This is a genomic window from Marinifilum flexuosum, from assembly GCF_003610555.1.
Lineage (GTDB): Bacteria > Bacteroidota > Bacteroidia > Bacteroidales > Marinifilaceae > Marinifilum > Marinifilum flexuosum.
The window spans coordinates 1-57671 of record NZ_RAPQ01000010.1; the positions used below are offsets into that span (position 1 = coordinate 1).

At 36.8% G+C, this 57671-nt stretch carries 26 protein-coding genes (1 of these 26 running past the window's edge); 3 read left to right on the forward strand and 23 right to left on the reverse strand.

The annotated features are described in order from the left end of the window. The 18 genes from BXY64_RS13500 to BXY64_RS13585 all read right to left on the reverse strand — a co-directional run. Positions 1-17565 (reverse strand): HYR domain-containing protein (locus tag BXY64_RS13500; RefSeq protein WP_120240536.1); only part of this gene is annotated, 17565 nt, incomplete at its 3' end. A 553-nt stretch (positions 17566-18118) separates the two neighbouring features. Continuing rightward, a complete protein-coding gene (locus tag BXY64_RS13505) occupies positions 18119-18631 on the reverse strand; it encodes a hypothetical protein (RefSeq protein ID WP_147375996.1) in 513 nt (170 codons plus the stop codon). Between the two features lie 11 nt (positions 18632-18642). Next, the gene (locus BXY64_RS13510; RefSeq protein WP_120240538.1) at positions 18643-19533 is read right to left on the reverse strand and encodes a relaxase/mobilization nuclease domain-containing protein; all 891 of its coding nucleotides are present in this window, start codon (positions 19531-19533) and stop codon (positions 18643-18645) included. Position 19534: 1 nt separating this feature from the next. Continuing rightward, positions 19535-19876 (reverse strand): plasmid mobilization protein, encoded by a 342-nt coding sequence (locus tag BXY64_RS13515; protein ID WP_120240539.1) that lies wholly within the window; start codon positions 19874-19876, stop codon positions 19535-19537. A gap of 1267 nt (positions 19877-21143) precedes the next feature. Then, positions 21144-22724: a DUF4369 domain-containing protein gene (locus tag BXY64_RS13520; RefSeq protein WP_120240540.1), complete on the reverse strand. Its 1581-nt coding sequence runs from the start codon at positions 22722-22724 to the stop codon at positions 21144-21146. 104 nt (positions 22725-22828) lie between these two features. Beyond that, a complete protein-coding gene (locus BXY64_RS13525; protein ID WP_170150659.1) occupies positions 22829-23995 on the reverse strand; it encodes a TlpA disulfide reductase family protein in 1167 nt (388 codons plus the stop codon). An 18-nt stretch (positions 23996-24013) separates the two neighbouring features. After that, positions 24014-25828 carry a thioredoxin family protein gene (locus BXY64_RS13530; RefSeq protein ID WP_120240542.1) on the reverse strand — a complete coding sequence of 605 codons (1815 nt, stop codon included), beginning with the start codon at positions 25826-25828 and terminating at the stop codon, positions 24014-24016. A 104-nt stretch (positions 25829-25932) separates the two neighbouring features. Continuing rightward, positions 25933-27315: a RagB/SusD family nutrient uptake outer membrane protein gene (locus BXY64_RS13535; RefSeq protein WP_170150660.1), complete on the reverse strand. Its 1383-nt coding sequence runs from the start codon at positions 27313-27315 to the stop codon at positions 25933-25935. A gap of 10 nt (positions 27316-27325) precedes the next feature. After that, the gene (locus tag BXY64_RS13540) at positions 27326-30871 is read right to left on the reverse strand and encodes a SusC/RagA family TonB-linked outer membrane protein (protein ID WP_120240544.1); all 3546 of its coding nucleotides are present in this window, start codon (positions 30869-30871) and stop codon (positions 27326-27328) included. Between the two features lie 126 nt (positions 30872-30997). Then, positions 30998-32149, reverse strand: a complete 1152-nt coding sequence (locus tag BXY64_RS13545; RefSeq protein WP_120240545.1) for a FecR family protein — start codon at positions 32147-32149, stop codon at positions 30998-31000. A gap of 172 nt (positions 32150-32321) precedes the next feature. Next, positions 32322-32873, reverse strand: coding sequence for an RNA polymerase sigma-70 factor (locus tag BXY64_RS13550; protein WP_120240546.1), 552 nt, complete (start codon positions 32871-32873; stop codon positions 32322-32324). A 485-nt stretch (positions 32874-33358) separates the two neighbouring features. Further along, the gene (locus BXY64_RS13555) at positions 33359-35662 is read right to left on the reverse strand and encodes a multiheme c-type cytochrome (RefSeq protein ID WP_120240547.1); all 2304 of its coding nucleotides are present in this window, start codon (positions 35660-35662) and stop codon (positions 33359-33361) included. Next, complete coding sequence (locus tag BXY64_RS13560; protein WP_120240548.1) at positions 35662-36120, reverse strand: QcrA and Rieske domain-containing protein; 459 nt, start codon at positions 36118-36120, stop codon at positions 35662-35664. The genes BXY64_RS13555 and BXY64_RS13560 overlap by 1 nt, the downstream gene beginning before the upstream one ends. Before the next feature lie 19 nt (positions 36121-36139). Further along, a complete protein-coding gene (locus BXY64_RS13565) occupies positions 36140-37426 on the reverse strand; it encodes a cytochrome b N-terminal domain-containing protein (protein WP_120240549.1) in 1287 nt (428 codons plus the stop codon). 397 nt (positions 37427-37823) lie between these two features. Further along, positions 37824-38846 carry a UDP-glucose 4-epimerase GalE gene (gene galE, locus BXY64_RS13570; RefSeq protein ID WP_120240550.1) on the reverse strand — a complete coding sequence of 341 codons (1023 nt, stop codon included), beginning with the start codon at positions 38844-38846 and terminating at the stop codon, positions 37824-37826. A 22-nt stretch (positions 38847-38868) separates the two neighbouring features. Next, the gene (locus tag BXY64_RS13575) at positions 38869-39510 is read right to left on the reverse strand and encodes a sugar-binding protein (RefSeq protein ID WP_170150661.1); all 642 of its coding nucleotides are present in this window, start codon (positions 39508-39510) and stop codon (positions 38869-38871) included. A 121-nt stretch (positions 39511-39631) separates the two neighbouring features. After that, entirely contained in the window at positions 39632-41227 is a 1596-nt protein-coding gene (locus tag BXY64_RS13580; RefSeq protein ID WP_120240552.1) for a sulfatase, read from the reverse strand. A gap of 51 nt (positions 41228-41278) precedes the next feature. Further along, on the reverse strand, positions 41279-42862 hold the full coding sequence (locus BXY64_RS13585; RefSeq protein ID WP_147375997.1) for a sulfatase-like hydrolase/transferase: 1584 nt from the start codon (positions 42860-42862) through the stop codon (positions 41279-41281). A 230-nt stretch (positions 42863-43092) separates the two neighbouring features. Here BXY64_RS13585 and BXY64_RS13590 point away from each other — a divergent pair, with 230 nt between their 5' ends. Then, positions 43093-44604, forward strand: coding sequence for a sulfatase (locus BXY64_RS13590; RefSeq protein ID WP_120240554.1), 1512 nt, complete (start codon positions 43093-43095; stop codon positions 44602-44604). Positions 44605-44814: 210 nt separating this feature from the next. Here BXY64_RS13590 and BXY64_RS13595 read toward each other — a convergent pair whose 3' ends face one another. The 5 genes from BXY64_RS13595 to BXY64_RS13615 form a co-directional block, all read right to left on the reverse strand. Next, on the reverse strand, positions 44815-45963 hold the full coding sequence (locus BXY64_RS13595; RefSeq protein ID WP_170150662.1) for a DUF4861 family protein: 1149 nt from the start codon (positions 45961-45963) through the stop codon (positions 44815-44817). Positions 45964-46182: 219 nt separating this feature from the next. Next, entirely contained in the window at positions 46183-49716 is a 3534-nt protein-coding gene (locus tag BXY64_RS13600; RefSeq protein ID WP_120240556.1) for a chondroitinase family polysaccharide lyase, read from the reverse strand. 62 nt (positions 49717-49778) lie between these two features. After that, positions 49779-52193: a DUF4962 domain-containing protein gene (locus BXY64_RS13605; protein WP_120240557.1), complete on the reverse strand. Its 2415-nt coding sequence runs from the start codon at positions 52191-52193 to the stop codon at positions 49779-49781. 120 nt (positions 52194-52313) lie between these two features. Beyond that, entirely contained in the window at positions 52314-53765 is a 1452-nt protein-coding gene (locus BXY64_RS13610; RefSeq protein WP_120240558.1) for a polysaccharide lyase 6 family protein, read from the reverse strand. Beyond that, a complete protein-coding gene (locus BXY64_RS13615) occupies positions 53758-54489 on the reverse strand; it encodes a DUF6250 domain-containing protein (RefSeq protein ID WP_120240559.1) in 732 nt (243 codons plus the stop codon). The genes BXY64_RS13610 and BXY64_RS13615 overlap by 8 nt, the downstream gene beginning before the upstream one ends. Before the next feature lie 705 nt (positions 54490-55194). Here BXY64_RS13615 and BXY64_RS13620 point away from each other — a divergent pair. Next, a complete protein-coding gene (locus BXY64_RS13620; RefSeq protein WP_120240560.1) occupies positions 55195-57444 on the forward strand; it encodes a polysaccharide lyase family 8 super-sandwich domain-containing protein in 2250 nt (749 codons plus the stop codon). A 12-nt stretch (positions 57445-57456) separates the two neighbouring features. Continuing rightward, positions 57457-57671: the beginning of a glycoside hydrolase family 88 protein gene (locus BXY64_RS13625; RefSeq protein WP_120240561.1), read on the forward strand. It continues 1009 nt past the right edge of the window; the window shows 215 of its 1224 coding nt (coding positions 1-215); its start codon is at positions 57457-57459; the stop codon falls past the right edge of the window.

Sequence of the window (57671 nt, forward strand, 5' to 3'; positions counted from 1 at the left end):
TGCTTCTCCACTCATGGTAGCTACAAAATTGTGATCCGAATTTGCATCTGTTTCACTTACCGTAAAGCCTGCCAGGCTGATTGTATAAGCATCATTGTCTGTAATTGTACCAATTCCTTGCGGTTTTGCAATAGAAATTCCCAATTGACCATTTACAAGGAGGTTGGACAAATTGATCTGATACTCTTCTGTTGGCTCTGCAATATTATTCTCGATAATATTAACAGTAATGCTTTGAGAAGAACTATTTGATCCTCCAAATGTTAGTGTACTTGTTGGAATAGCAGTATAATCTGAAGGCTCGATAGCTGTTGAATTTGCCGATGCATAATCTACAGTATAAATATTCTGCACTGTACCAGTTTGACTTACAGTAAATGTTGCCGTTCCAGCAGATTCATTTATTTCTACATCATCAATAGATAAAGTTGCTACATCATTATCTGTAATCGTACCATAAGCTTCTGCAGTTGCTCCACCTCCAACTAATGTTACATCTTGACTATTCGCAACTAAATTGCTAAGTCTACCAATTAAGTTTTCAGAAGGTTCTACAACATCATCATTATCTATGCTAACCGTTACCGTCTGACTTTGAGCATTTGCAGCACCAAAGTTAAGCGTAGTTGTAGAAACTGCTGTATAATCAGATCCTGCCAAAGCATTACCGTTTACAGTTTCAAAATCTACTGAAATGGCATTTTGAATTGCAAGATTTGACTCGATTGTAAAATCTGCAGTTCCAGATGACTCATCCACAGTAAATCCAGTAACAGATATAATTGCATTATCATCATCATTAATAATACCTGTAGAAGTATCAGTTCCTAATGTAATTTGCTGTCCATTTTTTTCAACTATCGTAATTTTACCTGTAAATGATTCTTGAGGTTCATTCACCAAATCACCAATTACTTGAACTGGAATATTTACACTTAAATCACCTGGTAAAATTGTATATTCAACTGCTGATTGAGCTGTAAAATCACTTCCTTCTTTTGCTGTTCCTTCGCTTGTAGTAAAGCTAATTATAACAGGATATTGGGCAGTAATATTCATACTTGCCACAAAATTATAATCAACATTAGAATTGGTTTCTGATTTGGTAAATCCGCTAAGGTTAATTGCAGTTACCTCATCATCATCAGTAATAGTACCTTCTCCTTGATTATCTGCAAAACTTACATTTCCAGTACTTACAATATTGCTTAAGTCTATATAATAATTCTCTGTTGATTCGGCAACTGAATTATTAATAATAGGAATCGTAATACTTTGCGTCGCATTGGATGAACCAGCAGCAAAAGTTAATGTATTGGAAACTGCGGTATAATCACTTGGTGCATGAGCTGTTCCATCATTCGTTGTGAAATCAACAGTTAATTCATCTTGAATTGTTCCCGTTAAACTTACTGTAAATACGGCCTCTCCACTCGCTATATCCTCCGCTACTGTAACATCATCGATAGATATTGATCCACTATCGTTATCTACTATGGTTCCTGTAGCAATAGCATCTGATATCGTAACTAAACCACCTGAAATGTTACTTAAAGTCACTGTATAAGTTTCGGTAGGTTCAATTAAATTATCATTATTAATAGCTACGGTAAACGATTTACTTGTACCACTTACAGAACCTGCAGGGAATGTTAATGTTCCTGTTGACAAAGTATAATCAGATCCTGCAAGAGCACTTGCATTATCACTTGTTGCATAATCAACAGTAAATTCATCTTGTACATTTCCTGTCAATACAACAGTGAATGTAGCCAATCCACCAACAACATCCTCATCAACACTTACATCAGCAATAGCTATACTTGCTGCATCGTTATCATTAATGGTATATTCAGCATTTGGCTTAGCAAGGGATACTTGCTGACTATTGTTATTTGTTATTGAGATTGCTCCACTAAATTTTTCTTGAGGCTCTAATATCAAATCACCCAGAATATCAATAGGAATATTAACTGAATTGCTTCCTGCTGGAATTGTTACCACAGTTCCAGCTTGGGCTGTGTAATCCGTTGTTGTTTTTGCTATTCCATCAGAGGTATTAAACTCAAGAACAACATCATTTTCAGCAACTATATTAGTACTTACAATATAATTTACAGTTTGAGTTCCATTGGTTTCTGTAACTGTTTTATCTTCCAAACTAACTTGCATTTCATCATTATCATTGATAATGCTTGTAGCTGTAGCTGTTGTGATTGTTACTTGCTGCCCATTTAAGGTATTCAACGAAATTGTACCAGAGAAATCCTCAGTTGGCTCTGCAATTATATCACCTAATACAGTAACAGGAATATTTGTATTTGCTGTTGAACCAGCAATAAGTATTACATCTGCATTAGATTGTGCTGTATAATCACTACCACCTTTAGCTGTATTCTCAGAAGTTGTAAACAATAATCCAATAGGAGATTGTGAGGCAATATCTCTACTTACTTGGAAGTTCTGAGTTTGTGAACCATCGGTTTCCGTTACAGTAAATCCATGTAGAACCAAGTTTACAATATCATTATCAGTAATTGTTCCTTCTCCTTGATCATCAGAAATACTTACTCCTGACTGACCATTCTTATTAAGCCCGGTTAAATTAATGTGATATGTCTCAGTAGCCTCGGCAATTGAGTTCTCAATAATATCTACGGTAAAAGTCTGAATATTACTATTTGAACCTCCAAAGGTTAATTGTGTTGAACCAACAGCTGTAAAATCAGATGGTGATTCAGCAGTATCATCAGCACTTGAATAATTTACAGTAAAGTTATTTTGAACTGTACCTGTAAGTGTAACTGTAAAGGTTGCTGTACCTGCCGATTCGGCAACACTCATATCATTAATAGCTAAAGTAGCTGCGTCATTATCAAGAATTGTTCCATCAGCCTGCGCTGAAGAACCTCCTCCAGAGAATGTTACTGCCTGATTTTTGGCATCAACTTTATTATTAATTGTTCCTTTTAATATTTCTGTTGGTTCAACAATGTTACCATCCAAAATATCAACTGAAACAGTTTGAACTAAGCTATTGCCAGCTCCAAATGTCATTCCTGAATTTGAAACTGCTGTGTAATCAGACCCATTTTCTGCTGAATTATCAGAAGTCGCAAAATCAATTGTAAATTCATCTTGAACCGCTTTATCCATTGTTATGGTATAATTTGCTGTTCCAATCGATTCATCTACCGTAAATCCTGCTATTGAAAGAACTGCGGCGTCATCATTGATAATAGTCCCTGTTCCAACTCCTTCTGTTGCAGAAATGCTTATAGAAGGATCAGTATTACCATTCACTTTTGGATTGCTCAAATTAATTGATAAAGTTTCGTCTAACTCAACAATCTCATCACCATTTATTGTTATATTAATGGTTCGAATTTCTCCTGCCGTACCTACAAATGTTAAGGTTCCTGACTGAGAAGTATAATCTCCATCATTCGCATTAGCAGTTCCATCAGCTGTATCATAATCAACTGTTACTCCCAATTCAACCGGATTACTAAGTATTACATTAAATACCAGCTGCTTATCACCAGAATCACCCTCTATAATTGCAGGATCGGAAATAGATAATTCTGAAGTATCATCATTTTGAATAGTTCCTGTTCCAACTTTCCCTGCTGGATCAATTGAAATATTCCTACCTGAATGATTTACATTGCCCAATACAAGTTCAAATTGCTCATCAGGCTCCAGAGCAAGATCTCCATTTACTTGTAATGTTAATGTTTGAGTCTCGTTTAGCTGATCACCATCAAAGGTTAACAAACCACCAATAGCAGTATAATCGGAAGGAGATTTTGCCGTACCATTCTGTGTGTAATACGAAACCTGATAAGCACCTACCACTTCTGCTCCTGAATGAGTAACAGTAAATACGAATTCAGTAGTACCACTATTTGTTTCAAATGCTGTTACATCATTAATTGAAAGGCTTGCAGAATCATTGTCATAATTGATCACATTTACACTTTCTGGATCATCTACTTTTGCAATATCCTTATAAATAGGATCACTTGTACTCGTCCTATCTAAAGACAAGTTGATTGTATAGGCAATATCTCCATCAACCAAATCATCTTCTACACTGTTAACAGTTACTGTTTGAGGGATATCCCAATCTAAATGATCGAAAGTCAGAACTGATCTATCAATTGTACCTTCTGTTTCATCACTACTTACCAAATTCACTACCACAATGTAATTAATATCGTCAGTAGCTGGTTTAGTAGCAAGGACTACTGTGAAAGTTTTTGAACTTGGCGTTGTTTCGTTAGTCGTTAGTGTTAATGGCGTTACGATAATATCTGCGGTATCATCATCAACATTGATCAGTGCAACATTATCAACAAGTAAATTGAAATACTTTGGATCAGTTGAATTAGAATTACTGGTAACTATATTATAACTTACATCACCATCATCTATAAAGTCATCAGCACCTTCTATAGTAACTGTTTGAGGAGTATCCCAATCAGAAGGTGTAAATGTTAAAACATTAGAACCTGAAATACTTCCTTCTGTAGTATCGTTGCTAGAAAGAGAAATTGTTACACTTTGTGTTGGTTCTGTATCAAGTACTACTTCAAATTCCGCTATACTACCATCCTCATTCGTACTATTATCATTAACGGTAACAGTTACTCCAGCAGTATCATTGTCCTGATTAACTGCATTTACAAAGGTAGATTCAGCTTGCTCGTATCCCGAATAATCATCTGTTCCAGCTTTGTTGATCGATAAGTTTATATTGTAATTGATATCATCATCATCAACATCATCATTAACACCAGTTACTTTAATTGTTTGAGGTTGATTCCAGTTAGATGCATCAAATGTCAATTGAGATTTATCAGGAGTTCCTTCGCCTGTATCATCGCTTGCAACATCAATAACTACGGTACCTGTTGGAGCTGATTTTAATGTTACAGTAAACTCTTCATAATCAAAATCTTCAGTGGTTGTAATATTTGTTTTACTTGCTAAAATAGAACCACCACTTGCATTAACAGTAATAGTGAATGCACATTGTTCTGAATTTCCAGCATCATCAAAAGCAGTGTACGTTACAGTTGTTGTACCAATATTATAATCTCCTCCATTAACTGGATTTGTGGTTCCACTTACAGGACTATTATCGGTTCCCGATCCAGTTGTTGCACCTGTTAACAACCAAGTAAATTGAGTTACAGCACAGTTATCGTCAAAAGTAGATGCAGGAATATCGGAAACAGTAACAAAGCTTATTCCGCTACCTGCAAGCTTCGACATATTTGATGGACAAGATGTAAATTCTGGGTTCTGATCATCAGAAACTACAACATCAAATGCGGTTACTCTATCATTATTGCCATGATCATCAGAAGCCGTCCAAGTAACTGTAGTTGTACCTTTATTGAACACCACTCCGTTAAGAGTACTTCCCGTACCAGTAGTTGCTCCTGTTAAAACATATGTCATTGATGTAACAGTTCCACAATTATCTGTTGGGTTCCATAAGTCATCATTATGAGTATATGCACACAGGTTATTGTCTGTTGTAACTTCTCTATCTGTTAAATCATCTAAAGTAGGTCCTTGATCATCTAAAATAGTTAAATTAGAAGAACAAGTTGTTGAATTTCCTGTAGCATCAGTTACTTTCAAATAAACTGTTTGCGAAGAAGGATCTGCACAAGTGAAAGTAACAAACGGAACATACCCAGACAATTCCAATTTAGAAATCTCAATTGAGAATGAACAGTTATCACTAGATCCATTATCGATTTGTGAAGCTGAAACTGCTACATTTCCTTGTCGATTTAAGGATACAGTTAAATCTTTACACATTGCAATTGGATCAATTATATCTTGAACTGTAACAGTTGCATCGCAAGTTGATGAATTGCCTTGTGCATCCGTAACAGTTAAAGTAACTGTTTGGGTACCAAGATCTGAACAAGCAAAACTTGTTTTGCTTAAACTTAATCCTAAACTTGCTGGCGCTGTACAATTATCGGTTGACCCATTGTTAATTTGGGCTGGTGTGATGCTTGCATTTCCATCCGTATCAAGTTGTATTGTAATATCTTGGCAAACTGCTGTTGGATCAATATTGTCCTCTACAGTAACTGTTGCGGTACATGTTGAACTGTTTCCTGAATCATCAGTAACGGTTAAAGTAACTGTATTGGCACCAAGATTTGAACAATCGAAACTCGTTTCATCAAGGCTAAGTGCCAATGAGCTAGTACAATTGTCGGTAGATTCATTATTAATTTGAGCAGCTGTAATGCTTGCATTTCCACTAGCGTCTAACTGAACCGTTATATCCTGACATTTTGCTATAGGATCAATATTATCAACAACAGTTACAGTTGTTGTACATTCATCGATTTTTCCATTTGGACCTTCAACTCTTAGCGTAACAGTGTTTGCACCAAGATTTGTACAGTCAAACGAGTTAGGGGTAACAGTTTTTGTTAGTGTACAGTTATCTGTAGATCCTAAAGAGATATTATCAATATCTGTTGAAGTCAAAGAATAATTTCCTGCATTATCCAAGTATACCGTAATTGGAGTACATGAAGCTACAGGGTCAATTGGGTCTTCAACCGTTACAATAGAATTACAAGTAGAAGTATTTCCATTATTATCTGTAACTGTTAGTACAACAGTATTATTTCCAACACTTGAGCAATCGAAGCTTGATACATCAATTGAAGTTGATGAGATTCCACAAGCGTCGTTTGAACCGTTATCAACATCATTTGCTGTAATACTTACATTACCACTTGCATCTAACTGAACTGTTATATTCTGACAAATCGCAACTGGGTCTGTATTATCTTGAACTGTTACATTAGCTGTACAAGTTGCTGAATTTGATTGATCATCTATTACTGTTAAAGTTACAGTTTGCACACCAACGTCGGCACAAGTAAAACTTGATTTATCCAAACTCAAGTGAGAAGCCATAATACTTGTGCAGTTGTCTGAAGATCCATTATCTATTTGACTTGGGGTAATTGTTGCATTACCGCTAGCTTCAAGTTGTATTGTTATATCCTGACAAAGTACATTTGGCGCTAATTTATCTTCAACCGTTACTATTGAAGTACAAGTTGAACTATTACCATATTCATCAGTAACAGTTAAGCTTACAGTATTAAAACCAATATTAGAACAATCAAAACTTGTAACATCTAAACTTAAGTTTGAAGCTCCAATAACAGTACAATTATCAGTTGATCCATTATTTATTTGAGACGGTGTAATACTTGCATTACCATCGGCATCTAACTGAACTGTTAGGTCCTTGCATATTGCAAGCGGATCGACATTATCAACCACTGTTATTGTTGTTGTACATTCATCGTAATTTCCTTGCGGATCGGTAACTCTTAATGTAACTGTATTTGTACCAGTATTTGTACAATTAAAAGTGTTTGGTGTTACCGTTTTGGTTAAAATACAATTATCGGATGAACCAAGAGATAAGTTATCAATATCAGTAGCAGATAAAGCATAGTTTCCTGTTCCATCTAAATAAACTGTAATTGGGTTACAAACTGCATTAGGATTGATATTATCTTGAACAGTAACTATTGCATCACAAGTAGATGAATTTCCATTGATATCCGTTACGGTTAGAGTAACGGTATTCGTCCCAACATCAGAACAATCAAAAGCAGTTTTAGCTGCTGAAACACTTTGTATTCCACAAGCATCAGTAGAACCTCCATCTAACTGGCTTGCCAAAATACTAGCTTGTCCTAGCACATCTAATTGGATTGTAATGTTATTACAAACTACATTTGGAGGTGTTGCATCTTGCAGAATTACAACTGCTGTATTACAAGTTGATATATTTCCATGCATATCAGTAACCGTAACCAATACTGTATTGCTACCAACATCATTACATGAAAAACTATTTGGTGTCACTTCTATCGAAGCAATACCTGATGGATCAGAAGAACCACTCGCCAAAGCATTAATATCATCAGTATCTAAAGTATAATTTCCATCTGCATCTAACTGCACTGTTATCGTATTGCAAATAGCCGTTGGATCCTCTTCATCAAGTACATTAACCAAATATCTTCCTGTATTAGTATTACCATGAATGTCGGTTGCAGTCCAAACTACTTCATGAGTACCAATAGCAAATTGTACCCCCTCAATACTAGTTGTTAAATCAGTTCCAACTTCACCAGTTCCACCAATATTGTAGGTGATTTTCTCGACATCACAATTATCTGTTACAACAGGATTCCAGTTATCACCAGCAAGCGCTGTATAATATGATTGGCCTGCATCAGTATTTCTGGTTTGATTAGCAACTGTAGTTACAGTAGGAGCTTCAACATCGGAAATGGTGAAAACTGTAGTACATGTTGCTCCAACATTATCACTTATATCATATAGTCTCCAAACTACGGTAGTTGTAGGTTCAGAAATTGTTCCTACCGGGATGTGAACACCTGCCAAAGTCGTTGTTAAATCTGTTCCAACTTCTGGGTTTGAACCAATTTGATAGGTCAATTTTTTAAGACCATGATTATCTGAGAATCCGTAAGGATCATCTTCAGCACCTGGAACCTCAAATGAACAGGCTCCAATATCTGCGTTTTTAGCGATAGTGGCATCCGGACAACTTGCAATTACTGGTGCTTCATTATCACTTACAATAACTTGTATTGTGCAAGTTGAAAAGTTTCCAGCCTTATCAGTAGCCGTCCAAACAACATTGGTTGTTCCAACCGGGAAAGTTGCATTTGCAAGTGTATTGCTGTTATTATAATTGTTACTAATAGTAGCTGTACAATTATCACTAAAAGTAGGATTGAATTCGTCATTCTGTGCTAAATAATACGATTCTCCTGGAGTTGTATTTCTATTAAATGGAGAACCTGATGGACAAACAATTGTTGGGGCTTCCTTATCTTCAACAGTAATATTAAAAGTATAAACAAACTGATTCCCTTTTTCATCAACTGCCATATAGGTAACTTCGGTAATTCCAACTTCAAAAGTTCCACCAGGAACAGCATATGCAGGACTTACCGTCTGTACAATATCTCCTTCATCGGTAACATTATCAAGAAATGTTGGCGCTGTATAATTTACAACTGCACTACAGGTTCCTGATGTTTGAGCAACAGTATCTGCTGGATCAGTATTCAAATATGGCATCTCTATATCTACAACATAAGCATAAAATTTAGCTTCACTTCTATTGCCTTTATCATCTTCGGCATACCAGGTAATAGTATTCTCTCCCATTTGTAATTGGGTTCCTGCCAAAGTCGAAACATCAAATTCATTTACCAGTTTAGTTACAATACCACAATTATCATTAGAAGTTACATCATCAAATTCATTGCCCTGAACTGTATAATAATTTTTTCTAAAATCAGTACTTCTGGTCTGATTACCAGGAACAGAAATTACTGGAGCTTCATGATCTTCAATGGTTAATAGGAATGAACATGATGTTTCGTTACCATTTGCATCTGTAGCGGTCCAGGTAATTAGCGTTTCGCCTGTAGATCCAGCTCCAAATCCCCGAGGAATTTCAACACCAGATAAAGAATTTGCTCCTGTACGCTCCGCCCCAGTTTCTGCATCAGTAAAACTCCAAACTACAGAAGCAATTGTACAGTTATCACTAAAAGCTGTTGGATCGAATTCATTCCCCAACACACGATAAGAACAACTTCCAGAATTGGTATTTCTAGTTTGATTTTCGATACATGAAATAGTCGGATTAACATCCGTAATTACAACATTGAAAGAACAAGTTGATTCATTATTATTATTATCGACAGCTGTATAGGTAACAGTAGTTGTTCCAACATCAAATAAACTACCAGGAGAATGAGTTGAAGTAAAGCTCTTTACCCCACTACAATCGTCGGCAGCCAAAAGTGCAGGCCAATTAGCAATTGCTTGGCAATTTTCTCCTGAAGCTTGCTCAGTTATGGTTGAAGGGCAATTTGTAATTACAGGTCCTTCATTATCTACCACTGTAACCGTTTGATTATGAATGGTTGTATTACCTGCCTCATCAGTTATGGTCCAACGTACTTTTGTTTCACCAATTAAGAATGGTGTTGGAGCATCATTGTTTATCACTAAATCCACTGTAGCAGTGCAGTTATCTGTTGCGTTCGGATTTGGCAACACCATGGTGCTTATACAAGTTCCCGGATCTATATTTACGGTTACATTTGCTGGTGTTGGATCTAAAACCGGAGCAACATTATCAGAAATAATAACCTGATGAGTACAAGTATTCGTGTATTCAGTTCCACCAATAGTTTGTCTAGCTGTCCAAGTTACAGTAGAAGTTCCTTTAGGGAATACTGCTCCATTAAGACTCGTATTACTTGGTGCATAAGGTAAAGTACCCGAATCAGTAGTTTGGATATTATGCACAAGTGTTCTTCCTGCTATAATAGATAGGTTTGCAAATTGAGCATCAATCGAACTTCCAGTATGAGTATATGAACAAGCATCACCAGCTGTACTTTCATATAAATTTGCCGGACAATCTAAAATTGGATCAAAAGAATCAACAATTGTTAAATTAACCGTACAATTATCTGTATTTCCTGAAATGTCAGTTGCTGTCCATATTATTTCATGATCTCCAATGGTAAATTGAACACCATTTAAATTACCAGCAGCATTTTTATCATTCGTATAAGAAGTAATATCACAATTATCAGTAACAGAAGGTCTAAACTCATTACCAACAGCGGTATAGTATGTAACTTGCGAATTATTAAATTCTCTGTAATATGTTTCAGTTGGACAATCAATAACTGGTGAAATATCATCAACAACAGTTACCTTTTGAGTATGATGAACAACAAAGCCTCTTGAATCTCGAGCGGTCCAATATACATTTGTTACTCCTGCTGCGAAATTATTTTCTGATGGAGTTCTTGAATAAACAATATCAAGTGGTTCATCACAATTATCTGTACCTGTTGGAGTACCCAAATCTACTCCTGTTGCAGTACAAGAACCTACATCAACAGTAGCAGTTACATCCGCTTGCCATGTTATAGAAGGTGCTTGATTATCGACTACTGTAATGGTAAAAGCACAACAATTATTCACATCAGCACCATTAGTAGCTGTCCATATAATATCGGTAACACCTTTAGGGAATATTGCCCCATTTAGTGTATTGGCATTTGGTGCATATGGTGTAGCTTCTGAATCTGTAGTTTGAATATTATGCGTTAAAGTAGCTGTTGATGCTACATCCAAACCTGTTCCACTAACTGTATAAGTACATACACCAAGATCAGTATTTACACGTTCATCTCCTCTACAAGTTACTGATGGCGGATCATCGTTATTTACAGTTATCGTAACTGTACAAGTTGATACGTTATCGGCATTATCGGTAACTGTCCATATAATTGGAGTAATTCCTGCAGGAATTTGTTCGCCACTTAAGGAAGAAGTCCCATTAAAATCATTAATAACACTCTTAATACCAGAACAATCAGAATTATAATATGGTCCAAATTCATGACCATTTACAGTATAAAATGTCTGTCCTTCATCAACCTGACGACAAAGATTTGCAGGTGATGGACAATCAATATAAGGAGCATCATCATCAAGAACTGTAACGGTTTGATTTGCAGTTGAGATATTTCCATGAATATCACGAACTCTCCAAGTTATTGTATGTTCTCCGATATAATAAGAAGAAGATGCATTATTATCAGTCCAATCAATTCCACAATTGTCAGAAATGGTTGGTAATCCTAAATCTACACTTGCAGCATAACATCCCGAATTTGTATTCACGGTAATATTTGCAGGAGCAGTAATTACAGGATCTTCATCATCTCTAACAGTTATATAAAAGCTACATGAATTGGAATACTCTTCACCATCAATAGTTCTTGATGCTGTCCAAGTTACCAATGTGGTTCCTTGCGGAAATACAGTTCCTGCAAGAGATGATAAATTGTTATAATTATTTTTTAATGTAGCGCCAGTGGTTGTAGAACTTGCATCGAACTCAGTCCCTGAAGTTGTATAACTACAATCACCAGTGGTGTTTGATACCGATTGATCACCAACACAAGTAATAGCTGGATACAAATCATCAACAATTTCAATATTTACATTACATGTTGTTGAATTTCCTGAAGCATCTTCGGCAGTCCAAACAATTGTATGATTCCCAGGATTTAAATGCTCTCCTGTAACGCTTGATGTTCCTGTTAAATTATTAGTGTATGTATAGTTACAATTGTCAGAAACAACTGGCTTGAACTCACCATTACCAATGGTATAATATGTTTGACCTTGGTCTACGACTCTTAAGTAGGTATCTGTAGGGCAATTAATTACAGGGTCTGTATCATCAACAACTGTAATCTGAATTGTTTTTTTCTCCTCATTACCAAAATAATCAGTAACAGTCCACTCCACATTAGTTACTCCAACAGGAAACTGCTCATAGGCTAAAGTTTTATATCCATTCCAATCATTTGTAATAGAGAAGTTATCCGGCGTACAGTTGTCTACAATTTCTTTTGGATCAAATTCATCTCCTACTACTGAGTAGTAACAATTACTAGTTGAAGCTGATTTTAATACACTTGTAGGCAAATTATATGATGGTTTTGCGACATCATTTACTGCAACTTGATACTGCATAGTTGAAATATTACCTGCTGCATCGGTAGCTTTCCAAACTACAATAGTTACACCAACCGGAAATTCAAACCCTGCTAATGTAGAAGTATTGTTTTGGTTATTAACCAAAGTTAAACTTGTACAGTTATCAGACGCTGTTGGATCAAATTCAGCACCTACTGTTAGGTACGAACATTTATCAACTGGTGCATCTTTCGATTGATTTTCAACAGTAGTTATAACCGGAGCAGTAACATCGGAAACTGTAACTTCAAAATTACATATTTCGCTGTTTCCACTTTTATCAGTAACAGTCCAAACAACATCATGAACACCTTTTGATAAAGTAACTCCTGCTAAACTAGTAGCAGTTCCTCCTGATATACTATTCAATGTATATTCAACAGTTAACTCATTGGCATTATCGCAGTTGTCAACCAATTCCGTAGGATCAAACTCAGTTCCAACAACAATATATTCACATGCATTATTTGGCACTTCTCTAATTTCGTTACCATAACAAACAAACGATGGGGCTTGATTATCAGAGATTGAAATATTAAATGGAGTAGAAACTACAGTATTTCCATGAACATCAGAAATAGTCCATACTACAACATACGGATGATCATTATCCTTTGGCAACTTTAAATTTGCAAGTGTATTACTACCTATAAACTCTTCAACTCCATTTTTAGTAATTACATAAGTTGGAGTTTGGGTATTACAATTATCTGAAACACTTCCTAAATCAAAATCAGTTCCTGAAATGGTATAGTAACACTGTCCTGGATCGGTATCAAAATTATAAGTGTAGGTACCTACAGGATTACCAGTTGGTTGAGTAAATGTTGGATCTTGATTATCTTGAACAGTAACAAAAACTGAGCAAGTAGATGAATTAACTCCATCAGTTGCAGTCCATACAATTTCGTGAACTCCCGAAGGAATTTGCTTTCCTTCCAATGTAGAAGTTCCATCGAAACTATTTGTCACCAACTGGTTACATTCGTCAGTAACAGTTGGATTAAATTCTAAACCTTGAACTGTGTAGAAACACACACCATTATCTGCTATTCTTACAAAAGGTGAAGCTTCACTACTTTCCGGACAACTTACCACTGGTGGAGTTTGATCTTCTACTGTTATATTAAAAGACATATCAGTAACTAAACCAACTGCATCGATAGCACGATATATAATTTTATATGTTCCTGGATCGAATGTACTTCCACTAGAAAGACCTTGAATTCGTGACATACTAACACCAGAACAATTATCTGAATAAGTAGGCTCTGTCCAAGTTACTACTGCATCGCATTTCCCTGGATCAACATTTTGTACTATATCTGCTATTTGTACAATAACAGGAGCATCATCATCAACTACAGTAACCTGAAAAGTTCTTGTACTATTATTAGTACCATCGCTTGCTTTCCACACAACTCGGTTTGTTCCTGTTGGAAACACAACACCATCAAGGCTTAATGCGTTTACTTCCAAACCTCCGTTAATAGAGTAAGTTTGTGAACTTACGGCACAGTTGTCTGTAATTGTTACATCAAATTCTCCATTTTTCGCTGTGTATCCACAATCGGTATCAGTTCCCCTGTTTTTATTGGTAGTTGCAGAAATAATAGGTGCTTGATTATCAACAACAGTTATTGTAAAAGTTAATGGACTTGATGTTACATTGTTACTTGCATCTTTTGATGTCCAAGAAATTAGGTTAGCTCCTTTATTTAATTGCTGCGATGCTAAACTTCCATCTCCACTTAAATCTGTTGCACCACTTACTACATACGAAAGAATTTCACCTCCACAATTATCTGAAACAATTGGATCAAATTCCGCTCCATTTACAGTATAAAAACAGTCATTAGAATTTGTATTAACTGATTTTGAAACAGTTCCAGAAGTTGCAGTAATTATTGGGGCTGCATTATCGGAAACTGTAACATTCGCTGTACACGTGTTGACATTTCCTTGTGCGTCCTTCACAGTTAATGTAACTTCATTTACGCCAATCTCAGCGCAACTAAATGAGGTTTTACTCAGTGTTAAAATTAAATTTTCATCAGCAGTACAATTATCTGATGAGTTATTATTAACGTCGGATGGCAATAAAGTAGCTATACCAGACTCGTTTAAATAAATTGTAGCTGATTTACAAGCTGCTACAGGAGCCTCATTATCGCTCACACTTACAACAAATGAACAAATAGCACTTGTATTTCCCGATTCATCGGTTAAAGTATAAGTTACTGTTGTATTTCCTGTTGGAAAACTTAAACCTGGTGTATGAGATTTATTCCATGTTAAAATTCCTGAACAATTATCATTTCCTGAGGGTTCTATCCAGTTTGCAACTGCAGTGCATGATCCATCATCAGTATTTAAACTAATATCTTCAGGACAATTATAAATAATTGGCTTTTGATTATCGGTAACAGTTACAGTAAAACTACAAATCTCACTTACATTTCCTTTTTCATCAGTAGCTGTATAAGTAACGGTAGTTTCTCCTACAGAAAACTCTTCGCCAGGATTGTGTGATTTGGTCCAAACCAAGTTCGAAGCTAATGTACAATTATCTGTAGCTGTTGGTTCGGTCCAAGAAACATTGGCAGAACAAACTCCAGCATCACTTGTCCTCGTAATACCTGATGGGCAATTACTTATAATTGGTTTTTCATGATCTACAACATTAATGGTAAAACTTTCAACTACACTATTACCAGAAGCATCTGTGGCAGTATAACTAACCGTACTTAGCCCAATTGGAAATTGCGATCCACTTGTTAATCCTGCAGTTTGGCTAATGCTATGGCCAGAACAATTATCATTCGAAGTTGGAGCATTCCAAGTAACTGTTGCTCCACAAACTCCAGAATCGTTATTAACTTCGATATTACTTGGTAAGTCAACAATGCTTGGGTTCTGATTATCAGTAACCGTAACTGTAAAGCTTTCCTCTTTGGTTAAACCAACTGCATCGGTTGCAGTGTACGTAACTGTTGACTCTCCTATAGGAAATAATGAACCACTGGCCAAGCCACCTGTTTGACTAATACTGTGACCTACGCAATTATCATTTGAAGTAGGAGCTATCCATGTAATTACAGCTCCACATTCATCCAAATCATTAGATTGAGTAATATTCGATGGCAAATCAACAATTGTTGGATTTTGATTATCCGTAACCGTAACTATAAAGCTTTCTTCTTTTGTTCTTCCTGCCGCATCGGTTGCAGTATAAGTTATTGTAGTTTCTCCTACTGGAAATGTAGACCCACTTGCCAAGCCTGCAATTCTAGATATTGAATGTCCAGTACAATTATCGTTAGATGTTGGTTCAACCCAAGTAACTATGGCTCCACAAACATCAACATCATTAATAACTGAAATATTCTCAGGCAAATTATTAATTACCGGATCTTGCAAATCGACTAAAGTAACATCAAAGCTACATGTAGCCTGATTTCCACTTTCATCTTCGGCAGTAATTGTTACATTCTGTATTGCTCCGTGTCCACCACTTATTAAAGTACCTGCAACAGGAGATTGACTATAATTAATATCTCCATCAAGACTACAATTATCTGTGGCAACAACACTTAATAAACTTTTGTAATTTGGCAACGAAGCATCGCAAGAAGCATTACTCATCTCCAAATCCTGATCTGCAGGACAGTTGGTAAATACAGGATCTGTTTCATCATTAACAGTAATTGTATATGACCATTGAGCAGAATTATTGCTTGCATCCTTAGCTGTCCAAACAATATTATTAATTCCCTTATCAAGTGCCACACCATTCAATGATGTTGTATTATCCGTGCCTATTGCTGCCCCTCCATTAACTGAGTATGTAAGCAATGTAACTTCACAGTTATCTGTTAATACTGTAGGATTATAACTATTATCTGATATTGTATATTTACAATCAGAACTAGAAGTAGCAACTGTTGAACTAACAACAGTTCCATTAATATTAGGGTTAATATTATCAAATACAGTAACAACAGCCACACAAGAACTAGAATTCCCTTGGGCATCAAAAACTGTTAATGTAACATTATTTTCTCCTAAATTGGCACAAGTAAAAGATGATTTGCTTAAGGTTCTACTTGTGATACCACAATTATCCGAAGATAAATTGTCGACATCGGCAGGTACAATATTTGCACTCCCTGTCTCATCAAGATAAATATCAATATCCTTGCAGTTAGCAATCGGGTTCTCATTATCAATCAAGATCTCAATTTGCTGATTAATTGCACATCCCTGGTCGCTAACGGCAACTAAAGTATATTGGGTATTTGCGTTAATATTGTCAACATATGGCAAATTGGCAATTTTATTTGTTTTAGGACTATCCCAAATTTCAATATACTCCTGTCCCGATGCGGTGGCTGTTATTGTAAAATCAACTCCCGAACAAACCGATGACAATGGATTAGTCAAATTCAAATTTGTTGGAAGCGGATGAACTGTTATGGTTTGAGTTGTTGCATCAACCGGAAGATATGTTCCAAACCGGTCTCGTACACTTTCAAGCGCATAAACAGTGGTCGTGTTAGGATTAATTGAAATTGCATCTCCTCCGTAACTTGGACTTTCCGGATCTCCATCACTATTATAGTCAGTAATTTCTATAGAGTTTACACCTTCTTTATATACAATCGTATATGGACCAACACTGGCTCCAATAATAACATGTAAGCTAGTACTTTCACCAGAACAAATATTTGAAGGACCTTTATTTTCTATGAAGGCGTCTTGCGAATACAGATTATTAGAAAAACCAATTCCAAATAATAAAATAATGAATACCAATTTAATTTTTCTATAAAAAAAACTATTCTGAGATAAATTTAGAGGTAAATTTGTTGCCATATAAAATTTATAAGTGGGTTTCTGAGATAGGGGTAATAATGCTCGAATTATTATTTCTTCATTGCAACCAATTATAGTTCAGAAGAAATTTGCACAACCAGAAAGTTGCGCATTTTATCTTTAGTATAGAATTAGATGAGATAATTAGCAATTTTATATTATTTAAAATGTTAAATATCATTGCTGCTTCTTGAGTTAAGCTTTATCTATTCATAAAAAACTTAACCAAGCAAAATCTTAAAGCTTTTACTCCTTATATCTCAAAAAGTTTCATGGGATAATCACTTAAATCAAATTACCATTCTTTTTATTTAACAGCATCCAAAAAAAGTGCTATACAATTCTTCGAATATTGACCATTTTAAATTATAGTAGGATAAGTCCAATAGGGAATGTGAGTTTTTTATATTACTAAATTTTCATTAGATAAAACACGCTTAACACAGAATTAAATTATAAACTCATGATATTATAAAAATAAATACGATCAGAAGTAACTGGATATTACTGGAATGTTAAAATCAGATAATCGAAGCACTTGAAAATATTCAACTCATTGATCTTTATTTTTCATCTTCTCAATCACAAGTTCATCCCTATTCACATGAAAAACTGTATCGAGTTTTAGTAGTTTTTTAGAGTCAATCCCACCACAAGCCTCAATATACCTAAACTTCAAAGCATTGTCGCTCAACTGTCTATTGTGTATAAACAAAGTAAGTCCAATCATTAATAATAAAGCAGAAATTGATTGCCATACTACCAATTTCCGGAATATCAACTTACGCTTTCTCCGTACTTTTGTCAACTCCTTTACACTATGAATCAATCCTCCTAATTTTTGATTTAGATCCCTGAATTGATCCTGGCTTGAAAGATTCAAACGCGAAATATTCTCACGAACTGATTGATCAATTGATCGATTAAGAAACTCAACAAGCTCCTTGGGAATTACAATTTTGCGTTTTTCATCTCCAGATTGACCATTCTCCAACTTCCCATCAATGACAAGTAACGATTCTTTGATCTCTTCAAATATTGCGGTAATAAAATCATTCTTTCTCATGTCCATTTCAATTAAATCCTGAATCCTCTTTTGGCAGATTTCCTTTTCACCTTAGGCTTCTTTCTATTTTCTTCTTTACTATACTGATTGGTCAATTCTGACTGAATAAGAATCTCCCGAAGCAAATCCCGAGTACTCATCAACGCTTTTGTTCCATCTCTTGAAATCTCTTGCTGATTTTTCTGTAAACGTGCATCAATCTTTGAAAAACTAAATTGACGGTCAACTTTCGAGCCGTTAAAAGTCAATCCTCCTTTCGTAAACCTTACTCCCTGTATTTCCATTGTGTTCCCTTTGGTCTTAAAATCTACCTGTATTCCTACTTGCCTCAAATTCTCAATCAATTCTGACCAATCAGAACACTTGCTTATATGCATTTTCAAGGCATCGTAAATTTCATATTTGGTTTTATCCGGTTCATGAAGTCGATTCACTTTCACCTGCTCTTTTCCTTTGGCAAAATAAAGACAATGCTTTCTGGTTAATTCTTTACAGATCTTCTCACTTCTTATCCTATCATTTTTATCCGAGATTGTTTTCCCATGATAATCCACCCTATTAATAATCAAATGAATATGTGGATGTTCTTTGTCGAAATGGCGAGCTATCAGAAACTGAGTATTAAAAATCTTCATTCTACTCATGTACTGTTTGGCAATATCTGCCATCAGTTCATTGGACAAAAATTCCTTGTCTTTTGCAGAGAAGGAAAGGGAAATATGGTACCCAGGCTTGCTAATTTTACTATTTAGTTCTGCTTGTTGCTTGAAACTTTCAACAATCGCCCCCTTGTTTTTCAAACGCAGACCTTCACTATTCAACAACTCAGTTCCCTTCTTCTGGTCGAGTATGTAATTCACAACTCCAGCAAAACCTTTCCCCTTTACGATCTTTGCAATCATATCAAAGCTGATCAATTACTTTATCAATCTTTTCTGCCAAATAGAAGTATTCTCTACGAGCATTTGTATAGCCTTGTATATTTGCTCTTTTGGCAATCTGATTTAGATTATTGGCCATGCCACACAGTTTTCGAATATAGGTTTGAACTTCTGGAGTGAGTCTCTCCCGAACTGTACTTTCTGCAATACACTGTCTCATGTACTCACTAAGACTTAGTTTTGCATGATTGGCTTTTGACTTCAAACTGTAATATTCTCCCGTATTCATTTTCACATTCACCCTGTATTTTCTCTTCTGTGAAATGCTTTTCCTGGGACGTCCTCCTTTCTTACTATTTTCCATGGATTTTACCTTTTAATTTGAGACCAACGGGATGTTTTCAAGGGTTTTGGGCATACCAAAACATAAACTTGCTAAGTACATCTTTTAAAGGATTATCCCAACAGAAACAGAATGCTCCTCTCCTTCTTCCATCATCAAAGTTTAAATGATATTACTTACATATAATGTGGCCTTCATACATGCGTAAGCATCCCTTCAATTAAAGGTCATGCTTTCGGCAAAAGGAAGCGGAATAAATGAATGGTGCGCCGGAGGGAAAATCATTTCAATGTGTTTGTGTTGCTACAGGCAAAGTGCTGTACCAGTTTCCTTTTAAAACTGGTACAGCTTTTTGCTCTCACAATCTCACAACAACTAATCTCAAAATAACGCTTTGAAATGATTGGGCGCGTTTATGCCGAACTCTTTTGTTGAAAGCATGGCCGTTTTCAACTTCGCTTTCGCATGTATTAAGGACAGTATCTTACAATTTTTTAATTGTAAAAAGAGAGTCAGAAAATCAGATATTCTCTGGGAACACATAAGTATTAATTTCTTGATTTTCTGACTCTTTATCAATAGTCAAATCGATACAAATGACATCAAACAACACCAAAATAGGGGTATTTTGGATTTTTGAGCGCATATTTAAGAAGAGGCTATCGGAAAATTGAGTTCTAAACTGATATTGCTATAATCTCAGTTACGTATTAAAATTGATACTACAAGTGATACTACTAAAAACTAATATTTAAATGTGGAATTACCTTTAACAATTTTGATACAATATTTTTCTCTCAATAAAGGTCAAAAGTTCGATCTGCGGATGCAAATAGAACTAAATATCTTTAAAACATCTATTTGAAAGAATAAATCCAGATAAAAAAAAAAGAATAAACACACAAAAAATCCAGTAAATTTAAGCATTCCAGAACGTCAGTGTACGCTCAGGTGAATACCCCTCTCATAATATTTATAAATAGCTTATTTATGGCTAATTAGGAACAGTACCATAGGAGCCTGCAGCTCCACACAATACAACAACACCCTCAAATCGTTTGATTTGAGGGTGTTGTTGTTTATCTAGCTGCATATTCTGAGTCAAAAGTAGACACCTATTCGGATACCATTTTTGGAGGAAATAGGTTTCGTTTTTCATGAAAAACAGCTCATAAATTTAAGTATCGATTTATCTAATTGGCATTGGTGTACACATCAAGTATATAAAAAGGAGCAAGCACAACCTACAGTGTTCACTCCTAACAGTCATAAACTAATCTAAAAAGTCTTATAAAGACTTAACTGACACACACTTAACCAATCCTTTTTCTTTCGATGCCAAATACAAGTTGTCCTTGCCATCAACTATCATTGGAATGTAGGCACAGCCTTTTACCAATTCTTCAATTCCTGCAATTAGCTTAGCTCCTTCTTTTGAGAAGATCTTTACCTGTGTAGGTTCTTTTTCAACCGTAACGACTGCACCATTTTTCAAGCTGGTTACCGATACCGGGTTACAACATCCGTGGAAAGATGTAAGTTCACGTCCTCTTTTTCCGAATGACATCAAACTCTTACCTGTTAAGTCGAATGTCTGTACTCTGAAAGCTCCCAGGTTGGCAACTACCAATTGCTTGTTGTCATTTACTGCAAAATCAAGGATTCCACAACAAGGACGCATATCGTTGATTTTTGAAAGTAGTTTACCCGATTTGGCATCGAAAATACCTATCATTCCTTTTCGGTTGTCTGATAATAGTAATTTACCATCCATTACTTTTGCTCCTGAAGCTGTAATAATATCTGCGCATGCATAATGATTTTGCTTGTCTCCTTTGACATTGTAAACGGTACATTCAACGCCAACAGGATTCAACTGCTCCATAACTCTTCCTCTGTATTTCTTCTTCACTATCTCCACCAAAACATCCATTACATAGATATTGCTGTTCTGATCAACAGCTAAAGAAGCTGCACCACCTTTGATTTCTGCTTTGAACTCACTTACTTTTACACCTGTAGGAGAAATGGTTTGTACTCTTCCATCTTTGGTTAAAGCACAAATATTGTTATTTGGGAAAACACCCAAGTAAACTACATCCCTTAATTCTTTACCTTTGAACTGATTATCCACCTTGTAAGCAACATTGGATGCACTACCAACAAAATCTTCCAAAGAAACCTCAGTGTTTTTTTCTTGAGCCAGTTTATCTCTGATTTCCTTAATGGAGGTTTCATTATAAAGTGATGGATTCAGCATAGCAATCAGCTTCTCTTTCAGCTCAACGCTTGCACCACTTGCATGTGCCACCACCAAAAGTGCAGAGAAATATGACTTAGGATTATTTTTAATGAATTCAAGCTCAATAGCTTTTCGTCTCTTATCAGCAGCCTCCATTATTTTATCAACCTCTGCACGTCTCTCTTTACTAATGTTAGGTTTGTAATTGTCAGACTGAGCCTTCTTATAAACAGAGTCTTCTTTTATTGACCTTGTTAGCTCACGAAATTTAAGCATATCCATATGCGCTGAACCACCAATTATCTTCGTATTTCTTAAATCATTTACATTTGCTGTTAGGGTGAAAGTAGCATTCTCAGCAAATACCTGCCCGATGTATCCCTTGTCCTCATCGAACAAAGAGATGAGATTTGGTTCAGGAAAATCACCCTTCAGAGTAAACTTCCCATCTACTACCTTGGCTGAGTAATCTTTCTTTGTTTTCTTATCCTGAATTTTAATCAATCCTGATTTCATACCTTCAATGGTACCATTCAGAACAAATCCACCTACATTTTTCTTTGGGTTCTGCGTACAAGAAAATAATACAAGTGTTACAAATAGTAATAATAGTTGTTGGGTTCTCATAATTTACTTTTCAAAAAAAGATCATAAGGCATTTCACTACCTTATGACCTTATTCATTTAAATTTATTTAGAAAGGAATAGCACCTCTACTCCCTTTTATTTGATTATTCACCAAATAACTCTTTCAACTTCTCATCCAGCTTTTCGTCACGGATATTGTCTCCGGCAGCTACAATAGTTCCATCTTTTGCTATCAAAACTGTAAAAGGAATTCCACTTACATTATAAGCCTTTGCAGCATCTCCTTTATAACCATTATAATCAACAGCATTTATCCAAGGAATATCTTCCTGTTTAGATGCTTTCAGGTATGCCTTCTCTTTTGTATCCAATGAAACTCCAAACACTTCAAATCCCTTATCATGATATTTTGAATAAACTTTTTTCAAATGTGGAAATGAAGCTCTGCATGGTCCACACCAGCTTGCCCAAAACTCAATTAAAGTAAATTTATAATTCGGAACCACGTCGCTTAACGAAATCTTTTTACCATCAATCGTTGTAGCAGAAACATCAGTATACTTCCTTCCTACTGCAAATTTCTTAGACTTGGCAATATTGCTCTTTCTTCTTGCAATACTTGCCTCAACCATTTTTAGATAAGCGTTATCCTCTTCCAGTTCTTTCTTAATCTCTTCAACTACAGAGACGTATTTTTCAAAATTTCTAACACCATATGTGGAAGGCTCCAATGCCAGTAACTTTGTATAAGCAGGATAATCACCTTCAACAATTGTAATCTGGTGATCTGATACAATTTTTGATACTGCAGCATATGCTTCACCAGATTTTCGTCTGGCTTCCTCTAAAGCTTTTACATCCTGTTCATCTGCACTTTGGGAATTAATGCCGGTGAATGCTTCCTCCAACACTTTTTGTCGATTTTTAACTGATTCTTTATAAGCATCAGTGTATCGATATGCATAAACCAGGTCATTACATTCACCACCTTTAAAATTTAATCTACCATTTTCTAAAGAAATCTTGTAATTAGCATTTTCCAAAATAAAAGAGCCATGTCCCCTTTTTGAAGTTCCAACCCGTACTTTAGTAGCTTCCTGTATCGAACCTGTTACGGAAACACTTGTTCCTTCCACAGCAATTTTGGCAACTACCTGTTTGTTATAGTCTTTTAAGACGATGGTATCACCAATCATTTCTTCTGGAAAGTTTCCGCTTATTTTATAGCTACTTGCCTCTTGTTGACAAGATGCCAAAGCTGAAATGAACAGTACAAAAATCAGCAATCTTAATTTATTCAATTCTTTCATATTCATAAATATTAATGATTATTGTTTCTTTTGCATCGTCTTTATCAGATAATGGTTTGGGATTAGATTTTTAAGTTCATTAATAACTTTATCGCCAGAAGTATTCTGTTTGCTTTTGTTTACATACAGTTTTCCTTCAAGGGCTAATAAAGCCTTGGCTACCGGGTCTGCGGATTTTTTGTAAATCGCAGAAATGTATTCAGCCTTCATCACCTCCAACTGTTGTTTATAAGCCTCTATCTGTTGCTTTGCAGCTTCGTCTACATTGCCTTTGTCTTCTAAAGCCCACATTTTCTTCAGGATGTCCTTATAGGCATAAAATGTTTTCCAACCATTGTAAACGGTCCAATTGTAAAAGGATTGTTCTACTTCAAAGCTTCCATTTTCTCCTAAGGTCAAAGGATAGGTACCGGCTTCAATTATCATATCGCCCTGTAATAGCTTTTTCTTTCCATCATAAATTTCAAAACCACCCATTAATGGTGTTTGGGTGTTTCCTGATAAGGAAAATTCACCGTCTTTAATAGCTACTTTTTCTGTTTCTACTATTTTACCAATTTTCGTAGGGCTGTAGTACCATAAGTTAACCGCTAATCCATTGTATCGTTCAAAGCCTTTCCCGTTGAATGTATAATTACCTTTCTCAATAATTTGGATGCGAGTTTTAACATATTCAACTGCTTTACCCAACATTTCTGCATTCTGTCCTAGTTCTTTAGCTGATGCAAGCGCTTTATTATAATATTCCAATCCCTTTTCAAGTAGGTTGGCTTTATTATAGTGTTGCGCAATAGTTCCATAAGCCCTTGGCAGGTATTCACTTTTAGAAGCTTCTAGCTCACTTGCTAATTGAAAAACATAAGCATCAAGCACTTCATTTCTAAACAAGCGCCCAGAACACATGGTAAATACCGGATATTCTTTTAATGCTGGATCTTCATATTCATAAGCTTTTAAAAAAGCTTTGCACTTGGTAACAAATCCTTCAAAGTCGTGTGGATTATTTTTTAAATAACCATAAATTACCAAAGTTTGTTCTATTTTATCCTCCAGTTCATACCCTAAGCCTCTTGCCTCTTCAAACACTGGCGCATAAGATTCCTTACGCCCTTTGTACTCATAAACGCGGCTAAGCATTCTGCGATAAAAATAATTTTCTATCATCTGCTTACCAAGCTTCTCCTCAAAGGCAGTTTTATTATTAACAACCGTTTCATAAGCGAAACCATTCGCAGCACTTCCCCCAAATTTTAAAAGTAAATCAAAGGACTGCTGTGTGATTAATTCTTCCTGTGATAAAGAAGTAATATATGCCTGGAACTTTTCGTCATAGGGAAGTTTTTTATCAAATAGCTCCTGCAAATGACGAGGCATATCTTCCTTTGATATTTCTTTTTTACCACCAATAAGATTTGCTAAATGTTTTTCTGGATCTAATGCTTCTTTTCCAAAATTTATAAAATTACCTGCGGGCATAGAGCCATTTCCCTGATGTAAAAACTCCCCCTTAGAATCGGTAAAAATGTAGGTAGGGTAAGACTTCACTCCGTACTTTTTTGCCAAGGCTACCCCTTCTCCTTTTTCAGCATCCAGCTTATAGCATACAAAATTCTTATTATAGAAATCTCCCACATTTTCTAAAGGAAAAATATTTTTTGCCATTTGTTTACATGGCCCACACCAAGATGTATAAAAATCGATAAAAATAATTTTATTCTCCTGTTGAGCTTTGGCCTTAACACTGGCCCAATCACCATGCTCAAACTTTATACCCTGTGTATAGGCAGAAAAACTGAGCATTAATATTGCGAATACGCTTATTAAATTCTTCATATCTGTTAATGGTTAATTGTCCCTAATCTTAGTAGGTATGCTTTATGAATCAAGGAAAAAACATCAGCCCCTACTAATAAATAGGGGCTGACTGTATTCAATATCTACGGATTTTGTACTAATGCAGGATTCCCTCCTATTGCTTCAACCGGTATTGGGAAAATAAACTGATTTACATCAGTTAATGATTGCTTTAGAACTAAAGCATCAATATCTCCTTCAAAATGGTATCTAACCATATCAAACCAGCTTTCTCCTGTCTCCGAAAATAACTCTAAGCTCTTTTCATCTTTAATATCCTTAAGTATAGTAGCTTTATCAACAAATGACTTATCAGGCATTGCTTGTCGCTGTCTTACTGCGTTTAAACTTGTAAGTGCAAGAGTTGAATTGCCACCATCTTTTCTGATTTCAGCTTCTGCATGAATCAAATACAACTCTGCCATTCGCATGTAATAATAAGTATTACCTTCTTCTGCATCATTCCTAGGATACTTAATAGTTGGCTCGAAGAAATTTGCAAAATACCTTGGATCTATATTGGCATCATCTGCTCCTGTAGAATTATTAGCTATTGTTTGTAATACACTTGATGGTTTACATCCAAAAAGAATTTTTTTCCCTTCTCCACTATCTTCATTGTTAAGTCTACCATTAGCAAAAGGAGCAAACAAAACTTCAGCATTGTTCCACTGTTCTGCCCAAATATCGGTGTAAATACCTGTGTAAAGTTCGAAATTATCTGCGGTATTATCTATAACTGCTTTTGCATTGCTTGCAGCAGCAGCGTATTCACCCATATACAGTTGTACTTTTCCTAACAAAGCTTGAGCAAAAGTAGAACTCACATAAAAGCGTTCTCTATTAGACGGGCCATTAGTTACTGCGAAATCTAAATCTGTAATAATTGCATCATAAACAGCTTGTACCGTGCTTCTAGGCAGATCCTGTGCACCACGTATAGGTTTTGTACTTATTACAACCCCCAACTCAGAATTTCTGTCATAAAACTGTCCCCAGGTTCTTAGAGCATGAAAATGTGCCATAGCTCTCATGGTACGTGCTTCGGCCTGCATTTCAAGTGATCTTTCATTTGAAAGGTCAACAGCAACACCTTCTTCCAACTTTTCAATTAAAAAGTTCGCGTGATTGATGATAGAATATAACTCAATGTAGTAATCCTTTAAAGTTGGACTATCATCCTTTATACTATTACTATTGAAATCTGCTAAATCTGGTAGAATACGGAACCTCTGCTCCTGATCGATACCTGATACCGAAAAGCCAATTGCCATATCAACAGCATTCGTACTACCTGATTCTCTATTTCGATGCAAGGTATAAACTCTGTTTAGTAATGCATTAGCTGATGCTGCATCAGTCACCACATTATCTTCTGTCAACTCATTTATCGGGATGATGTCATCTACATCACATGCATTAAACAATCCTAATAAAATGATTAATGCTAAAATATTATATTTCATTTTCATGACTTTAAAAATTAAGGTTAACACCTACTGACCAAGTTTTTGCTAATGGATATGGATTAGAAGTATTTCCTCCCGAAGAAAATCCACCAACCAACTCAGGGTCGATACCCGGAAAGTCTGTTTTTGTCCACAAATTGTTGCCAGCAACAAATACATGTCCCTTTTCCACCCCAATCTTACTTAGAACGTCTGCAGGAATGTTGTATTTTAATTGTACGTTCTTCAATCGAATGTATGATGTGCTATAAACATGCGCACTAGACATTCTGGAGTTTTGATTAGGATCTGATAATATTGCTCGTGGATATAGTGCATTGGTATTGTTTTCTGTCCAACGGTCTAAAAATCTTCTTTCAATATTTTTATCAGGAGCTGGGAACAAACTATTTGGAACCACAGACTCTCCACCTGCTGAAAAATTGAAGTAAGCCGATAATTCAAATCCCTTATAAGCAACATTTGTATTAAATCCACCAAAAAAATCAGTTTGTGCACTACCCAAGTAGGTTTGATCTTCACTTGTTACTTCTCCATCGTTATTAAGGTCAGCAAACTTGTAATCACCTACACCGGTACCAGCTTCCTGATAGGTATTGTCAGGAGCACCTGCATTTAAAGCGTCCAATTCTGCTTGATTCTGAATAATTCCTTCTGTCACATAACCATTTATGAAGTTGATTTCTCTGCCAACCTCAAACCTATCTCTGGTATTATCATTTAAAGCAGTAGCAGCAAACTTGTCAAGGGAATTTTTATTTTTTGAAATATTAAAGCTGGCAGACCAAACAAGATTCTCATTACGAATAATATCTCCACCTACTTCGAATTCAAAACCTTTATTGGTTATGTCTGCAAAGTTACTGGTAAATGAAGTTGCTCCAGATTCTAATGGGTAAAGTGAAGGCATTAAGGCATCTTTTGATTTTCTATTATAAACATCAACACTACCTCTCAACCTGTTATTAAATAATCCAAAATCAACACCAAGGTTAACTTCTTCTGTTAATTCCCATTTTATTTCTGGGTTTGGTAAGGTTCCATTTAAACCAACAGCTTGATTTTGATTGTAAACAACGTCACCAGCACCATTATTGATGCCAAAAAACTGTAAGTAGGCAAAATTTGGAATATTGTTAGATCCTGTTCGTCCCCAGCCAGTTCTTAATCTTAAATTGTTAATTACTTCTGACGAAGATAAAAACTCCTCATTGGAAATAGCCCAACTTGCCGATGCTGACGGGAAATAAGCACGACGTTTGCTTGGAGCAAACCTTACTGATTTATCCGTTCTGAAATTTGCAGTAAAGTAGTATCTTGAATCATAACTATAGGTTAACCTTGCAAATATTGAGTTCATACCAATTTCAATCTCCGAAGAGTTGGTTTTCACAACCTCTTCAGCAGATTTAGGGTCTGTAAGCACTTTATCATCAGGAAATCCCTGATAAAAACTATTAGTAGATACTGCCTTAGAACGATCCCATGAGTATCCGATCATACCAGACACACTGTGATCATTAAAAGTTCTACCATAGGTAGCTGTAAGGTTTAAAATCTTATTCGTATTTACAGTATGTGCATCAAAAAGTGTTGATTTAGGAATTGTAATGGTTCCAAAACCATCGTCGGTAATTACACCTGTTAACGATTTTGCTGGATCAAAATTACGAGTTCGGTTTCCAAATCTGGAAGCACTTAACTCCGACTTTAACTTTAAGTCTTTTATTGGTCTAACTTCTACATAAAAATTCCCAAGTGCCGTAAAATCAGTACTATTATTGTCCTGACTACTTAATAAAGCAACTGGATTAGGAACAGAAGTTGATTGTCCAAAAATATCTACACTTTGATATCTGTTAAAAGTTCCATCTTGCTTATAAGGAGTAATATCAGGTCTTGCATTTAAGGTAGGTATAACCGAATTGGCATTTATGGTACTTGCGGAAGCATAGCCACTTTCATTAGAAGAAGAACCAATAGTAATATTTGCTCCAACGCTTGTTATGTCATTTACATTAGCATCAATACCCATACGAACATTAAATTGTTCGAAGTTCTCTTCTTTTATCAAACCTTCCTGATCTGTATAAGACAAAGACAATAACATGTTTGTTTTTTCTGTACCTCCTGTTAAAGTTGCATTGTATTGTTGTGTTAAAGCTTTGTTACGATATATTTCGTCAGCCCAATTGGTATTGGCTGTACCAAAATAATCTTCTTTTAAACTGTTATATCCTACTATTTTTGTATTAGTAGGATCCCATGGTAAAGGATCAGGTTCAGTATCAAAATTGGCCATAAATCCAAATCGTGTTAATGCGCTACTGTTAATTTGACCTTTTTCAAAAGCCTTAAATGATTCATTAAATAAGTCATTTGCAAAAGCTTTCCACTCCGTTGTATTGGCATAATCCAGAGTATTGATTGGTTCTCCAAATGTTGTACTTGCAGACAAAGAAACTTTTAGGTCTTCACCCTTTCTTCCTTTTTTGGTTTTAATCATAATCACCCCATTTGCTCCACGAGAACCATATATTGCAGTAGCCGAAGCATCTTTCAACACATCAATACTTTCAATATCATTCGGGTTAATTGATAGCAAGGGATTTGAAACTGTCGCCAAACCTACAGGATTAGTTTGAAAAGGAACACCATCAATTACAAATAGTGGATTATTGTCTGAACCACCAAAAGGAGAAGTAATCCCTCTAATGTTAATATCTACCCCAGAACCTGGAGCACCAGCATTTTGAACCACCTGAACTCCTTTCACCAAACCACCTAAAGCACGATCGAAACTTGCATTTGATGCAATATTATCTTCAAGTTTCTCACTACTAACAGTTGATATTGCCGAAGAAACTTCACTTCTTTTTTGAGTTCCATATCCTACAACTACCACTTCATCCAGACCTTCGGTTGATGAAAGTAAAGTAATATTTATGTATTCCTGAGAAGTCACAACAATTTCCTGAGTCTCCATACCGATAAAAGACACTATTAAAGTAGCTTCTTCCATTCCTCTAAGATCAAGTGAAAATTCACCATCAATATTAGTAATGGTCCCCAAAGGTTTTTGCAAACCTTTGATATAAATACTTGCTCCGGGAATTGGCGAGCCTGAATCATCAGTTACTTTGCCATTGATGATTTTCTTTTCTTGCTCTATAGGTTGTTTAAATTCAATAGCTTTCTTACGAATAACTACAACATTGTTTTCGATGTAGTATTCTAAATCAGTTCCTTCCAAACATTCAGTTAAAGCATCCTCAACGCTTACTTCTTGCAGGTCGATTTCATCTATTTTCACATCTGCTACCATGCCTTCGCTGTACACGAAAGTATAGTCCGAAAGTGATTTCAGTTCTCTAAATACTTCCTTCAAACTGGCATCTTCCATTTTCATGGAGATCCTTGTTCCTTGGCTATATCCTTCTGCCGCAACGGTAAAAATTGCCAGAAAGAATAAAATGGTTGTTAATTTCATAACCCTTAAGGTTTTTCTCCAGGCATTACTAGAGCAATGCCCGAAATCATGATTTTTTTTCATAAATTTGGGTTGTTAGTTACTATTTAGCGCATTCGCACTGCGCTTGATTTAATTAATTGGGGGATGTTAGCGCATCCCTTTTTTTTATCTAGTTCCACCGACTAAAGTCGATGGAAATTTATTTGACTATTGAACTGTAATTACATTCCCTTTGATTGTAAAACTTGCATCTCCAGTTCCTTCAATTAAAGTTAAGATATCTTCTATTTGTCCGTATCGCTGAACATCAACAGAAAATTTCTTATCCTTTACGGAAGCGTTGGCAAAGAATATCTTTACATTATACCATCTGGCCAAATCGTACATAATATTTTCCAATCGTCTACTATCAAATATAAACTGACCATTCTTCCAGGCTGTTACTTCTTCAATATTTGCTTCCAAATCTTTAATTGAATTATTTGATTTGCTTATCACTGCCTGACGTCCTGGAATTAAGATTACATTTTTACCTAGAGAATTATTAACCAATACACTTCCTTCAATTAGTGTAGAATGAATTTCTGCCTCATCTTCGTATGCACGCACATTAAATTCTGTTCCCAAAACTTTCAGTTCCATTCCTTTTGTTTCTACTACAAAAGGCCAATCTTTATTGCTCTCTACATCGAAATACAATTCTCCTTTTGCAATCACCTTTCTTTCTTTGCTTGAGAATTTAGATGGGAACTCCAGGTAAGAATCGGCATTCATCCACACTTTTGTTCCATCCGGTAATTGAACCTGATATTCTCCTCCAATAGGAGTTACGATACGGTTCATCTGGTTCAGCTGTCCAGCCAATAACTCATCATCATTAATCTTCAACTGATTGCTATCTCTTTCCACCAAAAGGTTTTCCTTTGAGCGAATTATTTCCGATGTATCTTTTGAAAGATCAACGATCTCACCATTGGAAAAATAGATTACTGCATTGCTGCTTCCTGGTTGAATTTCCTGAACTTCGGCCAAACCTGGTTCATACTCTGGTGTTTCTTGTAACAATAAGAAACCAATTGCCAATGGAAGCATGATAACTGCAGCATATGCCAACCATTTTTTGTAGTCTAGCCTTGGTTTAATTTGCTTCTCTAGCTTCGCCCAAGCAGCTTCCTGCTTAAATTCATCGTACTCAAAACTTTTCTGTAAAATTCGCTCCTTTGATACAATTCGATCGAAAAGCTCCTGTTTGCCTGGCTGTTTTAACCGGTCTTGTAGTTCCTTTTCTTGTTCTTCATTCAATTGGCCCTTTAAATGACGAACAATTAAGTCTGATATATTCTTCTCTGGAATATGCATATTCTTTCCTGATTTGCTTCTAAGAAACGGATGTTTACAAAGTGGGTGACAGTACCCAAACTTTTTTTATCAATTTAAGAAAGAAAGTGGAGAAGTAGAAAAATAGAATGATCTGTGGGTATTTGATACTCGTAGCTTGCAGCTGATTGCTGAAAGCTGACCGCTGATAGCACTATGCTAACAGCAACAACAACACCCAATGAATTCCCTTTAATTTATCACGCAGGAAAGTATAACCTCGCTGTTTTTGGGTTTTAATTGTATTGATACTTACACCTAATTCTTCTGCCATTTCAGGATTAGTTAATCCATTCATGGTCATAACAATTACTTTACGTGCTTGTGGTGAAAGCTCTTTTATTGCCTCGTAAATTTGGGTATGTACCTCTTCTTCAACAATGGAATTTTCGGAGTACCAGTCGGAGGATAGGGTTTTAATTTCCTCCTCGCTTTTTTGTTTTACGCTCTCATGACGTAAGTAATTAAGGCAAGCATTTCGTACTGAAGAATACAAGTAACTCTTAATGGCTTTGTAACTTTCTAATTCTGATCTTTTGTTCCATAAAGCCAAAAAGGATTCCTGAACAAGGTCATCGCAAATTTCAGCATCTGCAATAAATTTTCTGGAAAATCCACATAATGGACGATAGTACTCCTCAAAAATCTTTTTGAAGACTACACGATTCCCTTGCGACAATTGTCTTAACAATAACTGATTTTCCATTAAAAGTCAAAATTATAAATAGAAATTGGAAATGCAAATTAGGTAGTGCATTCAAAAAATTAATTGGGGCGTAGACCGTTAATTCACTTAAACTTGAATAATATGGAATTCATGCAATCTTTAATTCTCACTCTTTACCACTAAATTATTCTAATTACAATCAAAATAAAAGACACCTATTCGGACACCAACAAAACTCTTATTGTTGATTTACTGTATATTATCACCTTAAATTGACTCCCTGCAGCTCCACTAGACAATAGTCAAATCAAATCCGCTCAAAACGTTCAGTTTTAGCGGATTTTTTATCTTCAAATTAAATTTAATTAAACGAGTAGATATCTATTCAAATTTGATTTTTCTAAAATCTTATATCCTAAAAACACATCACATATCCAAAGATGTGATATAAGAGAAGGTTCTTAACTTTTTCAAGAACTGCCCAATGCCATTTGAAATATTAAAAATTAAAATTCTCTAAGGTTTTAATCGCATTGTTGGTTAATAATAGCTTCAATATTTTCCCTGTCGTTAACATTAGGAAACTTTCTTAATATATTCATTGCTAAATCCTTAGCTTCCTTCCTTTGTCCATATTTCACACGTAAATTCAGCAAGGCTATATAATAATTTTGATCTTCCGGATTGATATCAATGGCAGACTGCAAATATTTAACAGCTTGCTTTTTATCTTTCCTGAAATCATACATCATTGCTACATTGTAGAAAATTCGCGGATTATCAGGAGATAACTTACTTGCCTTCAGTAAATATTCCATTGACTCATCGTAACGCTGACGTTCTGATAAGAATAAGGCATAGGTAAACATGGTTGCACCATCATTGGGAACATGCTTCAGATAATCTTTCAATAAAATCTCTACCTTTTTGTGCTCTCCTTTATTGTTGTATAAAATTGCCAAATTGATTTTTACAGGATGTAATAATTCATCTTGCTCAATGGCTCTTTTATAGAATTCTTCAGCTTTATCAATCTGCTTGCTATTGTAATAAAAGTTAGCCAGATTAAATTTACCGGAAGGAAAATCGGCATTATATTCCAGTACTTCTAAATATTCTTTAGTGGCTTTTTTTAGCTGTTCTTTATATTTGTGAGGAATTCTATTTTGGTCAATGGTGTTAAGTTTTGTAGCGCATGACACTCTTATTGCTTTGGAAGGATCGCTAAGCATTTCCAACACCTTATTGAATGATTGCTCGTCATCCATTTGAAGGTTTTGAATGGCATTGTATCGAATATGACCACTAAAGTTATTTATGGCCTCGAACAAAATCTCTTTGCTTTGAGATTGATAGTTCAACGCAAGCAAGTGAATTGCTGTGGCACGGACGATTTCCGGATATACTTCATCACTGTATATGTGTACCAAACCATCGAAACCTTCTTGACTTCCAGTTTGTGCCTCTTTAAAAACGGTTCCAAATTGAGCCGGACGACTGATCCCGTGCCACTTGTTTACGTAATCAATGGCCCATTTTGTAGACTCATCAGCATGGCACTGATTACATGCATTAGGAGTTCCCAGCTTTTCTGTTAGGTCTGGTCGTGGAATTCTAAAACTGTGGTCGTTTCGATAATCAGGCCCCATGTAAAAACGTGCTGGCATATGACAATTGATACATCTTGTTCCTTCTCCAACTTCGAATTTAACGCCATCGTCAGCAATTACTGCCTTTCCAATTTCACCTTTCGATTTGTGAAAATGATGGTTATAAGTGTCGTAATCATCAGCTCGATGACATTGAGTACACAACCTGTTATCTTCAAACAAACGTTTTGTACTGTGCACATTGTGACAATCGTTACACTTTACATCACGCATGTACATTTTACTCTGTGTGAATGATCCATACACATAATCTTCATCCAATATCTGACCATCAATAAAGTAGTCTTCTCCTGTAGGCAAATCCGGAATGGTGTGATTGTAAAGATCTGCAGAGTGATGGTAATCGGATAAAGATCCTCGACGTGAATGACAACGTACACAAAGATCAACATACTCCTTATTGTCAATTCCACTGGTTTTTACCACCAATCCAAAATTATTATCCGTTTCACGGGCATATTCAGCTTTGTTGGCCCATTCAAGGTGCTTGGAAGCTGGACCATGACAGGCTTCGCAGCTCACATCAATCTCACTCCATGTAGTGTGATAGGTATCGGTTTTAGAATCGTATCCTTTTACCAAGTTGGTAGAGTGACAATCTGCACACATCCCATTCCAGTTTTGAGCCTGGTTGGTCCAATGCAACCAATTATCATGTTTGATGATTTCATCTTTGTACACGGCATTGGCCATATGATACCAAACACTATCCTTCGAGTTCCATGTTAATGGCAAACACTGAAATCTTCCTTTGTCGAATTCAACCAAATATTGTTGTAATGGATAATATCCAAATACGTATTTAATTTCAAATTCCTGCAGTATACCATCTTCTCCATCTGTTAAAGCAAAAAAACGATTGTTCTTCTTGTATAACTTATGGGTCATTTCATTGTACTCAACTATTTTGTTGTTAAAATCTCCCAACACAGTAGAGTCATTAGCATGATCCATTGCCTTATCGTGGTCAGATCCTACCCAATCGTTATATTCGTTTAGATGACACTCAATACAAGTTTCTCGTCCCACATAAGTAGCTTCATGCGAAACACTTTGCTCGGCACCATAGATTTTCAGGAGCATATACATTGGAATCGAAAGTAATGCTATCAGTATAGCTAGAAAACTGATTTGTTCTGCTCTTTTTCGATTTTCCATTATGCGTAGGTTAACTGCGATTTGTTATAACTTGATCTTTTCACAGGCTTTCTGGTATCTACCAATATTTCCCCGTTTTCAATTCTTATTGGGAAAATATCTAAAGGTCGTGTAGCTGGTGCCGATAATACTTCTCCAAATTTATTAAACTGCGAAGCATGGCATGGACAGTTGAATCCTCCAGTTTTTGAATTTGCATTTACCACACATCCTAAATGTGTACATTTTACCGACATAGCAAGAAAACCACCATCCTCAAATCTCTTCAGAAAGAATTGACCAGTGGAAAATGGATATAGTTTATTTTTTTCAAATGAATCAGCTTTTCCTGCATTAAACAATTCTTTGGAAGAAAATGTATCTATTTTGCTTACACTATCTTTCAGCAAAAAAACTGCTTCTATTGATGCTGCAACTATTAATATACGCTTTATGAATTTCCTTCTGTTCAGTTTCATCAATCTCACTATTCAAAAATTAAAATATCAACTGCATTCCTTCGCCTCTTAATAGCAGCGAAATTAATAACATGCATACATAAGACGATAGCAATATACTTGTACAGGCCATAATAATTTCAGTATTATTTGCCTTGTGATTTTTATACCAAAACAATAGGTATCCAGCAAGTGGTAAAGTATAAAGTAAAAATGGAATAACACCAGTACTAATTACACTAGGAACACCCGAAAACCAGATATCAAAATGCAAAAAGTGATCTAAAATATAGATTAAAATAAAAGTAAATACAAAGCTGATCGAACTTGATTGAATACTCATTTTTTTACCAAGTGAAGAATTAAACCAAACACCAACATTTACATTCTTATATCGAAAATAAGGCAAGCCAAAAAAGAACAAGGCTGCCGATAATGGTATAATTACAGCACCAAAAAAAGGATGCAAATGCAATAGAAGTTCTTGAGCGCCCAAAAAGTACCAAGGCGCCTTACTTGGGTTAGGACTTTTTAAAGGATTGGCTTGATCCAACAAGGGTGCTTCATAAAATACCGATACGATAAACAATCCACCAATTACAATACTGGCAACCATTATTTCTTTCCATAAAAGGTTAGGAATAACATCTACCTTCTCTTTTTCTTCAGTTTTTGGCAATGCTACACCGCCAGCTTTACGAACTAGCCAAAAATGCACACTCATCAAAACCACAAAAAGTAAGGGAATAATACCAGTATGCAATGTATAGAAATTGATTAACGTGTTGCCATCAACAGTATCGCTTCCACGAAGTAGATAGGCCAAAGAATCACCAACTAAAGGGATATATTCTACAATTTGAGTAATTACAGTCACTGCCCAATATGCCAATTGATCCCATGGCAACAAGTATCCTGTAAAGCTGGAAGCCAAAACCAAGAAAAAAAGTAGTAAGCCATAAGTCCAATTTTCTGCTCTCTTTTGGAAGATACTTTGAGAATAGTATACTCGAATCAAATGCAAAAAAGAGACAAGAACCATCAATTTTGCCGACAGGTGATGCAAATTTCTAATGAATTGTCCAAGTATTGTATTATCTCTAATTCCTATAATAGAATCATAAGCATGTTCTACTGTAGGGATATAAGAAAACCTAAGAGTTAAACCTGTTAATGATATAATAACAAATAGTAATGCAAGTATTCCTCCCAATCCAAATGTCCTATTGAATTTTATCGCTCTGCTATCAATTCTATTTGGATGAAGGTGCAAAATAAACTTTTCCAGAGATGAAGGTATCCTTTGATCACTTTCCTTATTCGCCATTACTAAAACCTGCTTTTGATGTAAGAATACAAAGAAAGTGAAAATGCATTGAATGTAAAAAAAGAAAAGAAACAAACAGATCTACTTGTTGGTATAGATATCTAATAAATAAGGCATTCTGATAGAAAATGATAATAAACACTCTTGAAAATTTCAGATAAATATTTGCTCTTGGTTCTGTTTTTATACTAACCTATTAGTTTATTGCATTAACTACCGGATCCAACATTTCCAAAAAACCGTTATTTTTTTTTGACCATTATTCAAACACCAAATAATTAATTCTTGTTTGAATTGATTACTCCTCACATTTGATTTCCTGCTACTTCAGCATGCATAAAAAACACTCTTAAATCGATGACTTAAGAGTGTTTTTATGTTTTAAATTAACACCAATTTATCCTTTAATATTTTCTTGCCATTTCCAAGCCGACAGCAAAGTTTCATCTAATGTACTTTCTGCCTTCCATCCTAACTCATTATTTGCATAGGTAGTATCGGCATAAATCTTTTCAATATCTCCTGCTCTACGATCAACAATTTTATGAGGAACTTTTTCTCCCGTTGCTCTTTCAAAAGATTCTATAATCTCCAATACAGATACTCCGTTTCCAGTACCCACATTAAAATATTCATAGCCATTTTGATTCTTATTCTCCAACAATCGTTCTATTGCTACAACATGAGCTTTTGCTAAATCCACAACATGAATATAGTCACGAATTGCTGACCCATCAGGAGTATCGTAATCATTACCAAAAACACTCAATTCAGGTCGAATACCTGCTACAGTTTGCGTTAAGAAGGGAATTAAGTTATTAGGTACTCCCAATGGCAATTCTCCAATTTTTGCAGTTTCGTGTGCCCCAATCGGATTAAAATATCTCAATGCAATTCCTTTTAAACTAGAATTGGCATGTACAGTATCGCGAATAATATCTTCACAAATACTTTTGGTATTGCCATATGGCGATTCTGCTTCTTTCCTTGGTGTTTGCTCTGTAACGGGAAGTTTATCAGGCTGACCATACACAGTACATGATGAAGAGAATACCAGATTATTCACCTTAAAATCATTCATGCATCCCATGATATTCATAAGTGAATTTAGGTTGTTATGGTAATACATCAATGGTTTCTCTACCGATTCACCTACTGCTTTAGAGGCTGCAAAATGAATAATCGCTTCTAAATTAGTGTATTCATTAAAAAAGTCTTTTACCTTTTGCTTATCCGTTAAATCAAAATTTTCAAATTTAGGTCGAATGCCTGTAATTGCTTCAATCTGGTCCAAAACCTCAATTTTTGAATTTGATAAATTATCAACAATTACAACTTCATAGCCACTATTTTGTAGCTCAACAACAGTATGAGAACCGATAAAACCAGTACCTCCTGTTACAAGAATTTGCTTCTTCATTCTTCTTATCTTTTACCTCTTATTATCTTAAAATCAACTTACCAAATGAAGATGGGATATGAAAGTCCGGATCTTCAGCATCTGGTTTCACCCACGAAATCCATCTTAAATCAGCTTCTTTCTCATCAGCAGGTAATGCCATACAATGACCTCTATACAATCCTGCTTCCAAAGTATCATTATTTAATAAGCCTAAGTCTTTTAATGATGATATATCAATGGCTCCCTCAAACACATAACCTTTAGAGTTCTTTGAAGCTTTTACCTGTAATTTATCTGCTGGCCACTGCCATTCAAAATCAAATTTTCGGTAATAATTAGCCACATAGTCAAGAACTCTTGCGTGAGCATCCATTTCCAGGCAGTAATATGGAGTTAATTCCTTATCTCTTCTAAAAAAAATCTCTACTCGATCAGAATCAACAACCTCCATTTTATGATTTTGATCAACGAATGTAAGTACATTTTCTTCCTCAACATCGAACCTAAAATAAAAGTTCTTTTCATCATACAAAGCTCTAAAAATCACTGAAGAAGATTCATTATCTTCCCAAGGATAATTAAAATCTTGATTTATATTAGCCATTTCCCATACAGGGTGCATTTCTCCGCCTGTGATAACCAGACAATCGTTCTTAATTTTATTTACTTTATATGTTTTCATCATTTATAATTTACATAACATTATTTAAATAATGTGATTCTTATTTCTTTTCAAACACAGGAATATCATCAATGAACATGGTCACATTCAAATAAATACATCCCGTATTAACCTACAATAACTAATTCAAGTAATCAGGCATACTTTTCGGATTCCTGATCCACCTTTCTACTCTGTCATTAATCATGTGATACTCCTTATTCTTATCTGTTGGCTGGTAAATGTCTTTCGGAAGATACTTTTTCAAGTTTTCAATTACATTTTTGTATTCTGGATTTCCAGCCAAATTGGTATGCTCTCCATAATCTTTAAGCTCATCATACAACTCTTCCGAACCATCATTGTAACGAATGTATCTCCAGTTGTCTCGACGGATTGAATGGCTACCATAAGTCCATGTACTTACTACAGGATTTTTTCTCTTCACATTCATATCCTGTAGCAAAGGAAGAATATCCTCACCATCCTGTTGTTTGCTCTCCTTTAGTTCACACAAACCAGACAAAGTAGGATAAATATCCAACAAACTAACCGCATTTTTATTCACCTGCCCTCCATCTGTCACTCCAGGAACAACCCATAACATTGGAGCAACTGTGGCCTCGTTCCATATGTTATTTTTACGCCAGTTCATTTTTTCTCCAAAGCACTGTCCATGATCCGACCAAAGTACAATAATGGTATTCTTGCCATATTTACTCTTGTCTAAAGCATCCAATAGTTTACCCAACTGAGCATCCATGAAAGTGATGGAAGCCAAATATCCTTGTACCAATTGCTTTCTGTAATCTTCGCCAAGAGTTCTGACAATGTGTTCAGCTCCTGGTTCTGTAATTCCTTCAGCCATAGCTTTTCCGTAAATTGGAATATCTGCAAACTCACCATCAATCGCTTTTGGCACTTCAATCTCATCCAATGGATACATCTCGAAATATTCACGAGGTGCAGTATATGGCACGTGCGGTCTTAAAAATCCAACTCCCAACATGAATGGCTTGTCGTAATCCTTCTGTAATTTTTCAATGGCCCACTCTACATTCAACTCATCGGGCATTTTGCCTTCGGGCAAATATTCTCTATCAATAGGACCAGCACATAATGAAAAACCAGGAAAATTTGTACGATGCTCTTTATTGTACTTTACAGTTCCTGATCCGCCCATAGGAAAAGGATAAAAATCGGGAGCACCATAACGGTTTCCATCTTTAATCAACTTCTCAGTTAAAGCATAAGCTCTTGGTTTTCTCTCATCCCACAACTTCTGATGTTCAAACTTCTCCTCTATCTCCCAACAGGCATGTCCTTCAATTTTTCCACAAGCCATGGTATGATATCCATTCTTACGCATGTGAACAGGCAATAGGTTCACCTCATTCCAAATGTTCATATTTCGGGTTCCACTCTTGTTGGTGTAGCATCCTGTTGTAGTTGGAGCCAAAGATGAAAGTACCGCCAAACGCGATGGTGTACACACTGCAACTGAAGCGTGGGCATTGGTAAAGTATACTCCTCTTTGTGCCAATCGTTCCAGGTTAGGAGTCTTCACATCAGGGTGTCCCTTAGAAACTCCTGTCCAGTCATTCAAGTCATCTACCGAGATGAACAAGACGTTGGGCTTACCTGTTTTTTCTTGAGTTTTTGTAGCTTCTCCTCCACAAGATTGTAGCAACAAAGCACCAACTCCTAATAGTATTGTATTCGTGATTTTTTGAATCATTTCCTTCTTCTGATGTTCGAGTAATTTAATTCCAATATTTTAATTCACCAATTATGATTTTGGCAATAGTTTCGCCCAAGTCTCCTTTTTCCACTCAACTGGTTTTTCCATTTCAATAATCCATTGGTCGAAAGCCGTTTTCAACCTGCTAGTCAACTCTGGTTTTTCATCAGCAAGATTGTTCTCTTCTCCCGGATCTTGTTTGATATTGAACAATTCATATCTGTCTCCCACAGGGTAATAATGCATCATGTAATCACCTTCCAAAACTGTTCCTGCCGGGTCTGACAAATACTCACGATACTGACTTGATGGAAATGCAGTCACTTCTTTGCTCCCTTTCACATATTGCTCATAACCAGACCAAAAATCAAGATTTTTATCACTCCAATGGTAAGCCTGACAACCAGCCCAAAACAATTGTCTCTTTTGCTTGTTTACCTTCTCTCCTTTTATCACGTTCTGCAAATCAATCCCATCTACCAAATTGGAAACATCAATACCGCCTGCAGCCAATGCTGTTGGCAAAAGATCCATTGCTGATACATTTTCGGTAATTACTTGCCCTGATTTGATCAAACCTGGCGCCCAAACAAACATTGGAACATGAATACCTCCCTGGAACATTAGCCCTTTATTGCCTTTAAATGCTCCATTAAGTGGTAGTGGTGAATCTACCACTGCACCATTATCACTCACAAATAAAATCATTGTATTTTGATCAAGATTCAGCTCTTTCAATTTTGATACAATCTGCCCAATTCCATCATCAACTGCAGCTAAAGTTGCATAGTAATTGTCAACCTCAGAATTACCAGTATCAAATCTTTGATATTTTCTTGGAGCCTGTTCTTCCAATGGAATATGAGGAGCATTATACGACAAGAACATGAAGAAAGGATCATTCTGGTTTTCTTCAATGTACTTCAAAGCCTCATCGGTAAACTCATCTGTAATATATCCCTGGGATTTTACATGTTCGTAGTTTCTGAACAAGCTGGTTGCATTGTAGTAGTTGCTACCATGGTAGTTGAATCCATAATAGTAATCGAAACCTTTACTCAATGGGTGCTGATTTTTCACACATCCATAAATGGCATCGCGATGATAATCCCGAGTCTTTTCTACCAAAGAATCTATGGTCAACTCTCCCAGGTGCCATTTTCCAATCATAGCAGTCTTGTAACCATTTTCCTGAAAAGTTTCTGACAAGAATTTCTCATCAGGACGAACTCCCGCTTCTGCATCGTAATTGTTATAAATTCCAAAACGCTGAGTATACTTTCCGGTAAGCAATGCGGCTCTTGATGGAGCACATGTTGTTGAAGCAACAAATGCATTGGTAAACTTTATTCCTTCATTGGCCAATCTCGAAGTTTGCGGCATGGCTGATTGAGCAGCCTCATAAGCCGCTTCTACCGCTGTAGTATATCGATTTGTTACCTTAGTATTTTTTAACTGATCATGCGTGTAGGACTCGGAATCAAAGTTCAGCTGACCATATCCCTGATCATCGGTCACAACCAAAATTACATTTGGTTTTTGCAATTTTTCATCTGCTGTTTTACTCGTTCCTGTTGCGCAAGCACCTAAAACCAAAGGCCACATTGCATGTATAATCTTGTTTAATTTCACTTGAGATTTGTTTTTAATGGATTTTTCTCAAAGTTGCTATATCCTTCAATCCTACTTGTGCAAAATCATACAAATCAATTCCAATATCATACACCGCTATTGTACACTTCTACTTAATCTGCTTTATTTACAAGTGTTTCAAATATTGGGACCATTACCAATTATTTATCTTATTTTTAATCATAAGCTTTAATTTCTAATTTTAGTTCTAAATCAACCTAATTCCAAGAATGAAAAAACTAACAATAAACATATCAAGTTACATAAGCTTGATTGCATGTGCAGGTGCTTTACTATTTAGTGCATGTACAACTTCTGAACAACAAACTCAACCTAATATCATATTATTTCTAGTAGATGACATGGGCTGGACCGACACCTCGGTTCCTTTTGGCAAAACTACAACGCCAAATAATAAATACCAGAAAACACCCAATATGGAATTGATGGCTCAGCAGGGCATCAAATTTACCAGTGCCTATGCAGCCAGCCCTGTTTGCTCGCCTACCCGATGCAGCATTCTTACAGGAAAAAATCCGGCCAGAAGCCAAATCACCAACTGGATTCCCGGACAGGAAAATGATGTTCCTGAATCGGAACAGAAATTATTCATTCCAGATTGGAACATTAACGGATTAACAGCTGCAGACATCACCTTCCCAAAAATATTGCAAGAACATGGCTACACTACGGCTCACATTGGGAAAGCTCACTTCGGAAAAACCGGTACTTCAGGTGCTGATCCCAAACAGTTAGGTTTCGATTACAATATTGCAGGACATCATGCGGGTCATCCGGCTTCCTACTATTATCCATACGGAAAAGAAGACAGCGGATACAAGGTTCCCGACATGGAAGAGTTTGCAAAAGACAGTCTCTACCTTACCGATGCCCTAACGGTGAAAGCAACACAGCTAATCGAAAAACTTTCGAATGAGAAGAAACCGTTTTTCCTGAATTTTGCTCACTACGCCGTTCATACGCCGATTCAGGAGCACAAAGAGCTGGTTCAACAATTTATTCAGGAAGGAAAAACCGAAGCCGAAGCTAAATATGCTTCCATGGTAGCCAGCATGGATAACAGTTTGGGCGCTGTAATGAACAAACTGAACGAGCTAAAAATTGCTGACAACACCATCATCATATTCATGTCGGACAATGGAGGCCTTGTAACCCATGCGGGACATCCAACCACCAATGCTCCCCTTAGCGATGGAAAGGGAACTTGCCGTGAGGGAGGAATCAGAGTTCCTATGATGGTAAAGTGGGCTGGAAAAGTGAAGCCTGGTACTCAGTGTGACGAACCTGTATGCAGCGACGATTTCTTCCCAACCATTCTTCAAATGGCAGGAGTTTCTCCTGTAACCTACCTGGAAGCCATTGACGGAAAAGACTTGACACCTCTTCTTACCGGCAAGGGATCCTTTGATCGTCCTGAAGGTCTTTGTTTTCACTATCCACACTATTGGGCATGGAAAGGCTTAAGAGATATCTATCCAAGTATTAAACCATTTAGCTCCATTAGAATGGGCAAATGGAAACTTTGCTACGGGTATGAAGACGAAAAGGCAGAACTATTCGATTTGGAAAATGACATCGCAGAGAAACACAATTTGCTTGATGAACATCCTGAAATCGCTAAAAAACTATGCACACAATTGCGATCATATTTAAAAAGTGTTGATGCACAAACTCCGGTAGATAGGCACAGTGACATGCATTTGGCGTATCCTAAATTATAAAGCTGAAAAATTGCACTTTCCGCAACTTTTTGCGAAACCTTCCGCAATTTTTTGCGATAAGTTTCGTAACTTTTTGCGGAAAGATTAATAAAATCAAGCCCAAAGCAACCAGCATAATTACAATAAGTACAATTAATTCTTGCGGTGCTTTGGGCTTGATTTTATAGAAACAGATTCATTTATAAATTCAACCTATATCTTCTAATCTTTTTAATATGAAATCTGCAAAGAAGCATTCGCTCTTAAAGAAAGATTTTTCATATACTCCTCCATTTCATCTGCTGTTTGAATTCCATTTCTTTCCTGATTCCATGAAGCTGCAATATAATATTCAATGAATGAATCTTTTGACTGTATACCAATCAAATGGTTCAGCTCATCCTCCATAAATAGATTGGATTGCCATTGCTTTGGTACTACAACCCCCAAACCAACTGTAACCTGAGGATACTTCTCATGATTAATTCTTGGATAATCTGTTCCCCAAAGTGAAATGTATCCTGCTTCTTTATTGATCCTTACGTCAGCACCAATTATTTTTCGCACACCAGTACAGAACTCAGCATTCATTTCTTTGGGTAAGTAAGCCCTGTAAATCATCTCACGATGTCCGGCATAAATCATCATCCTTGACAATAATTCTGTATTGCCATCAACACCCATGGTACACATATCAATAACAGAACGAACAGGCCCACGCGATCGGATCACTGCATATCGTCCCTTTGTTGCTTTAATATTTTGAGATTCTTTGCCATCCCACATTCTCAATGATCCTACCCCCATGGTGTTCTTCACAAACAGAATATCACCACCATACTCATTGGCAATAAACTCATCGTTGGAATACCACTTGGTTGTATCCAACTCAAGACGATAATGCATTTTACCATACACATCAATACTGCTTCTATCATCGAAATACATACGGTAGGCAATGTGCTCCGATTCCAATGCCGGACCATGGTGCATGGTTTCCTTATACAAATCGCCACTCTCACTAAAGATGCTATCCTTAATAATAAAGGGTTTCTTCCCATTTTTTAAGCCCATTTGAGCATGAACACCACTCTCGAAAACATATTTACTTGCAACCTCCTTACTCACCTTACAGATTTTCACCTTCAAGTTTGAATCTTTTTTGATGTCAAGCTGAAACGAAAGTTCATCTTTATTACCATCCCCATTTAAATCATCCAACTGAGAAGGAATTACGGAGTCTGCCAGGCAAACCAAGAGACTGGATTCTGAATCAATCTGCATTTCGGCCTTTAAACCTGAAAGCTTAATCTCCACAGGAACCATGATCCGATCTTTATTTAAAGGATTCGAAATGCTCAGCTCCTGCTCGGCTATCATTTCATTTTTTAACGGATTTGAAGAATTTGACACCCCCTTGCATTGTACCAAACAAATGAGTACAAGAAGGTTGACTAAAGGTAGATTTACTTTTCGCATAAAGTAATGATAAATGAGAATTATATACTGAATTTTTAAACAATGAAAGGAGCCAGAAAACTGATGAAATACAGTCTATGCCGGCTCCTTTCTTACCCGATACTAATAATTATTAGTCTACTATTTTTTTAATATGAGCTTTTTCGACAGAAGCTGTCCATCCATTTGCAAGCGAACGATGTATATGCCAATCGCATTGGGAACATCAACGCTTAATTCTTTTGAATCACTATAAAAAACAGATTTTAGCACTCGTCCTCCAAGGTCATAAACCTGTACCATGGTATCACTGGGAAAAGGTCGAGAAGATTTAATCACAATCTTTCCATCTTTGCCATATACCAATAAGTCTTTATTATCATCAATATCATCCACACCAGTCACTACGGTATTAAAGGAGTCCGTAGAAGAAAGAACGGAAACATTTCCCGCTTCATCCTCTGCCACGGCATGAAGCACATAAGATTCATTCTCCTGAAGATCATTCATCTGTCCTTCCCACATCTCATTGGCCACACAAGCATGTTGTCCGAATTGTACCGAACCAGCCCCGCTCATCACCTGTTCAGTAAGTGGCTTTGCATTGGCTGCCAAATCCACATACCAGTAAAGTGTTCCATTTTCATTACTGGTTAACTCTAGACCTGCAGAAGTAGCCTGAATATCTTTTACCTGGATGTGCTTGATTACCGGTGCAACAGCGTCAGTGATTTCTTCACCTTTTGTCAGTTTAACCTCTCTTGGAATCCCATCTTTCACATTGAATTGAATTTTGGTTTCCGTATTGGTTCTCGACAGGATGCTGGCATCAGAAAATTGTCCATCCAACTCCCAGTTCCCCTTCAAGCGAATCACAATAACAGACTCCTGGCTAGCTTTAGCAGTGGTATAGGCAATTTCAGGAATATGAAGATCAGGATCGCAAACACTCATGTTCAATTTATCCTGTTCGCCATTGGCTTTTATCATTACCAAAGCAGAAGCACTAATTTGCTTTACAAACTCATCCGATAATTCTGAACTTGCATCAAAGAACACGTAGCCAGTAGTATTTGTAGCACGATCCCATACAATGTGAGCATTCTGATCTTGCTTTAACACCTTATAGGCAGCAGTTTCCGCTTGATTCATATTTGCAGCAAAGGACTGCATTGCTGCAACATCAGCTTGCGGAAGAATAACATATTCATAGGTTTGATTCGAAGGTGAGGTTCCGTGATCAATCCAGGCGCTGGCAAAATCCCCCTGAGTAGCAGCCTTGGTTTTATTGTGACGAGAATCCTGGGTAGCTCTTGAAATTTTCAAGTTTGCACCTGATTTCAACCAATAGGCATTCCCAACAGGATCAACCAACCAATGGTTCTTGTCTGCATTGAAATCCTGCTGTAAAGGAAAGCTTGTGATGGCATTACTCCCATCAACATACATGGCTGTAGATTGATCTGTAAGATTTACCTGGAACAAAGTTGTTTCCGTATGATATTGCGAATTGGAGTTTGAAATATCAGAGCCTAAACAGATAATTCGGTTTTCGAAACAGAACACCGACTTGTTGGCCTGATGATCAGCAGTGAAATTGGTTCTATCCTTTTCTCTCAGCTTCATTCCAAAAATACCATTCTCTCCACTCAAGTTCGAAGCACCGGTAAATCCTTCATTTGACTTCTCCATCAAAGTCCCGCTGTTTGGGCTATTCAGTAAATTCAAAGGAAGGTGAATACTGGTAGCACCTGGATAACGATTCCAATCCCAACCATTTTGAACAAAACCACTTTTCGAAGACTTTACAGGATCACCGCTTCCAATTACCTGTACGGTTCCATAACTCTGGTAACGACCATACCTGTTATCTTTCGAATAGATTTCAGATCCCCATACATGTTTGTTGTATCCTTTGACACTCACCATCCAATTGTCGCGACGATGAATGCCTAAAGCTCCATAGTTATAGGTAAAGTTCCCACTTGGCGCCTCTTCCGCGCTAATTCCCATACCTGCGAACTCTTTCTTGAAAGCAGTATTTGAGCTTTCTAATCTCATATAGGCCTGAGCCATCTCAGTCCAAATATCTTCACCCGTGTCCGGATTCCCTGATTTAGCCAAATAGGCATAGGCATTTTTCATTCCACTGCTAATGGTACCAGCCAGAGGATGACGACCACAAATCCCAAATCCCCAATCCAAAAGATTAGAGTAGTTGCGCATAGCCATTATTCCTTTCCCAAAATTTCTTCTGGCCTCATTGGAAAGCGCATAACAAGTACCATTCACAAAACGAAGGTAGGTACCTACTCCGGCATATCCTCCCTTACTATAGGCAGGATACAAACCACCATGGTGGAATCCGCAACCATCCTCTTTGATACCTCCCATTGTACCTGGCACAATTTTCAATGAAATATCCATCCAACGCTTGATGGCTTTCATTTCGCGGGCTTTTTCCGGAGAATCATCCATGGTCATCACCGCAATTAAACGAGGAATAACCGTAGTATTCCAGCTATCCATCAACCCTTGCAAAGTTCCAACTTCCGGTTCAATTCTGTACTCCTGAATACCTGTCCAGTAATTCAGCATGGCGACAGCCTCATCCAATCTGCCATCAGCCTTCAAAGCATCCCTCATCAGAAAAACAGCAGGAGGAAACTCTCTAAAGTTATACCCATAATGATGGTTGGTTCCCATACCACTACCAACATTCAATCCTTGATCCATCACATAGTCCAGAAGATCGTAAAACATTTGTTTCGCCTCATCATCCCTGTTGTGAAAGTATATCTGAGCCAAGTCTTTTAAAACCGGGCCAACCTGATCCATCTTAACGTCACCAATTGACTGGTCATACTCATCATCGCTTACGTATGGACGTCCTGTAATCTGACCATCCAATCTTTGAATATCGAAACTTCTGAACTTATCCTTAACCTTCGTAACCTTAGATGCAGTTGGCTGGGTTCCCTGGTAAGCCAACACCATCTCCTCTTTGATAGCGTCAAAAGCCTTCTGCACCTCAGCACTCACACTCGGTGCCAATGCAATATCATGAGTATAATTATCGTACCAATACCAAAGTGCAGCCCAATGATTGTGGTTCATGGAAGGATTAATGTAAGGCAACTGCTTATCTGGTGTTACCCTGTCGTGAATGCGAGTACCTGGAAACATCATTCTATCAAAGCACAGTGAACCACTTTCCACATCAGAAGGGGCAATAATTTTCATATAATCCAAACTCTGATTGCTCTTTGGACCACTCATGTCTTCTTTAAAACGAATCCAACAGGCACGCCATCCTTTAAAATTGATCCCATAATCGAAGTAATAGTCCACACTACTTCCTTTTCCGAATTCAAACCTGATGGTACGATCAACGGGCGTTTCATTGTAGACCCACAATATCAATCCACCTTTATAGGTCGTTACTGCAGTATTAATGTTAGGAGGATTTGAAATATTCAACTCTGCCCCCTGGTTCCAATCCCACTTTACGGATTGAGATCCCAACTTATAATGAGCATCACTCATTGTCAGGCTTGAACCAGAGCTGGTACTCCACCCCGCGGGAACGGAATTTTCCAAACCGATGTACTGTGCGTAACTCAACATGCAAGTACAACACATCAACATCAGTGTAAACAAAATATTCTTTTTCATTGTTAGCTATTTATAAGATAAAAGAGGATGTCCGTATCTACATACAGCATCCTCATTTTACTCTATTTTTCAAATTTAATTTCCAGTTTTTGCGCTTTTCCTCCATCCAGGTGGAATGTCATTGCACCATTCTCAAAACTGTAATCGATTATACGACCATTTATTTCTGCATGGGTTGGTTGAGATGGAACAGCCAGACTTAGCTGTGCTTGTTCTTTCGAATTAAAATCAATCACCATGCTCTCCTCTTTGATAAAAGCATGCACGGAAATCTGTTTATCAGACACAAGCAATGTATTCTCGCCATGGCTGACTTTACGGATATCTCTTCCGAACCATTCAATTGCTTTCTGCTTGTCAAACCGTATTCCTGCCATATCACCGGTAAATTTCAACTGAGAAAGAGATGCTTTTTCACTCCAGGAGATCTCTGTTAGGATATCCCCTTTCTCATTCTGAATTTGAAGCCCTTCACCTTCTGGCAAGCGCACAACTCTTTTGCCCTCCAATTGATCCTGAAAACCTAATAGTAAAAGGGAACTAGCCTCTTTCGCCTTTTGTCTTCTTTTTAGCACATGCCCCAACTGCACATGCCCAATACCATCTTTCTTACGAAGATAATTGTCGTAAAACCAAGCTTCTTCCACAGAATCACTCCAATTGGATGAAGAGAGATCTTTCACCAATAACAAAGGAGCTTTCCCTTTTCTTGGATCGATCAACCATTCCTTATTCTCTTTTGAATGAAATGGATTTAGCTCTCTATCCTTGGTATATTCATAAGCATCTTTCTTTCCTTTCCTACTGGCATAAGAGTGCAAGAGCAATTCAAAATCCACTTCCTTTTTTGCTTGCATTTCATCGCGAATCAAAAACAATCCATTGCAAGCAAGCACTTCGCGATGCCAGAAGTTCAAATCCTTGGAAGAGTACATATTTGAAGGATCACAAACCAGGTTGAAGTAATCATACTCCCCTTGATTTCCGGTACTAATGATAACATCCGTTTTCCCCCAGATCGCTTTGTTGCCTGGATATTCACCAAACTCACACCAAACATCACCATCACCAACCTGGCCTTCGCCATTTACCAACAGGACATTGTGCTCATGAGTATATTTTGGATTGGAATATCCCATGTCAATAATATAGGGAACCCCAGCCCTGTGTAACATGAATTGTCCGTCGTCAGGATGTCCATGCCCTTGATAATGCTGACCCGATTTAATGGTAAAGTAGCTGGCATCATTTTTCCAGGAAGAACGCCAAACATACATTCCGGCATCCTCGAAAAAGCGCCAGTTTGGTAATGTGTTCAAATCAACAACAGGTACTGATGCATCTTTCCAAATGTATCTCCACACATCATAATTGGATTTCTGGTCCTGATCTTTTTCTGTTTTCTTCTCGGCACGCCATAGCTCAACCTCTCCTAATTCAAGCTCTGAAGACAACCATTGCGCAAATGGATCTTTTAAATTCTTAGCCAATGCCGGAAATACTGAGTATGGATTCCCCCAAAACTTAGGATTTGCATCGGCATATCTTGCCAGGCCACCAAAGTTATCCTTTCCGCCAGGTAAAATAGAATACATGCAATAAGCTGAAGCATTTTTAAACCAATCCAAACTCTGGTAAGGTTCTCCATAGCCTTTCTCCAATGCATTTCTGCGCAATTCCATCCACTGGACATAGGTTTTCAACTGAAACATGAAATATGTTGCTCCTTCATCGCTAAACCCATCACTCATCAAGGAGTTCATCTGACTTGTTAGCGTTTCATATTTGTGCTCCAAGCAGTCCGTCCACTCTTTTTGATATTCTTTCGGCACATCATCAACACCATACAAAACAGCACTTAAAGCGGCATATACATTGGTTCCGTGGTTGCAATTCATGATCGCAAAATTGTTTGTGTGGAACCTTGAATAATCTTCATAAAAATGGTGAGCGATACGAACAAGCCTCTGATTAATGTATTTACGTTCTTTCTTCGTAAAATTCTGATATTGCCAATCATAAGAAGCTGTCAGAGCGATTAAGGCCTGAGCAATTCCCAAATCTCCGCCAGGACCTTTGCCTTTTCCGTCAATCCATTTGTCCCATTCTTTCCATTTCAGGATAGTCCAGAAATGCTTCTCGAAAATTTCCTGATATTTTTGTTTCGGATCCAACAATTGCACCAATGCCATTGCTGCTAGTTTTTCAGGAAATGAAAATACCAATTTCGATTTTGGGTGCTCTATAGGCTCCATTTTATTTAGCTTCTCGCAAATCAGGAGTAAACTCTCCCATTCACTTTTATGCGTTGTTAAACGCATATCGGCAAACTCTTTTAATTCATCCTTCTGGAAAAATACACGTGGATGGCTCTTCACATTTTGTGCCTGTGAATTGCGGATGGTTCCTGCAAAAAGAATAATCATCAAGACCACCAACACAAGAGCTCCCAATCTAATTTTCAATCTTTCTTTCATCTGTTTATAATTTTACCCACTTGTCAGATGGAACTTACCATTCGAAAATAATCATCCTCGTATGTGAGTTAATAATTATTTACTCATGGACGTTTCATTATTGTATTGTATATTTTCTATTTACATCCAATTAGGACCAACATCGTTTCTTTGAAGTATTTGTTGTAATCCACCACGCTTCCCCTTAGGAGAGTAATAAACTCCTGACGATTTCACTTTTTCCAAATCAAAATCCAAGCGTTGCAACATCTCTTTGGTCAAGTTCTTTTCCCATGTTGAAATATCAGCTGCTGGTAAACTCTTCTGGTTCTTTACTGTGAAGACTTGCTTCTCATCCTTCAACTTTACCTTCATCTTCTGCAAGCCTTTGTTTGTTTTGATTCCACTACTCCCCTGGAATACATTCCCTTCAAAAACCAAATATTGAGGCTCTGTATGCTTTTTAATATGAGGCATTCCTCCTACCATCACGTTATGCAAGAAGAACATACTATCGGGTGGAAACACTTTGTTTCTGTGCCCTAAATCATTGATTACATCAATTGAAACGGATCTATTATTCACAAAGAGATTATGGGCAATTGTATTTTCTGCAGTCTTTGGAAAATGAGCTCCAATCAACCCCAATGCCAATCTTTTGGGATCGGAAGGAGAAGCAGAACCAAAGCTGACAACTCCTCCTGACTTGGGAGCCAGTCCACTGAAATAATTGTTAACCACCAAATGCTTTCTGCTTCGAACTGCAACTCCGCCACATCTGTTTTTTCCCTCTTTATTGGAGATAAAAAAGTTGCTTTCCACAATTCCTTCCACTCCCTGGCGAAGGCTCAGTGCTCCCTTGCAATTCAAAAATGTATTGTAACGAAAGATGTTTCCACAACTCTTCGATGACATGATTTCACTTTCGCCACTGCAATCTTCGAACAGGTTAAATTCTACTGTTGTATAACAATAACGCTTTGCCATAGAACCATGGCCAATACGCATGGCTGAACCCCCATTTTTTCCAAGAGGGGGACGTGAGAAATAATTATAGTCCACCAGATGGTGATTACCACCAGACTTAGGAACATCTACATTAATGTAACTCGCACCTGAAGTTTTTCCCTCGAACCAACAATGATCCACTCGGTTGTAACAACCATTCAATTGCACCCAAACACCTGTAACCTGATTGTAATTTCGAAAGCGACAATTTGTAAGTCTATTATTTTCTCCAGATACAAGAATCAAAGATCCATCCTTATCTCTTTTTCCTTTATTAAAATCGATACCTGATAGAACGATGTTGTTTCCTGAAAGAACAATGGAAGTATTTCCCTTAACAATTACTTTCCCAGGATGCTCAGCCTTTATTACAATCGGATTTTCTTTACTCCCACTCCACTTTACATCCGCATGAAGATCCTGATAATCTCCATCTTTTAACTCTATCTCCTGACTACCCGATTCTAATGCTAACAACAATTCTTTCAGATCTCCCACTCTGGTCACTTTCTGAGCAGAAACCATTACTACCGATAGACATGCAATGACTAGCAAGCTTATACTTCTTCTATATGTCTTATTCATCTTTCCCTTTAATCTGATATACCTTCACATTATCAACACTCATATGATTATTAATGGTTCGTATACCAAACCATCCTTTTTCATAGGCTTCTGCATCCTTAAAGTCATATATTACTGCTCCATCACGGATAAACTGTACTCGTCCATCTAAAGCGATTAGTTGAATTCTGTAAGTCTTATTCGCTTCAATTAACACATCAGGAGCAGACAAATCATGTCTGGCAAGAAGAGGCTTGTTTCCATCTCCTGCATAACGGCGAAATCGAGTCTTTGTATTGTTATGACCTCCCATTCCCACATAGTACAATTGCAAGGTATCGTAATCGTGAAACATGCCTGATGCCTTTCGGGGAGAGTCAAACAAATCCTTCGGGCTTCTAGGATCAGTTGCATTCCAAAAGCAATTCAAATCACTCACCCGATCATTTGGACCGCCTTTTCCTATTACTGTTGCATCATATTCAATTAGGACTCCACCCTCGAAATATTGATCCAGCCAAATGGAAGCTCCCTTGCAAACATCAATATCCATTTTGCCGTCTTTCACCAAAACTGAGCTACATGAATCTTCCTGAATTTCGCTAATCCAATTGTCCAAACTACCATCGTTAAAGGAATCTTCAAACAGTAATTCTGATATTTCATACCAATTTTCTTTTTCAGATTTTGCATTACATGCACATAAAGAAAGCACAAGAAATACCAGTCCAAATAATCGCATCATTTTCTTCTATTTTAAATATATTACACCCCACACTTCAAAAGAGGTCAACAAACAACAATTCAGAGCACTTGCCTGCTCCTGAAAACGATTTCAAGATACCTGAAAGCATCACCTCACACAAACCAAGCCTGTCCCAAATATCCATTTCGGCACACCAGCAAAGCAAAAAGCCCTAAAACGCATTGATACACTACACTTTAAAAAACCGTACAATATCTTCCGTACGATTTTACACACGGTAAAAACACCATTAATAATCGCTCGTTAATGCAGCTCTTCTTTTGATTTCCTGTGCATTACCAACACCAAACACCAAACCACTTGATTTATATGGAGATAATAGATTTTCCTACCATCCATAATTTTCCGAACAATTGTAACACTCATAACAACAAGAAAATTAAACCAGTTGCATTTTTTGAAACCCACAACACACCTGCTTTTACCATTTAATCTACTGACACTTACAAAACTTTACCGCGAGAAAAGTGCCAGAAATGAAAAAGTCCTCCATCTCGCGATAAGCAATTAATAATTTTAAGTGCAAGTCATTGAGAAAACAACAAAAATGAAGAAGCCTCTCTTTGAAGTGCAATGAGAAAAAACTGGGAAGCTCACCCCTATTTTCAATCTTTAGAAGACAAATTTTGAAGACCAAAATAGTAGGGAAATACCAGAGATTAGTAACGAGAAAACAATAATCATATGAACAGAATCCACACCATCTGTATCACATTTTTTGCCTGTCTACTTTTATCATCAAGTGCCTCATCACAAGAAAATGTTAATGCTGACATTCAAAAAATAAGAACAGCGCATCAAGGAAAGAAGTTATCAGCAAAGGGAGAAACTATCAGCACCGAAAAAATCCTCTCCTTACTTCAGGAGGACGGTAGTTTTTCGGATGAAACTCCCCATACAAAACATATTAGAGGACGCATCACACAATTAGCCATTGATTATAAAAAAGCAAAGCAAGCCAACAAAGAGGAGTTGCGAAAGGCCATTTACAGTTCCTTGCAATATTGGATCAATCACCGTCCAAAATATAAATTCCCAAGGGTTCCTTTTGAAACCCTTAGAGCTATGGCTGCCATTGAGTTGGTTATCTATAATGATATGATAAAAGAGCGAGAGTCAAACCCAGCCATGGCAGGAACAATAGACTCACTGATTCAAAGCATTAGTGAATTTAGTCACTGGTGCTGGTATAATGGCAAAAGCCCTAAAGTCTTCGATAAACATGAAGGTCATAACAGAGGTGGTAATGTTGGTTACCGCTTGTGGGGTATGACAGCTATAGCTTCTTGTTCCGGAAACGAGGCTGAGATGGATTGGGTACACGAAATTGTAAAAGAACAGTTTCCACGAGTTGTAAATACTCCAACAGATCTCCCTACTGGCTTTACTACTGATGGATCATGGATTCAACACAACGCCGGAGGTGCACAAAACTACTGGGTTGGATATGGAGTTCACTGGATCAATCATGTTCTTAACTATGCTGAAGCCACAAAGGGAACTCAATGGGCTCTTACAGAAAAAGAATGGAACACCATTGCTGACTACTACCTGGATGGCATACAGTGGTATCATTTTAAAAATCGTGCGGCCCTGAATTTAGCAGGTAGACACAATGCATTGAAAAAAGCTCCAGCTGACAATGGAGACATGAAGAAAAAGATCTCTAAACTGTTGGCGGTCTCTCCTTACACATTAGAAAAAGAAGCAGAATTAAAAACTCTTCTTCACAAACAAAGAACAACACACACAGCAACACTTGATTCTACCAAGTATTTCTGGAATACAGATTTGTTGATACATAGCACCCCTAATGCTTACTTCTCAATCAAGATGTTATCAAACCGAACCACAGGATGCGAAACCTCTGAAAGTGAAAGGGCTCACGGAAAAAATAACTTCTTTAGTGGTGATGGCTCTACCATAATATATCGAAATGGAAAAGAATACGACAAAGCACGTATTGGATGGAACTGGCGCGCAATACCTGGTATCACTGCTCTTCAAAAAAATGGGAAGTTGCCATTGAGTCCATGGGGACGTGAAAGTAAAAGCAAAAATCAATTTGCCGGCGGATTAGCAGCCAACAAAAAAGGGATTGCTGCCTTTCAGTACAACCGCAAGAATAGCTATGTGAACCTGCAAGCCAACAAAGCATATTTCACTTATGACAATGTGCTTCTTGCTCTAGGAAATAGCATCAGGAAAAATAATAATGATGATTTCGATGTATGGACAACTTTGAATCAAAGTATCAGAAACGGATCGATTTTTTACAATATCAATGACAAAAAAGGAAAGATTAAGGAAGGTAAATCTTCAAATCTTAAGTTCAAAGACATCAAGAAAACTTCTTGGGTTTATCATGATGGCACTGCTTACCTGATTTTCCCAACAAAAAAAGCAAGTTCATTGCTACTATTTGCTGAAGAGAGAACTGGGAACTGGGCTGATTTGGATGGTCGTTATGCCACCAATAACAAGGAAAATCAATTGGAAGAAACCTCCATTTTTCAGCTTTCCCTATCACATGGCAAGCATCCGGATCAGGCAGACTATTCCTATATGGTAATCCCGGGAATAGAACTCAATGTACTAAAAGAAATCTGTAAAGATAAATTACCTCTTATCATTCAAAACAATGATGAACAGCAGGCTATTCAAATTGATACCAACACTTATATGATGGTCTTCTATAAGAAAGGATCAGTATCCCTAAAAGATGGAATCAGCTTAGAAAGTGATGTACCTGTTATTGCCATGCTATCCTTGAACAATGAGGAGGCTGTACTTCAAGTTTCTGATCCTCTTCATCAGCAAAAGAATGGAAAGATAAAAATTAATACAGGTAATAAGACTCTTGAATCAAACATTGACTTCCCACAAGGAATCAATGTTGGAAAATCAACTGAAATAAAATTAAATCTTAAATAATAAAGTTCAAAAATGAAGCAAAATCTTCAATTTACGATTCTTTTGACTTGTGTGGCCTTTCTTTGGTCATGCAATAGTCCAAAACATTCTTCTAACAATATTGTAGAGGAAAATGTAGAATTCGCGACTCAGCAAATTGGTCGTGAAATAGAGAATATGAATGCAAAAGGAGAAATCTTGAATCCGAGAACCATTCATAAAGATGGAACAACCAGATACAACACTCC

Coding starts and splice junctions, on each gene's coding strand:
- BXY64_RS13555 (WP_120240547.1), bottom strand. CDS start 35,662: ATGGAAAATCGAAAAAGAGCAGAACAAATCAGTTTTCTAGCTATACTG.
- BXY64_RS13515 (WP_120240539.1), bottom strand. CDS start 19,876: ATGGAAAATAGTAAGAAAGGAGGACGTCCCAGGAAAAGCATTTCACAG.
- galE (WP_120240550.1), bottom strand. CDS start 38,846: ATGAAGAAGCAAATTCTTGTAACAGGAGGTACTGGTTTTATCGGTTCT.
- BXY64_RS13575 (WP_170150661.1), bottom strand. CDS start 39,510: ATGAAAACATATAAAGTAAATAAAATTAAGAACGATTGTCTGGTTATC.
- BXY64_RS13615 (WP_120240559.1), bottom strand. CDS start 54,489: ATGATGCGATTATTTGGACTGGTATTTCTTGTGCTTTCTTTATGTGCA.
- BXY64_RS13595 (WP_170150662.1), bottom strand. CDS start 45,963: ATGATAGCCGAGCAGGAGCTGAGCATTTCGAATCCTTTAAATAAAGAT.
- BXY64_RS13550 (WP_120240546.1), bottom strand. CDS start 32,873: ATGGAAAATCAGTTATTGTTAAGACAATTGTCGCAAGGGAATCGTGTA.
- BXY64_RS13510 (WP_120240538.1), bottom strand. CDS start 19,533: ATGATTGCAAAGATCGTAAAGGGGAAAGGTTTTGCTGGAGTTGTGAAT.
- BXY64_RS13505 (WP_147375996.1), bottom strand. CDS start 18,631: ATGAGAAAGAATGATTTTATTACCGCAATATTTGAAGAGATCAAAGAA.
- BXY64_RS13520 (WP_120240540.1), bottom strand. CDS start 22,724: ATGAGAACCCAACAACTATTATTACTATTTGTAACACTTGTATTATTT.
- BXY64_RS13605 (WP_120240557.1), bottom strand. CDS start 52,193: ATGAAAGAAAGATTGAAAATTAGATTGGGAGCTCTTGTGTTGGTGGTC.
- BXY64_RS13590 (WP_120240554.1), top strand. CDS start 43,093: ATGAAAAAACTAACAATAAACATATCAAGTTACATAAGCTTGATTGCA.
- BXY64_RS13525 (WP_170150659.1), bottom strand. CDS start 23,995: ATGAAAGAATTGAATAAATTAAGATTGCTGATTTTTGTACTGTTCATT.
- BXY64_RS13620 (WP_120240560.1), top strand. CDS start 55,195: ATGAACAGAATCCACACCATCTGTATCACATTTTTTGCCTGTCTACTT.
- BXY64_RS13600 (WP_120240556.1), bottom strand. CDS start 49,716: ATGAAAAAGAATATTTTGTTTACACTGATGTTGATGTGTTGTACTTGC.
- BXY64_RS13565 (WP_120240549.1), bottom strand. CDS start 37,426: ATGGCGAATAAGGAAAGTGATCAAAGGATACCTTCATCTCTGGAAAAG.
- BXY64_RS13580 (WP_120240552.1), bottom strand. CDS start 41,227: ATGATTCAAAAAATCACGAATACAATACTATTAGGAGTTGGTGCTTTG.
- BXY64_RS13540 (WP_120240544.1), bottom strand. CDS start 30,871: ATGAAAAAAAATCATGATTTCGGGCATTGCTCTAGTAATGCCTGGAGA.
- BXY64_RS13545 (WP_120240545.1), bottom strand. CDS start 32,149: ATGCATATTCCAGAGAAGAATATATCAGACTTAATTGTTCGTCATTTA.
- BXY64_RS13560 (WP_120240548.1), bottom strand. CDS start 36,120: ATGAAACTGAACAGAAGGAAATTCATAAAGCGTATATTAATAGTTGCA.
- BXY64_RS13610 (WP_120240558.1), bottom strand. CDS start 53,765: ATGAATAAGACATATAGAAGAAGTATAAGCTTGCTAGTCATTGCATGT.
- BXY64_RS13535 (WP_170150660.1), bottom strand. CDS start 27,315: ATGAAATATAATATTTTAGCATTAATCATTTTATTAGGATTGTTTAAT.
- BXY64_RS13530 (WP_120240542.1), bottom strand. CDS start 25,828: ATGAAGAATTTAATAAGCGTATTCGCAATATTAATGCTCAGTTTTTCT.